Annotated in this window: 33 protein-coding genes, 1 other RNA gene and 1 pseudogene; 14 read left to right on the forward strand and 21 right to left on the reverse strand. The window is 42.4% G+C overall.

The window, feature by feature from the left end:
- A pseudogene (locus F9Y84_RS22635) lies at positions 1-105 on the forward strand (IS982 family transposase); the annotation flags it as partial.
- Positions 106-392: 287 nt separating this feature from the next.
- Here F9Y84_RS22635 and F9Y84_RS18520 read toward each other — a convergent pair.
- Positions 393-2,552, reverse strand: a complete 2,160-nt coding sequence (locus tag F9Y84_RS18520; RefSeq protein WP_147390992.1) for a S46 family peptidase — start codon at positions 2,550-2,552, stop codon at positions 393-395.
- A 378-nt stretch (positions 2,553-2,930) separates the two neighbouring features.
- Here F9Y84_RS18520 and F9Y84_RS18525 point away from each other — a divergent pair, with 378 nt between their 5' ends.
- Positions 2,931-4,526, forward strand: a complete 1,596-nt coding sequence (locus F9Y84_RS18525) for an ABC-F family ATPase (RefSeq protein ID WP_125253815.1) — start codon at positions 2,931-2,933, stop codon at positions 4,524-4,526.
- 281 nt (positions 4,527-4,807) lie between these two features.
- Here the strand turns inward: F9Y84_RS18525 and F9Y84_RS18530 are convergent, their stop codons facing one another.
- Positions 4,808-5,572: a peptidylprolyl isomerase gene (locus tag F9Y84_RS18530; protein ID WP_147390991.1), complete on the reverse strand. Its 765-nt coding sequence runs from the start codon at positions 5,570-5,572 to the stop codon at positions 4,808-4,810.
- Between the two features lie 278 nt (positions 5,573-5,850).
- On the opposite strand from F9Y84_RS18530, the gene F9Y84_RS18535 reads away from it, so the two are divergent.
- Together F9Y84_RS18535 and F9Y84_RS18540 are read left to right on the forward strand one after the other, a co-directional pair.
- The gene (locus tag F9Y84_RS18535; RefSeq protein WP_125253813.1) at positions 5,851-7,110 is read left to right on the forward strand and encodes an SLC5/6 family protein; all 1,260 of its coding nucleotides are present in this window, start codon (positions 5,851-5,853) and stop codon (positions 7,108-7,110) included.
- A gap of 130 nt (positions 7,111-7,240) precedes the next feature.
- Positions 7,241-11,446: a DEAD/DEAH box helicase gene (locus tag F9Y84_RS18540; RefSeq protein WP_147390990.1), complete on the forward strand. Its 4,206-nt coding sequence runs from the start codon at positions 7,241-7,243 to the stop codon at positions 11,444-11,446.
- On the opposite strand, the gene F9Y84_RS18545 is transcribed toward F9Y84_RS18540, so the two are convergent.
- Both F9Y84_RS18545 and F9Y84_RS18550 read right to left on the reverse strand, forming a co-directional pair.
- Complete coding sequence (locus F9Y84_RS18545; RefSeq protein ID WP_147390989.1) at positions 11,430-12,536, reverse strand: amidohydrolase family protein; 1,107 nt, start codon at positions 12,534-12,536, stop codon at positions 11,430-11,432. The genes F9Y84_RS18540 and F9Y84_RS18545 overlap by 17 nt on opposite strands.
- A gap of 19 nt (positions 12,537-12,555) precedes the next feature.
- On the reverse strand, positions 12,556-12,873 hold the full coding sequence (locus F9Y84_RS18550) for an Mpo1-like protein (RefSeq protein WP_147390988.1): 318 nt from the start codon (positions 12,871-12,873) through the stop codon (positions 12,556-12,558).
- A 102-nt stretch (positions 12,874-12,975) separates the two neighbouring features.
- Here F9Y84_RS18550 and F9Y84_RS18555 point away from each other — a divergent pair, with 102 nt between their 5' ends.
- On the forward strand, positions 12,976-13,446 hold the full coding sequence (locus F9Y84_RS18555) for a protease (RefSeq protein ID WP_147390987.1): 471 nt from the start codon (positions 12,976-12,978) through the stop codon (positions 13,444-13,446).
- A 915-nt stretch (positions 13,447-14,361) separates the two neighbouring features.
- Here F9Y84_RS18555 and F9Y84_RS18560 read toward each other — a convergent pair.
- Positions 14,362-15,240, reverse strand: coding sequence for a flagellar protein MotY (locus F9Y84_RS18560; protein ID WP_147391487.1), 879 nt, complete (start codon positions 15,238-15,240; stop codon positions 14,362-14,364).
- A 191-nt stretch (positions 15,241-15,431) separates the two neighbouring features.
- On the opposite strand from F9Y84_RS18560, the gene rnt reads away from it, so the two are divergent.
- Positions 15,432-16,094 (forward strand): ribonuclease T, encoded by a 663-nt coding sequence (rnt, locus tag F9Y84_RS18565; RefSeq protein ID WP_147391486.1) that lies wholly within the window; start codon positions 15,432-15,434, stop codon positions 16,092-16,094.
- A 197-nt stretch (positions 16,095-16,291) separates the two neighbouring features.
- Here rnt and F9Y84_RS18570 read toward each other — a convergent pair whose 3' ends face one another.
- From F9Y84_RS18570 to F9Y84_RS18590, 5 genes are all read right to left on the reverse strand, one after another.
- On the reverse strand, positions 16,292-17,944 hold the full coding sequence (locus F9Y84_RS18570; RefSeq protein WP_147390233.1) for a flagellar assembly protein A: 1,653 nt from the start codon (positions 17,942-17,944) through the stop codon (positions 16,292-16,294).
- A 498-nt stretch (positions 17,945-18,442) separates the two neighbouring features.
- Entirely contained in the window at positions 18,443-19,108 is a 666-nt protein-coding gene (locus F9Y84_RS18575) for a hypothetical protein (RefSeq protein ID WP_147390234.1), read from the reverse strand.
- 14 nt (positions 19,109-19,122) lie between these two features.
- Positions 19,123-20,442 (reverse strand): glutamate ligase domain-containing protein, encoded by a 1,320-nt coding sequence (locus F9Y84_RS18580; RefSeq protein WP_147390235.1) that lies wholly within the window; start codon positions 20,440-20,442, stop codon positions 19,123-19,125.
- Positions 20,432-21,454, reverse strand: coding sequence for an ATP-grasp domain-containing protein (locus F9Y84_RS18585; protein ID WP_147390236.1), 1,023 nt, complete (start codon positions 21,452-21,454; stop codon positions 20,432-20,434). The genes F9Y84_RS18580 and F9Y84_RS18585 overlap by 11 nt, the downstream gene beginning before the upstream one ends.
- Before the next feature lie 474 nt (positions 21,455-21,928).
- The gene (locus tag F9Y84_RS18590) at positions 21,929-22,969 is read right to left on the reverse strand and encodes a hypothetical protein (RefSeq protein WP_168756778.1); all 1,041 of its coding nucleotides are present in this window, start codon (positions 22,967-22,969) and stop codon (positions 21,929-21,931) included.
- Between the two features lie 330 nt (positions 22,970-23,299).
- Between F9Y84_RS18590 and ssrA the strand changes: the two genes are divergently transcribed.
- Positions 23,300-23,656: a transfer-messenger RNA gene (ssrA, locus tag F9Y84_RS18595) on the forward strand.
- Positions 23,657-23,952: 296 nt separating this feature from the next.
- Here ssrA and F9Y84_RS18600 read toward each other — a convergent pair.
- The 4 genes from F9Y84_RS18600 to F9Y84_RS18615 form a co-directional block, all read right to left on the reverse strand.
- The gene (locus F9Y84_RS18600; RefSeq protein WP_147390238.1) at positions 23,953-24,702 is read right to left on the reverse strand and encodes a DUF2182 domain-containing protein; all 750 of its coding nucleotides are present in this window, start codon (positions 24,700-24,702) and stop codon (positions 23,953-23,955) included.
- 6 nt (positions 24,703-24,708) lie between these two features.
- Entirely contained in the window at positions 24,709-26,160 is a 1,452-nt protein-coding gene (locus F9Y84_RS18605) for a tyrosinase family protein (RefSeq protein WP_167508276.1), read from the reverse strand.
- Positions 26,161-26,497: 337 nt separating this feature from the next.
- On the reverse strand, positions 26,498-27,754 hold the full coding sequence (locus F9Y84_RS18610) for an NAD(P)-binding domain-containing protein (protein ID WP_147390240.1): 1,257 nt from the start codon (positions 27,752-27,754) through the stop codon (positions 26,498-26,500).
- Positions 27,755-27,775: 21 nt separating this feature from the next.
- Complete coding sequence (locus F9Y84_RS18615) at positions 27,776-28,699, reverse strand: permease (RefSeq protein WP_125252479.1); 924 nt, start codon at positions 28,697-28,699, stop codon at positions 27,776-27,778.
- Positions 28,700-28,860: 161 nt separating this feature from the next.
- Here F9Y84_RS18615 and F9Y84_RS18620 point away from each other — a divergent pair, with 161 nt between their 5' ends.
- Positions 28,861-29,190 (forward strand): ArsR/SmtB family transcription factor, encoded by a 330-nt coding sequence (locus F9Y84_RS18620; RefSeq protein WP_128730969.1) that lies wholly within the window; start codon positions 28,861-28,863, stop codon positions 29,188-29,190.
- 105 nt (positions 29,191-29,295) lie between these two features.
- Here the strand turns inward: F9Y84_RS18620 and F9Y84_RS18625 are convergent, their stop codons facing one another.
- From F9Y84_RS18625 to F9Y84_RS18640, 4 genes are all read right to left on the reverse strand, one after another.
- The gene (locus F9Y84_RS18625; protein WP_147390241.1) at positions 29,296-31,188 is read right to left on the reverse strand and encodes a phytase; all 1,893 of its coding nucleotides are present in this window, start codon (positions 31,186-31,188) and stop codon (positions 29,296-29,298) included.
- 508 nt (positions 31,189-31,696) lie between these two features.
- Entirely contained in the window at positions 31,697-34,237 is a 2,541-nt protein-coding gene (locus tag F9Y84_RS18630) for a DEAD/DEAH box helicase family protein (RefSeq protein ID WP_147390242.1), read from the reverse strand.
- Positions 34,227-36,209 (reverse strand): phospholipase D-like domain-containing protein, encoded by a 1,983-nt coding sequence (locus F9Y84_RS18635; RefSeq protein WP_147390243.1) that lies wholly within the window; start codon positions 36,207-36,209, stop codon positions 34,227-34,229. The genes F9Y84_RS18630 and F9Y84_RS18635 overlap by 11 nt, the downstream gene beginning before the upstream one ends.
- On the reverse strand, positions 36,193-37,419 hold the full coding sequence (locus tag F9Y84_RS18640; RefSeq protein WP_147390244.1) for a hypothetical protein: 1,227 nt from the start codon (positions 37,417-37,419) through the stop codon (positions 36,193-36,195). The genes F9Y84_RS18635 and F9Y84_RS18640 overlap by 17 nt, the downstream gene beginning before the upstream one ends.
- Positions 37,420-37,772: 353 nt before the next feature.
- Between F9Y84_RS18640 and F9Y84_RS18645 the strand changes: the two genes are divergently transcribed.
- The 3 genes from F9Y84_RS18645 (at position 37,773) to F9Y84_RS18655 (ending at position 42,537) form a co-directional block, all read left to right on the forward strand.
- The gene (locus F9Y84_RS18645) at positions 37,773-40,457 is read left to right on the forward strand and encodes a CHASE domain-containing protein (RefSeq protein WP_244297285.1); all 2,685 of its coding nucleotides are present in this window, start codon (positions 37,773-37,775) and stop codon (positions 40,455-40,457) included.
- 119 nt (positions 40,458-40,576) lie between these two features.
- Positions 40,577-41,347, forward strand: coding sequence for a substrate-binding periplasmic protein (locus F9Y84_RS18650; protein ID WP_147390245.1), 771 nt, complete (start codon positions 40,577-40,579; stop codon positions 41,345-41,347).
- A 215-nt stretch (positions 41,348-41,562) separates the two neighbouring features.
- Complete coding sequence (locus F9Y84_RS18655; protein ID WP_307724508.1) at positions 41,563-42,537, forward strand: tetratricopeptide repeat protein; 975 nt, start codon at positions 41,563-41,565, stop codon at positions 42,535-42,537.
- Between the two features lie 326 nt (positions 42,538-42,863).
- On the opposite strand, the gene grpE is transcribed toward F9Y84_RS18655, so the two are convergent.
- Together grpE and F9Y84_RS18665 are read right to left on the reverse strand one after the other, a co-directional pair.
- On the reverse strand, positions 42,864-43,472 hold the full coding sequence (grpE, locus tag F9Y84_RS18660) for a nucleotide exchange factor GrpE (RefSeq protein WP_125252472.1): 609 nt from the start codon (positions 43,470-43,472) through the stop codon (positions 42,864-42,866).
- 65 nt (positions 43,473-43,537) lie between these two features.
- Positions 43,538-44,473, reverse strand: a complete 936-nt coding sequence (locus F9Y84_RS18665) for an HrcA family transcriptional regulator (protein WP_176032324.1) — start codon at positions 44,471-44,473, stop codon at positions 43,538-43,540.
- Between the two features lie 90 nt (positions 44,474-44,563).
- On the opposite strand from F9Y84_RS18665, the gene nadK reads away from it, so the two are divergent.
- The 3 genes from nadK (at position 44,564) to recN (ending at position 47,882) form a co-directional block, all read left to right on the forward strand.
- Positions 44,564-45,448, forward strand: a complete 885-nt coding sequence (gene nadK, locus F9Y84_RS18670; protein ID WP_125252470.1) for an NAD(+) kinase — start codon at positions 44,564-44,566, stop codon at positions 45,446-45,448.
- 61 nt (positions 45,449-45,509) lie between these two features.
- Complete coding sequence (locus tag F9Y84_RS18675) at positions 45,510-46,097, forward strand: hypothetical protein (protein ID WP_147391324.1); 588 nt, start codon at positions 45,510-45,512, stop codon at positions 46,095-46,097.
- Between the two features lie 108 nt (positions 46,098-46,205).
- Positions 46,206-47,882 carry a DNA repair protein RecN gene (recN, locus tag F9Y84_RS18680; protein ID WP_125252468.1) on the forward strand — a complete coding sequence of 559 codons (1,677 nt, stop codon included), beginning with the start codon at positions 46,206-46,208 and terminating at the stop codon, positions 47,880-47,882.
- 81 nt (positions 47,883-47,963) lie between these two features.
- Here the strand turns inward: recN and F9Y84_RS18685 are convergent, their stop codons facing one another.
- Positions 47,964-48,713, reverse strand: a complete 750-nt coding sequence (locus F9Y84_RS18685; protein ID WP_147391323.1) for an MBL fold metallo-hydrolase — start codon at positions 48,711-48,713, stop codon at positions 47,964-47,966.
- Positions 48,714-48,998 lie beyond the last annotated feature (285 nt).

Here is a 48,998-nt window from a genome sequence, read left to right on the forward strand (position 1 = left end):
CATAGAAGCTTGCATGGAATGATATTAACAGTCTTGGGTGCGCTGATTGCATACAGCCACAAAGAAAAAAAGCCATCAATTTCTATTGATGAACTGATGGCTTAAACCGATCTCGGGTTAATTAAGTGGTCTATTTTGAGGTGAGAAAATCTTGTCGATAACCGCGCTACCGCGTCCTGCTATCGCCAAGGTACCTACATCCGTGTAGGCAAGGCAAAAACTTTGCTATTTAGTTGTTCTAAATAAGAAGTTTTTAACGCCGTTAGCGTCAGATTTACTCCTTCAAATTGAACGAGTATTAAGTCAAATTGGTATAATTTCACCCAATAACACAAAAATGCCGACCTCTCGGTCGGCATTTTTTGTGTATCAATACAAATTAAACCTGCAGACTATTTCACTATTTTCATTTCATCTAATAGGTTTTGTGCATTGTCGACTTTGTCCATTACCCAAAGCATGTAACGCGAGTCAACGTGAATCGAACGGTTCAGGTTTTTATCATAATCCCAATCGCCAATAATGCTTTCATAAACACCGTCAAACAATAAACCAACCAGTTCAGCTTTGCCATTTAACGTCGGCGAACCAGAGTTACCACCCGTTGTGTCAACATTAGAAAGGAAGTTTACCGGTACCGTGTTCATACCACCTGTATATTGGCCATACACTTTATCGCGGATCAACTGCTGCTGTTTTTTAGGTGCATTGAAAGGATCAACATCGGTGTTTTTAGCTAACAGCCCCTCTAGAGAGGTAAACGGTGTAGCAACTAATCCATCTTGAGGTGAGTATCCACCTACTGTGCCGTAGGTAACTCTCAATGTGCTATTAGCATCAGCATAGACAGGCTTATTTTGAGACTTGTTGTAAGCAATGATTGCTTCCATAAGCGCAGGACGTGCAGCTTGCTGTTTACCGGCTAGCTCTTTTCCTTCATCTTCAATTTGCTTCATCACAGCAAAAATCGCTTTAGCATACTGCATAAATGGATCAGCGCTTTGATTGAGTTGTTCAAGATCTAAATCTAGCATCCATAGACGAACTTTCTCATCTGCCAACTTAGAGTTTGCATACATTTGATCAAGCAGTGTTTGATGATTTGCCTTATCGAAGCCTTCTTCCAGTTGTAGTTGCTTGTCTACCTCTGCAATGCGTTTTTCTTTAGGAAGCGCAGCATACAGCTCCATAAAGTAAAGCATAATTGCTTTGTCTACGGTTTCGTCGTAACGACGTGTCATGCGCTCAAGACCTGCTTTGAGCTTTGGCATATCACGTTCTTGATAACCGCGCTCGCGCTCAGCATCAGGCTTTTGCTTTTCAACGGCAAGACGATATAACTTCCTTGCCGTCGCAATCATTTGTGAGCGGTGAATATACCCCACCATCATATCGCGCACATAGTTTTCTTGTGCTTGTGATACCAGTTGGCTCAGCTCAGTCAACACATCGCCGTATTTTGCTTTGCGCTCAGCATCGGCATTGATCCACGCGATAAGGTCACGCTCAAATTGTTGCTTAGCACTATACATACTGCCCTTTTTAAAACTCTCAATCATAGAGCCAAAGTTTTTGATGTAATTGTTATAGCTAGCAATCGTACTTTCATAAGCGATTAATGCTTGAGAGCCTTCTGGCGCGTTCTCTTTGATAAGTTCCACATACTTTGCGTTGTGTTTGCGCACCATTGGATAGACAGTGTTAAACACAAAATCTACTTCTGAGGCAATACGATAACGATTAGTACGGCCCGGGTAACCGGTTACCATAACAAAGTCGCCTTCTTGCACACCTTTAGCACTCACACTTAAGAATGATTCAGGGTTATATGGTACGTTGTCTTTAGAAAACTCAGCAGGTTTGCCATCTTTTCCGACATAAGCACGATAGAATGCAAAATCACCAGTATGGCGAGGCCACATCCAGTTATCTATATCACCGCCGTATTTACCAACACCCATCGCTGGCGTGTAGGCTAAGCGTACATCTTTAATCTCAAGTGATTTAATCAAGTAGTACTCAAGACCACCGTGGAAGGTATAAACATTACAACGATAATTTTCGTCTTGCTCACACTCAGAGACAAGCTGTTTACGTTTACTATCGATGGCGTCAAAGCGTGCTTTACCGGTCAAGGAATCAACACCCTCATTGACTTTGTCTGTGACGTTCGAGACTTCTTTCGTTACATAAATACGCGAACCTGGCGCTGCAGGTAAATCTTCGCTTGGTGTTTTCGCCAAGAAGCCGTTTTCTAAAATATTGTTGTCAGTCGTAGAGTTATATTGAATAGAGCCATACGCACAGTGATGGTTAGTAACCACTAAGCCCTTAGGGGAAACAAATGACGCCGTACAGCCGCCAAGGCTGATCACCGCGTTCATAGGAAACTCAGTTAATTTAGAAATCGACTTAGGGTCAATCTCAAGTCCTTTAGACTTCAAGATAGACTCTAGCTCAGGTAGTTGATGTGGTTGCCACATGCCTTCATCGGCTGCAATGTACTGAGAAAAGGCCAACACCATGGCCGCGGAGATAGCTTTGATACGCATATTCCAATCCTAAATTGTTATATTATTTTAATTACGGTCGGTAATGTGACCTAAGATTATGCTAAATAGCAATTTATTTCGATAAAATTTGATAAACCGATGTAAACAAACTCTCTGAACAGATGTTGCTAAATCCAGTTTTTTCTCGTATCAAATTTCATTGGCAAATCCAGTGGCTTCTCAAGTGCCTTAAATCCACCTGATGCTTTTAAAACTTACTTTTTCTCATTTTAGCAACGCCTAATAAAGCCAGTACTTTCATCCAAATTTAATGTCTTACCAGACACTAAATGAATGTTTGCATTTACCAAACTTTTTGCATCATTTACCCCTTATAAATGTTAGGATCGCCGCAATTGTCAGTAATGAGTCAAATTTATGCTTTCGTGTAACAACATCACTATGCAGTTTGGTGCAAAACCACTGTTTGAGAATATTTCCGTTAAGTTTGGTGACGGCAACCGCTACGGCCTAATAGGCGCTAACGGATGCGGTAAATCCACCTTTATGAAAATCCTAAGCAAAGAGCTTGAACCAAGTGCAGGTAACGTAAACTACGATCCAAACGAGCGTATCGCTAAGCTAAATCAGGATCAATTTGCCTACGAGCAATATACGGTTGTAGACACAGTGATCATGGGTCATAAAGAGCTGTGGGAAATCAAACAAGAGCGCGATCGCATTTACTCACTACCTGAGATGAGCGAAGAAGACGGTATGCGTGTTGCCGATCTTGAAACGCAATTTGCTGAAATGGATGGCTATTCCGCTGAAGCAAAAGCCGGTGAATTACTCCTCGGTGTTGGTATTCCAACCGAGCAACATTACGGCCTCATGTCTGAAGTTGCTCCGGGCTGGAAACTACGTGTGCTACTAGCGCAGGTATTATTTGCAGAGCCAGATATCATGCTCCTAGACGAACCAACCAACAACTTGGATATCTACACCATCAAGTGGCTGGAAGATGTATTGAATCAGCGTGATTGTACTATGATCATCATCTCTCACGACCGTCACTTCCTAAACTCAGTGTGTACACACATGGCGGATATCGACTACGGTGAGCTGCGTATCTACTCTGGTAATTACGATGAGTACATGTTTGCAGCAACACAAGCTCGCGAGCGTCTGCTTTCAGATAACGCGAAGAAAAAGGCGCAAATTGCCGAGCTACAACAGTTTGTTTCGCGTTTCTCTGCAAACGCATCAAAAGCAAAACAAGCCACCTCTCGTGCTAAGCAAATTGATAAAATTCAGCTGGAAGAAGTTAAAGCGTCAAGCCGTCAAAACCCATTTATTCGCTTTGAGCAAGAAAAGCCGCTATTTCGTAATGCCCTTGAGCTTGAATCTTTATCACAAGGTTACGAAGAGACGTTATTCTCAAACTTAAACGCATTGGTTGAAGTTGGTGAAAAGGTTGCGATTATCGGTGAAAACGGCGTGGGTAAAACCACCCTCCTCAACACCCTTGCCGGCCGTCAAGCGCCACTGTCAGGCGCGTATAAATGGTCAGAAAATGCCAACATAGGTTACTACGCGCAAGATCACGCTGACGAATTTGAAAAAGATCTCGACCTTTTCCAATGGATGGAACAGTGGCAACAGCCAGGCGATGATGAGCAAGTCGTACGCGGCTTCCTTGGCCGTATGCTGTTTTCTCAAAACGACATCAAAAAGTCCGTTAAGGTGATCTCAGGTGGTGAGCAAGGCCGTATGCTATTTGGCAAAATCATGATGCACAAGCCTAATATTCTGCTGATGGATGAGCCAACTAACCACATGGATATGGAGTCTATCGAGTCTCTAAACCTAGCATTAGAGCAGTACGAAGGCACACTATTCTTCGTCTCGCATGACCGTCAGTTTGTATCTTCTCTTGCTACGCGTATTTGGGAAATCAAAGACGGACAGATCATTGATTTCCAAGGTACTTATGACGAATACCTTGCGAAAAAAGCAGCCGAAGCACTGTAAATCTATCCTGTTCAGGGTCGCTTACTGGCCCTGAACACGCCCCGATACCTTCCTATCATGGTGTATAGTTCTTATATATCAAATAAAAGCAGCTGAATTGTTCAATGCTCAAGCATAATACCAATTAGCATCAATGCTTGCTCAAAATAGACCTCTTAATTAGGATAATTGGTATCAGTCAGCGAATAGGCTTTATAAAAAATAAGCGCACCGAAGTGCGCTTCCAAGTTATTAACCTGAGATCAGGTTAACTAGGGACTGTTGTGCAATCGCACTCAAAACTATTTCACTCTACGTCTAAAACCCAGCGCAGCTGCAAGTAAGAAAAGACCCGCAAACATCGACCCACCAGAAGAGCCCGAATCTTGATCTGTTGACGGTTTGTCAGTAACTTGGTCAATCAAGGTATTCGCTTTTTGTGTTAATCCCGCAGCAGAGTTAGGATCGTCATCTAACACTGTAATTGCATTGAGTGTTACAAAATTAGCAGCACCTGGGTCTGTTTCAGTGTCTTTACACTGCTCATCGGTAAAGTTAACTAACGGCACATTACCACAACGTGGAATTTGAGCGATGGCTTCTAGTACTTCCATACCGTCACCAATTACTTGACCAAACACGGTGTAGCCACCATTTTCTACGTCTAAATTACTACTATTATCCTCTAAGTTTATAAACCACTGGCTGGTCGCACTATCAGGTTTATAAGCCACCTTAGCCATTGCAATTGTGCCTTTGACATTTGACCACTTAGGTTCATTTTCAACCGCATTATAGGTTTCAATCGCATCAAGCGGAACTTTACCTTCATAAGTAAAGCCACCTCCTTGCACGACAAACTCGGGGATCACTCGGTGGATCACAGTATCAGAGTATCGTTCGTTGTTTACATACTGCAAAAAGTTTTCAACTGTCTTAGGAGTGCTTTGATCATATAGATTCACTTGAAAACTACCGTGTGAGGTCTGAAACTCAACAATTGTCGCGTTAGCAGTAACACTTCCTAGCATCGCTGAGGCGAGCAATAGCGTATTTAACTTGAACATACTTTTCCACTTAGTTATTTCATATTTATTTGCGTCTTAGAATAAAAATTAATTTTTAACGCGGCTAGCAAATCATTGTCGATGGTAACAATTAAAAACATTTACAGACGTAGGTTTACAAAAGCGACACAGCGATAACTAGGTAATTGTGCAGGTTTTAGTCAAAAAAACGTATTTCACCGCATAACTCCTCTGAGTAGACGGTTTATACATGCAACTCTTAACCATTTTTTATATGATCCGCCCGATTATAATTCTAAATCCAGGACAACAAGTTTATGAGTAATTCCTCTGAGGCAACGATGGAGATGAACTCCGTCAGTAATAGCCGCTGGACAAAACATGATACCCACTGGGTATTGAGCTTATTTGGAACCGCTGTTGGAGCAGGTATTTTGTTCCTGCCAATCAATATTGGGATCGGTGGTTTTTGGCCACTTCTCATTATGACTGCCCTTGCTTTTCCAATGACCTATTTAGCGCACCGAGGGCTCGCTCGCTTTGTGCTTTCTTCAAAGCAAAAAAATGCTGATTTTACCGATGTAGTCGAAGAACACTTCGGCGCTGGTGCTGGCCGCTTAATTTCCCTACTCTACTTTTTCTCTATTTTCCCTATTTTGCTTATTTACGGTGTTGGTCTGACTAACACTGTCGATAGCTTTATTGTCAATCAGCTAGGGTTTGGATCCCCTTCACGTATTTTGCTGTCAGGTTTATTGGTCGCAGGCATGATTGCCATTATGCTAGGCGGTGAAAAGCTATTGCTCCGTGCTTTCGCTATTTTGGTTTACCCACTTGTTGGTGTACTTCTGTTTTTGTCACTGTATTTAGTACCTAACTGGCAAATGCCCGTAGTCAGTACACCAGATGTTGCCAGTTTAACGCAGTTATTGTGGTTATCTGTGCCGATCGTGGTGTTCTCCTTTAGTCACGCAGCGGCGATCTCAAGCTTTGCTAATGTGCAACGTCGCCATTACAAGAGTGAAGCGGTGCAAAAGTCTGAAGCCATCTTGCGTATCACCTCAATTATGTTGATTGTATTTGTCTTGCTGTTTGTATTTTCTTGCGTATTTTCATTAACACCAGAGCAAATGGAAGCTGCAAAAGAATCAAACGTTTCCGTATTGTCTTACCTAGCCAACGTTTATAACAATCCATTTATTGCTATGCTTGGGCCACTGGTTGCGTTTATTGCCATCACCTCTTCATTCTTAGGTCATTTCTTAGGTGCTCGTGAGAGCTTCAATGGGCTGGCAACCAAACAAACTAACATGAGTTACAAAGTAGCTGACAAAGCGGGTATCGCATTTATGTTTGTTGCTATCTGGATTTGCTCAGTGCTAAACCCAAGTATTCTCGATATGATGGGCGCAATTTCAGGGCCTATCATTGCGATGATCTTGTTTATTATGCCGACTATAGCGGTGTTTAAAGTCCCTGCGCTACAAAAATACAAAAGCCATATTGGTACCTATTTCGTATTAATTGTGGGCTTATTGGCGGTTTCGGCATTGCTATATAACCTAAGCTTTGGCTAGTCACAGACATACCCAAAATTTTAGTGATATTGGGAGGCATCGCCTCCCGCTCCAACGCATCACCTCCATGGTAGTTAAGCGCAAATTGTGGTAGTTTTCAGTGTCTTAAAATGAACACTGCGACTGAACAATGAACTTTGACTTTGTGCCATCCACTAATGAAGAAATTGTAGCCTTAACACATCAGGTAGATGCGCTACCAGCGCAAGAGCAAACCTTGCTCTGCATTTTGGCCGTCGTTTACAAGCCAGTCTCAGCAATAAAACTCAAACGCCTAATACAGGCTCTTGTTAGTAAAGAAATTATTCCTAGCACTGAGTTTGAACAAGGAATAAGCCATAGCCAGATCATGAAATGGCGCGCTGACGGTTTAGTCACGTTTAATGAAGATGGCGTACAAATCAACCTAAAACTCGCGACCGGTTTAAGTCAAAAAGTCATGGCCGAAGGGCAGTTTTTACCCATACTCAATACTGCCGAAGAATTTATACCGGTTCTTAATGCTTATGAATGGGAAAGACAATTTGCTGATGAACAGCGCCTCATTCGCGATTTTTTATTTATAAATCAATTATCAAAAGCACGTGCGCAACTCGGGTTTAATAAAGACCCACAAGCCGTGTGCTATAAAACCAACCAAGTACTACTGCCACTTTATTTTTATCCGTTCTCGTTGGAGCGATTTAGCACCCTCCCCGAAGATTTGCAGTACCAAGCATTTTCAACCTTGCTGTATACCTTAATACAAAGTGGCCAAAGTATTGCCTTTGCGCTAGACACGCTGGAACAGGTTGAGGCCAAAACACAAAACCCACCATTAACGGCACTATTAGCAGAATACCAACTGTACACATTACAGTTAGATGCCGCACAGAGTATGGTAACTCAACATCACAGCAGCTACGAGTTACAGATACGAGCTGCGATTACTTTTTTGCAGCAAAGTGAAAATGCCGCCTCAGAGTTTACAGCAGCCCTTAAAGCGAAGGATAAAATCACCAAGCGTAAAAAGCAGTACTTAGGCAGAACCCTTGGGTTATTTCATAAACTGGCATTACTACAACAAGCTAATAACCAAGATGCCGCGCTTTTTGAAGTGTTATCACTACAATTAGAGTATGAAAACCAAGACAATAAAGCTCCCTTTTGCAATTATTTTGCCAATAACGTCTTACTCTATTGCAGTGAAAGCCTCTCGCAAAATAACCCATACAGTAGCGCACATTTAAAGTACTCTGCTTTGAAGCAGTCGCACTATTTTGACTATTACATTGGCCGCTTACTTGACTGCTTTGCATACTTTTGGTGTAACAAAACCTTAGACGCTACGGCGCTTGAACACCTTGATGATTGCGTGAGCGCATTTGAACAGCTGTCGATGTCGCTTTTTGCTCAGCTTGCAAAACAACTGCGACTTGCCCAACATGGAGAGTTTCAGCCACTGACAAGTGCTCTCGACATTAACCTCAGTACGCTTGTGGCTAAAAAGTCACCGTGGGATTTGGCACTTGATAAACTTATCGCATTAAACCCAAGCAGTAACGCCACTCAGGCGGCCGATACGGAATACCGACTGATCTGGCAAATTAGGCAAGGTCGCTTTGATATTGAATTTTTAGCCAGAGAACAAAAACGGGGAAAAACCGGCTGGGGCAAGGGTAAGCCTTTACCTTGTAAGCAACTTAAACAGCATCCTGAACGCTTCAGTTACATAAGCCAATCAGATAAAAAACTCATTGAGGCCATCGCATTGCAAGCCAGTTATGGCTACAGCAGCAAGTCTGATTATGTACTGGCAGGGATCCCAGCTTTAAGAGCTGCGGTTGGCGCAACAAACCTCTATCATGAGGACGACTTAACGCAGCCTATTACCATATCCGAGCAGACCCCTGAATTACACATTCGTCAGCACGGTGATGAGCTTTTACTTTCAGTGCCAAATCTACCGAGTTATTTTACCCAGCCGCAAAGCTACTCATTTGTCCAGCATGACGAACATCAGTATACGTTTATTGTATTTAATCAATCACATATACAAGTCGCTGAAATCATTAGCGAATCAGGGTTAAGCGTACCTGTTAGTGCAAAGCAAAAAGTACTGTCGAGTATTAAAGCCATTGCTCCTTATCTGAATGTTCAGTCGGATTTAGCCGACATTGACACAGGTCTTGATGTCATTGCAGCGCAGTCTACCCTCGTTATCAATATTCAACCTTACCATCAAGGTTTAGACTTTCATTGTGTGGTGATGCCGTTTGGTGAAAAAGGCCCTGTTTTCCACCCTGGTCATGGTACTGCCACGGTTAGTGCAGAAATCGACGGCAAACGCTTGTCTACCACCCGGGATCTCCTGCTTGAGCAACAAGGGCTTGATGAACTTGACACCCATTGTCCGTTGTTTTTAGAGATGATTGACAACCGCCTCAGCTTGGCGCAAATGGATGAAGCACTGGAGGTATTGCAAGAGCTTGAAATGGTAGTCAACCAAGATCCTTGCCCTATGCAACTCAGGCTAAGGTGGCCAAAAGGTAAAAAAGTCCGCCTCAGTAACAAGCTTGAAAGCCAACATTTGCAACTGGCTATGACCAAGAAAAACGAATGGTTTGATATCACCGGCGAGCTGCAAGTAAATAATGACCAAGTGATTGAGCTAAAAACACTACTCAAGATGGTTGCTACCAGTAATGGCCGTTTTATTGCACTGGACAGTGAGCAGGTGGTTGCCCTTTCAAGTGAACTAAAGTCTCAACTTGATAAGCTCAATCATGCCACCGAAGGCGGTAAATTCCATCCACTTGCTACGCCTTTGATTGCTGAAGCCACCACCGGCATGCGCATGAAAACCTTACCTGCATGGGAAGAGCAACATGATAAAATGCACCAAGCCGTGGCGTTAACTGTGCAGCTACCATCAACATTACAGGCCAAGCTTAGAGACTATCAACAAGCAGGATTTGACTGGGCCATGCGACTTGCCCATTGGGGCGCTGGCGCGTGCCTTGCCGATGACATGGGGCTTGGCAAAACCATCCAAGCACTAGCGATAATATTAGCTCGTGCACATAAAGGGCCTACGTTAATAATTGCTCCCACCTCAGTTTGTTTTAATTGGCAGCAAGAAATTCAAAAGTTTGCGCCAACGTTGTCGGTAAAAGTATTTGCCGACTCTGCAAATTCAGAGGCCAGAGCACAACTGCTCAGTGATCTGCAGCCACTGGACTGTGTCATTTTAAGCTACGGCTTATTACAGCGCGAAGTTGACATATTAAAGCCCATTGCATTTGAAACGATTGTCGCTGATGAAGCGCAGGCACTAAAGAACCCGCTTGCAAAGCGCACTCAGGCAGCATGTGCACTTAAAGGAAAATTTAAACTTATTACCACAGGGACACCAATCGAAAACAACCTTACCGAGCTGTGGTCACTATTTCGGTTTGTAAACCCGGGACTACTTGGCAACCTGAAGCGTTTTAGCGAAAAGTTTTCTGCGCCAATTGAAAATGCAAATGAGGACAAAGTCGCAGCGCACCGAGCCCGCAAAGGATTAAAACACCTGATCCAACCGTTTATTTTACGTCGCATGAAGCACCAGGTATTAACAGAGCTACCACCACGTACGGAGATAAATGTAGCGGTTCAGTTAAGCCAAGAAGAGCAAACCTTTTATGAAGCGCTTAGGCAAAACGCCATTGATGAAATCTCCCAGTCCGCGCAACAAGATAGCGCCAATGAGCAGCGCTTTAAAATGTTGGCAGCGCTTACTCGTTTACGCCAAGCCTGTTGTCATCCAAAACTCTTATTGGCTGAAAGCCAAGTCGCCAGTGCCAAATTAGCGGCATTAGACGAATTACTAACAGAGCTACAAGAAAATAATCATAAGGCGCTCATTTTTAGCCAGTTTGTTGGTCATTTACAGCTGATCAAAAGTCACCTTGAAAAACGTGGTATTCGCTTTCAATATTTGGATGGCAGTACCCCTCCTAAGGCACGACAACAAGCGGTCAACGCCTTTCAAAAAGGTGAAGGCGAGGTATTCCTAATTAGTCTTAAAGCAGGCGGCTCTGGCCTGAACCTTACCGCAGCGGATTATGTCATTCACATGGATCCTTGGTGGAATCCAGCGGTTGAGGAGCAAGCTTCAGATCGTGTTCATCGCATGGGACAAACGCGCCCTGTCACGATATATCGCTTAATCGCTAAAGGAACTATTGAGGAGCAAATTGTTGAGCTGCATCATCATAAAAAAGATCTAGCAGATCAACTGCTAGCCAATACGGACAAAGTGATGAAGCTCGATGTCAACGATGTGCTGTCGATGCTTAAGGAGACGCTGTAGTACAGATCTCTGGCGCTCGATACGGTAATTCCAACAAATCAAAGTAGTTCTGACCAAGCGCGATACGACGAAAAGCATTATCGTCAAGGCTGGCCAAAACACGACTGTTAATGTCCACTTCCTCTTTGTAGTCAGCAAAACGTTTGTTTTTGCTGGCAACAAAGTCACTCCCCGGTAAAAAACGCTCAGCATGGGCGTTGATAAACTCAACATATTGGCTGTTGACGGTTGGAAAGCTAAAATAATAGTCGTATAAAATTCGCCAAGAAAGATCCACTTTAAGATTTTTATAGCGAGCAAACAGCTTCTGCATGGTGCGAATATGTAAGCTGGGGTCAATACGGCTTAGCTCTTTTGAGATCCCCATGTGCATCCAGATGATGTCGTTATCAGGGTAGCGCGTTAATACTTCCTCAAGTAAAGGTAAGTAGCGAAGCGGCGCCTCGTTATCGCCCAAATCAGCATGCAGTGCCAGTGGAGTCTTCTTCTCTTGTAGTACTTGCATAAATGGCTGCCACTTAGCGATAGTATCCATACTTACTGCTTGATGACCGTTATCAAAGTGTGCGGCTTTCACCATATTAACCTCTCCCATCCAACGAAATAGATCACCAAACTCTTCCTCAAGCAGCGCCATATTGGCAAGTATCGTGTCTGGTTTATGGAGATCAGCAAAGGTCATTGATAGGGTTAGATGCACTTTATCTGCCCCATGTTTTACATAGTTATTGGCATTTTTAATATCATTTTCAATACTTGGTGCGATGACATGTGTGTAGCACCCTCGCTCACCAACACATCCTGATTTGCGTGTATAGATTTGGCCAATACCATATACATTGACAAACAACACCCCAGCACGCTCCGCCCAGTTAACCAATTTATTAAAAGGGACAGCGTCGCCGCGAAACGGCTGAAAATGATGGTGGCTATCAACGGCAAAATAATTAGACTGGCGCTGTCTGTTATAACACTGACTATTTTCTGGGCTAAACATTGCTAAGCTGCGCACACTTGTTGCCGATATGGTTTCACAGCTGCTGAGTAAAAAAACACACCCCATCGCTATAAGCATTTGTTTTATATTCATTTGGTTTACTTCATATTCCCTACCAAGGTACCTTAGCGCAGATCATATCTTTATACATAACCCAGTCTCCCATCAAGCTATATAACGGATATTGGAACGTCGCGGGTTTATTCTTTTCAAAAAAGAAGTGACCAATCCAAGCAAAACCATACCCCGCAACAGGCAACAACCAAAGCAACGACCACTGCGCCGAAAAAATGATATAGAATAACAGTACTAGCACCACAGTTGACCCGGCAAAATGAAGCCTGCGGCAGATTTTATTTTTATGCTCAGAGAGATAATAAGGATAAAATGATGCAAAAGAATTGAACTCTTTGTTATTGTTTTTAGTCATCTATATGTATTATTAGTTATTTGACCGTATTGCTCAGCATAGTGCAAAGCAATTACATTGAAAACAAAAAGGATTGGGCGTGGCAACAGGCTCAGAATAATTATGTTGAAACCCATATTAATATTTTCTGCCACTTTGCTATTAGCAGCTTGTAATGACACCACTTCAACCACTGATCCGCAGGCAAGTATGAATTCACAGCGCAACATTCAATGTAGTGTCGCAAAAGGTAACGACGTAACCATGAGCTATCCGGTCAAATTCACCTTTACCAACTTAGGGAACGAAGATGCTAAGTTCCTCATTTGGCATACCCCGTTTGAAGGATGGTGGAGTCAATTTTTAGTGGTAGAGCAAAATGGTAAAAAGCTCAATTATCAAGGCCCAATGGCCAAACGCCTCACGCCAGAGGCAAACGAGTTTTTGACACTTACTGCGGGGCAAAGCAAAAGCGTAGAGCTGGACTTAACGCTCGCCTATGAGATAAATACCGCACAACCTATCGCTATCACCTACAATAACCAGCTTAGCCATCCACTCGCACTCACAGCAAGCTGCAACAAGGTGCTATAAACTTAGCCCGAGTCTAGGTTAATAAAAATGCAGCGGCCGTACGGAAAATAGAAAAGCGACCCCTTGTAGGAGCGACTTTACGTCGCGATCTCTCCTCGACCAAACAGCCCGCTCATACAAACACAATCTAAAACTGGAAGCATATTTGCTGTGCACACAACCCCTTGTAGGAGCGACTTTACGTCGCGATCTCTTCTCGACCACACAGCCCGCTCATACAGACACAATCTAAAGCTGAAAGCATATTTACTGTAGAAACAACCCCTTGTAGGAGCGACTTTACGTCGCGATCTCTGTCCCCACCACACAGTCCGCTCATACAAACACAATCTAAAGCTGAAAGCATATTTACTGTAGAAACAACCCCTTGTGGGAGCGACTTTACGTCGCGATCCTTCTCGACCACACTGCACGCTCATACAAACACAATCTAAAGCTGTAAGCATATTTGCTGTGCACACAACCCCTTGTAGGAGCGACTTTACGTCGCGATCTCTTCTCGACCACACAGCCCGCTCATACAAACACAATCTAAAACTGGAAGCATATGTACTGCACACACAACCCCTTGTAGGAGCGACTTTACGTCGCGATCTCTTCTCGACCACACAGCCCGCTCATGCAGACACAATCTAAAGCTGTAAGCATATTTGCTGTGCACACAACCCCTTGTAGGAGCGACTTTACGTCGCGATCTCTTCCCCACCACACAGCCCGCTCATACAGACACAATATAAAGAGGGAAGTCATATGTACTGTGCACACAATCCCGTGTAGGAGCGACTTTACGTCGCGATCTCTTCTCGACCACACTGCACGCTCATGCAGACACAATCTAAAGCTGTAAGCATATTTGCTGTGCACACAACCCCTTGTAGGAGCGACTTTACGTCGCGATCTCTTCCACCAAAACCATCAAGGCCTTGATATTTGAATAATCACCCGACGGTTTTTACCACGACCAATGGCATTATCATTGGTGTCCACATGACGCTTTTCACCAAAACCATCAGTCATAATCTTATCCTCTGCCACCCCAAGGCTTGCCATATAAGACTTTATCGCCTCCGCTCGCCTTTTTGACAGTCGCAAATTGGTGTCTCTACCGCCGTAGCTATCACTGTATGCAGAAATATAAATTTGCTCAATTTTAGGATCGTTCTTTAAGTACTCGCCTATCATATCCAAACGTTGTCGAGATGATTTTGTTAACTCACTGGAATTCTTTTTATAATTCATCACAGTAAATGCAATATCTTCAAAACTATAGGGCAATAAATTGTCTCGGCACTGCAAAAATGCCCAATAGGCTTGCTTAAAATTGACTGACGACAGTGCCACAGACACTTTGTCTACATCATTGTGCCAATCTTTATAATAAAACGTGGGAAAATACCCCTTTTCAAGCTCCGTTAGCAGCTCCCACGCCACATCATTGTCCAGCTCACCATCAAACTTTTTCAGTAACTTCATCTGCCCAATGCTTCTTGCTGGTTTACCGGCTCGCCACAACGGCGGCACCGACTCAAGGCCAGCAAAGTCGTAACTTTCAGGGCGCACTACCATATCAAGATTAAACGTTAAGTCTTTATTTTTACTGGCATGGCTGGAAAAAATCGCTTCACCATAATACGGAACTTCATGGTTTAATGCACAGCTCAAGCGGTTGGTTTGGTCAACTTGCCAATGGGATGCGTCTGCCTCGGCAGCATATTGCCGCATCGCAGCATCAGCATTAAGCGTCACGGCGCACAGGGATAAGCTTATCCAACTCGCTGATTTATAAAACTTAATCACTTAATACCTCACTACATTCACTCATTAGTATGCCATTACGGTGTGCCAATTTTGTGTGAACCGCAATACTAAACCATTATCTACAAATCAAAAGCAATAAATATACCACTTTGAACCCTTGCAAGTCGCTCGCATCTTGCCGAGGTATCAGTATAATAGGCCGCTCAATTTCACAAACCAAGAAGATTATGTCTGATACCGAGCAAACGCTATTTTCAAAACGCTTTCGCGGCTTCTTTCCTGTAGTTATCGACGTGGAAACCGCAGGCTTTAATAAAGATACTGACGCCCTACTAGAAATCGCAGTCAGTATGCTAAAAATGGATGATAACGGCATATTAAGTTTAGATCAGACGGTACATTTTCATGTCGCACCTTTTGAAGGGGCTAATATTGAACAATCAGCAATAGAGTTTAATGGTATCGATCCATTCTCTCCGCTTAGGGGCGCAGTTGCTGAAGACGAAGTTATTAAAGAAATCTGTAAAGCCGTTCGCAAAGCCCAAAAAGCCGCAGGCTGCCAGCGCTCTGTTGTTGTAGCTCACAATGCCGCTTTTGACCATGGCTTTTTAAATGCCGCAATTGAGCGCAATAATATAAAACGCACGCCCTTTCACCCGTTTGTAAGCTTCGACACAACTTCGCTTGCAGGACTGGCGCTTGGACAAACTGTCCTTGCCAAAGCTTGCCGTACCGCAGGGATCGAATTTGACAATAGCCAAGCTCACAGCGCTTTATATGATACTGAACGCACCGCTGAGCTATTTTGTTATATCGTGAATAAATGGCAGGCATTAGGTGGTTGGCCGCTACCAGAACCTGAAGAAGAAGAAGGCCAAACAGAACAGTAATACCAATTAAACTTAATACTTGCTCAATTTGAAGGAGTCAATCTGACGCTAACGGCGTTAAAAATTTCTCATTTAGAACAACTAAATAGCAAAATTTTTGCCTTGTTATCGACAAGATTTTCTCGCCTCAAAATAGACCACTTAATTAAGATAATTGGTATAAAAATTCAAATGCCAGCTAGGTTGCTGGCATATTTTTAGGCAATTTCTGCGGTTTTTGCAGTGGTAAACTGCTGCATCAGCTTACCTTCATGTAATTTAACAAAATTTGGCGGGTATATTCTTGAAAACAATTTAGTGTCTTTGGCTATTTTGACTTCAGTGCCTGGGTGCATCAATTCGTTCACCGTGACCCGGCTTAAACGCGTAAGTCGATGTATTTTTTGTTGTACTAAACGAATGTTGCGCTGGTTAAGGCCATAGTGCTTATTGATTTGTTTTTCACTGTGTTGCAACTTGGCCAAGTAAGCGTCGCGTTTCGGTGATTGAGAAGACGCCTTCGCTCGCTTCATCGCCAGCTTGATTTCAATTACCTTAGCAGCAAGTACCTTTTCAAGTTCTACCAGCTCACGGTGCTTATCATGTAGGCTGTCCCAATCTTGCGCCAATGAAATTCGCGTTCTTGTACCAGAAGGCGCGCCTAACTCACCGGTTTCAATTCGCATGGCATCAAACACATTACCACCAATTAATTTACCTCTTGGGGTATCGCCTTTACCGACCTTGATCAATCGCTTTGATGTCAGATCACAATGCAGCGCTTGACGCTCTATTAAAATGTCATGCTCACTTTCTATTTGGCAATACTGCGCATAACCCAAAGAGATACTGCGCTTGGCTTGAATAGAACATGAGAATGCCTCCCCTTCGGTTCGCTTACGGCCAATCGCCCCAAGCATTACCGTTACCGCACTACTGCTTTCTAGTACCGCAGACTCAACAAAGCCAATAACGGTAATATCACCCGAGGCTTTTACTCGCATCCCATCTTTGATGTCGCCACTAACAATAATGCTACCATCAAATTCAACATGTCCTGTTGTTACATCAATATTGTCGTAACACAGCACGTCATCTACACGCATCCCTCTGGGAATAGCCACAGGCACGCCTTTAGAGTCTGCAATCAATAAGTTGCTATCGCTTGGGTCGAGTTTAGTACCTTCAGACACTTCCAGCGGCGCGTCTTTACCCGGTTTTGGCTCAATCACATCGCCAAATACCGTATATCCCGGCTCACCTTCCGTTGGAGGCACTTTTTTCATCAATGGACTACCAGGTTTAACGGTGATGATTGCGCCTAGATTGCGCATATCCACTTTACCACCACTTGATTGCTGCGGGCTGAGCACTCTGTCTTGCGCTGTCATGCACAGGCGCACAAACTTTGCATCACTGCCATCTTTTGCGCGTTGACCGTGGGCGACTATGCCTTTGTAGGTGTGCCCCGCAGGTAACTCAAGTTGTTGACCAAGCAGGTTATCAAGTGCTTTACCACTCACCCCTTTTTTAATACCGGCTTGTATTAATGCTTGCTTGGCTTTGTTCATACAGACCAGCTTACCACCTTTTGCCGTGGTAATTTTTGCCTCCGCAAGCATATTCCCTTCTTCAATATGGACAGATATTGACGCATCAATGGCACGTGCAACCACCAAAGAATCTTGCTCTGGCGTTTCACTGGCAGTAAATAGTTGACCAATATTGGCATGGATGATTTCAAAATCCGCATACGGCGAGCCTTCAATCATCTCAACTAACTGAGACGAACTTGCCGGAAAACCAGATTCTACGGGATGAGAAAGCAAATAAACGTAGCCCTCATCCTCATCAAAGCGAAATAATGACATTCATCAACCCTGAAAAAGTATGCACAAACTTATTGTTATATGTTGTTTTTAATGCAGCGACTTCATTTGAGCACAAGTTCTTTTGATTGTTAAGCTTAACATCGTGTGAATTGCTACAAAATATAAATGAATGTAAATCATTCTGTGCATCAAAAATACAAGTTATTATTTTCCCTACATTAATCGGCTTTACACGCAAAACCTTTAGGTAAACTTTTGCGTTAAACGCCAATTTCATAACTAAGTATGAGTAATGAGTAGCCTATAAGGCTGTTTCAATATAGGGTAATTGGATTTTAGGAAAAAGAAAGTGAATTTTTTAAAGCAATGGATTATCGCAAACTCAGGGCTGATTTTAACGTGTGTTTGTTTATTCAATGCCTAGACGACGAAAAGCCAAAGTACGACCTTGTTTCTTCAGGAGGTGAAGACATTGATGTGTTTTGACTCTTTTTCGTTAAGCTATCGCCCAATATGGGCGTTGAAGTATAGAGTTATTCACTGACAAGTGGTGATGGCACTTTTTGATTCAACCGGGAATACGGCGCTGTTGTTAGACTCTGAGGCTAAAAAGTCGATGGGTTTTGTTGAAAGTAAAATAAAGCCATACTTTTGTGAGGTGTTTGCCAATGCCGTTACCGCTTGGTGAGATAAGCTTTGAATGGGTGCAATGTCGCCATGGCGTTTTGAGTCAGCCATTATCCAGTAATGTCCGGTTTGGCTCGCGGTGTAACCTGCTACGACTTTGTAATGACCAACACAGTGATAAATGATGAAGTTTTCTTTTTGTGTGACCCAGTTAGCAATATCTGAAACGGCAATCTGCGCCAGCATATCGCCAGTTAACAAGGCGCTAAATGGTGCCACCTTGTTGGTTTTACACACACTGTTAAACAAACGAATAATGTCAAAGTTACTCATGCCTTTTGGGTCTACTAACGCCATATTTTCAGTTGCTGGGTCGGCGAAGCCCGAGACTTTACGTTTGGTATAGAACCCAGCATTAAATTGTTGATGAAAGGAGTCTTGAGTAAATTCGTCATCAAACAAAGTATTAACTACAGCGATTAATGAACAGATCCCACAAAAGTTTTTATATTGTGGTTGAATAAAGTGCGTAAATATACCCTGATCAAAATAACGCGCTTCGGTAATAGTAGTCATTAGCTTACTTCCAATTAATATAAATAAATATCTTCGTTTGACTTATTAAGCAGAATAGCTGAGACTTCTCCGGCAAAAAATAAACCGCCACAAACAAACACTATGGCATCATGAGCTTGCGCGTATGCTTTGGCTTCCATCACGGCTTGTTTTAGATCGTCTGATTGCGATGCTGCTAGCCCATGGTTTTTGAGTTTACTTTGTAAGAGTGCGGGTTCTGCGCCTTTAAAACTGGCTTTACTCACAATACAGTGCTCTGCCACCTCAGCTATTCTTGCAGTCAATACCGTCTGATCGCGCCCTTTTGAGATCCCCGCTAGCACCACAATACGCGCTTGCGGGAAGTCTTGTTTTATTGAGTCAAATAACATGTTAAAAGACTCATCGGTATGGGCACTGTCTACAAAAATTTTCGGCACATCACATACCAAGCTTAACCGGCCATCATTTGTAAACCGGTTGATTGCGTCGCTATATTGCTCAGCTGAGATAGTAAATCCCACGTCTTTTGAAAAGACTTCTGACATCAAAATAGCGGTTTTTATATTTTCTTGTGCAAACTTGCCAAACGTCTTGGGCGTGATACTAAAGGGTGCATTATCATCTAATGTCACTTGATACTGATTAAAAGCGCTTGCTTGCTTATTAAGCTGAATGTCGTTATTAAAGTAGCATTGTATGTCTCTTAACTTTGCATACGCGCGTACTTTACTTTTGAGGTGCTCGTCGATATTCCCCACCACCAACTTACCACCGTGCTCACAGCCGTCGATTTTATCAAAGGCGATCAGCTCTTTGGTGTTACCAAGAATGTCACAGTGCTCAAGATCAACTGACGTGAGTATTGCAAAACGTGATTTGAGTAAGCGGATTGGGTCGTATCGCCCACCTATTCCCGCTTCCATGATAATTAGCTCAACTTTTTTGTGCTTAAACACAGTTAATGCAACTAAATATAAAAATTCAAATACCCCAAATTCTTCATTTAAGGTCGCTGTTATTTTGTTAAGGGTTGGCACAATATTTTGCGCAGCGTGATTTAACTCTGCATAGTCAACAAGCTCACCATTTACTATAAACCGTTCGTTAAATTCTAAAAAGTGTGGCGAGGTGAATAAGCCTGTTGACTTGCCTGCACCGCACAAGATTTGATTGGTGAGCTTGGCCACCGAGCCTTTGCCGTTCGTTCCGGTGATCACTAACTTCTTGGTGGTCTCAATATATGCGTCAAGTGACAAGTGCTCAATAGCAAGTTGCAACCGTGCTAAACAGATCCCAGAGCCAAACTTAGCAAACGATTTTGTCAGTGCTAAAAACTGCGTTTTATCTGTCATGGTTAAAAATCTCTTCAATGATAAACGCCCACAGTCTTGTGACTATATCGGTCGTTGAATGCTTTTCTGCTGACTCCAAGCTCGGATTGCCATTTATTTCTAAAATTGTTAACGCCTCTGCCTGATTTATATCATCGGCTTGACTGTAAACATCTAAACCAAAAACACGCAGATTGAATAGCTTAAAGATTTTGTCGGTAAATGCGTTCAATTCATCACTAAAACACTCTGAATAATCCACCACTTCACCGCCGAGTGCAATATTCATTGCTGGTGAAAAGTTAAATGTTACCCCTTTTGCTGGAATAGATTGCAAGGTTAACTGATTAGCCGATAAATATTCTCTAATATATGAGCTGTCCAAACTTAATGAGCTATGGCCATACTGCGCTTGTGTTTGCATAAGCGCTTGTAAATGCGCCGAAACCGTTTGTACGCCATCAAACGTAATAAATGGCGGGCGACGTTTATAACCAAACCAGATTTTGCCGTCTACCACAAATAGCCGATATTCATCGCCTTGCAGAGGCTTTTCTATCCTGACACAGCTCAGTTTTTGCTGATTTTTGTCAATGTAATTTTGCAGGTCTTGGTCGTTGTAGAGCTTTTCGATAAACGCGCCTCTTGAGCCGTCATTAGGTTTAATAAATAGCGGGTAACCTTGACGTTTGGCATAACAAAGCGCGTCTTGCTTTTCTTTGCCTGCGCCTCGGTACATGGCAAATGCACTTTGCAAAAAGAAGTAATCACCTTCAGGGACATTAAAGCCGCTTGCCCTTAGTACATTGACGGTGTGCGATTTATCTTTGGCTAAAAAGGTGGACGTTGCCGAATTGATAGGAAACGAACAAATATTACCAGCGCCAAATATAAACGCTTTATTCTTGTAGCTCACTTTTAAAATTTGCTCAGAGAATGAGTCTAGGTTTTGGTATGGTATTCCTAAGCTGTCGCACGCTTTTTTTAATGACTGGATCTGGTGCGGAGTTTTAAATTTGGCTGCTTGGTTCATATTGTTTTATTCGAGCGTGTAAGGCTAATTTGCGTTAATGTTTGCGCAGTTTGAAGGATCTGCTCTGGCGCTACCTTCGTTAAAAAGTGCTTATGTCGCACACCTAAGCCGTAAAATGTTTGTGTTACCCATATAGATGTCAGTACCTTGGTGTAAGCACAATACAGTAACGGTATTATCGACAAGATTTTCTCTCACTTCAGAATAGCGCTTTTATTTGAGCAAATTAGTATAAAATTTGATAGCGTAATCGCAATTGTTGCCTTGTAAAGCATGCGCATAACAAGGTTCAATCACAGGTCATTTTGAGCCGTCACTGTATTAGAAAGTATATGGTTTGTCGAGCTTTCATCGTTATTCTCAACCGCCAACAATACCCAAATTATTTGGTGCTAATTGTTATGATAATTACGCCCTATTTGGGAATAACGCTCGTTTGAGCAAGTATTAAACCAACATGTTATTCTCTCATACTTAGTCCAGCACTAATCTATCAGCCTTATGTTTTAGGTAAATAAAAACTAAAACTAACAAGGAGATCCCTAGCGAACCTAAAATCGGTAATGAAAGCAATTTAGATAAGTTAAAGATCAGGGTGTTTTCTTGCACACTAACAAACGACGCCGAAAACAGGGTCAAGGATATCGAACCGGCGCTCAACAGTAGCAATAAACCGTTAGTCTTCTCAGAATTGATAACTTGTTCAAGGCTGGTGTAGTTTTCTAAATGTTGCTCAAAAGATTGGTGCAACTGTTTGGCATCGTCTAGTTTTTCTTTTAGTAAAAACTCTTCATCATTTACTAAGTCATCACAGAATGCTTTTACAACTGCATTTTTGGTTCTATTTTTGGTAAAAATAAATCGCTCAATGTTTAACAGCTTGATCCGAGTATCTAATATTGATTTGGTAAAATGGTGCTTTTCTCCGGTTCTTTTTGGTCGAAGCTCCATCGATGTTTGCACTCGGTTGATCCGCTGTAACATCAGCCATGCTGTCATATAAAATGCAACCAGCGTGGTTTTACAGGTTTTAAGCGGCACCTCTTCAAGGTGTTCAACACGCTCTAAATACCAATTTATACCGATAAAGCTATCACTTTGTTGCACTGCACAGTGCTGTAACACATCACCGCAATCAAGCGGCGCGAGCGCCTTAATAACACTTTTTCCAAGCCTGTCTCCTTTTGCGCTAGACTTCAGCTTTTCAATAGTATGATTGTTAACACTCAAGTTGATACACACAAAGCTGTTTTCTTTACTCGACATAAAGTCCGTTTTGGTTTTAAACAACTGTATATTATGAAGCGTAGCGGTTTGTTCAAGAAATTGAATTGGTTGCTCTACATCAAATATTGGCAAGCAAATAGACGAAAACACGTTATAGAGCGTCTGTCTAAACCCCATTGTTACATAGCTTGGAAAGTCAGACTCTGAAGCAGTCATGATGCGCCCAGCAATTGATGTAAAGTCCAAAGGCCTATCGCCTAGGCTAATGCAGAGATATAAGCTGTTCATTTTTAGTTTTTATTAAATCTTGGCTTTGATCGTAGGTTGCTGTTATTTAAGCACACTTACTGAGCAATTAGTAATGTTAAAAGTCAGTATGTAAAAGCACGGCTTAGGCTTTTTACGATTTAGCAGGCACCGTTGCTCAATACCTCATGCTAGTATCCACAAAGCTTCTTCCTTCCAAAACGGTGAGTAATTAATCAAACAAACTGTATACTGCGTTAAATCACCTCTTAATAGCGTGATAAGCCATTGTAAAGACATTAATCCTATGTATAATGCAAAGCATAGTTAGTACATAAGTAGTTAATTACTAACACGTACTGAATTTATTCAGGGGCTGATTAGGATTCGACGGGATTCAAGAAGCCTGAGGTGCATGTCGAGGTGCGGTTGGCCTCGTAAAAAAGCCGCATTTAAAGTAATCGCAAACGACGATAACTACGCTCTAGCGGCATAATAGCCCGCTAGCACTCCTCCATGATATTCTTGTGGATCTGGTTCTGGAGTGTCACCCTACACAAGATCGCTACGGAAACCCTGGCCGGGGTTGAAGGGCTAAAACTAAGCGGCCTCGCCTTTACTTATCGTGTTCGTCCGAGATTTAAAGGTTAACCAATAGACGATACTAAACATGTAGGACCGAAGGTCGACGCTTTCCGGACGGGGGTTCAAATCCCCCCAGCTCCACCAAATAGCGACACTGAAACCCCATCAAAACACTGTTTTGATGGGGTTTTTGTTTATCTATGGTTTGGGAATTGCTCCAATATGGGGTAGATCTGGGCTTGGAATGTCCCCAGTGTGACACTGACAGACAGTACCAAATTATCGTGTACTTTATTTCTGAGCTGGATTTAAATGTACAGATTAAAAAGTAAACGCAGCGTCTTGCATTTATTGCTTATTGCAGTGATTTGACTTGTAAACTGTGCTTAATACAATCAGCACAGTTTATTATTTTATTGCAGAAAATAGTTACTAAACTCTTATTGATAGAATATAGCCAGCTCCCAAATTGCTAAGAAGAAGCACGTATTTCTCAACAGATCTTCTTTATTTCTGTAACGGCTTTTTTCATAAAATAATGCGACTGTAAGTACCGCCATCTGCATTAAATTGTGCCCTGCAATGTACATAGCAACCATGATATGTGCGCAGGTTTGTACACATTTAACCCCCTCAATAATGCCAATCTTTGCAATATCTAAATCAGCTTTATATCCCACAATACGAGGAGCCCAAATGCTACCGCATGCTGAAAGTAGTCGGATCCGAAAGTCTGCATTAGAAACAACCCCAGCGGCCAAATATGCCAGCGCTCCAATCGACAAATTAGCTTGGGTAACTAGAGACGATAAGGTTTCCACCCACTTTGAAGCTGAGAATAATACTAAGCCAAAAACGAGCCAAATTAATGAGTAGCCCAATATAAAAATGAGTAAACTGCGCGATTGTCTAGCTACAGGTATTCGATTTACGATGGCACGAATAGTGCTACTGGTCATCGGGAGCATCATGGCATACACCATTATCATCCAATCTAGTACAGGCCTAAAAAATATAGTTTCAGGACTATGGTGCATGTTGTGGTGTGCGTGATGCAGGTGAGCTTCGCCACTAAAACCTACTTGTTGTGCCAGATAGTAAACCCATAATAGCGCAGCAAAAAGTATAATGAGCCAGTGAGGATTAGCTACCTTTAGGTAACTAATCCGCTTTAATGTCGACGTTAACATGGGCGGTTATACAACCTCAGCCTTCACACTTACTCGTCCCACCGTCACTCTCGCCTCACCAAGCTCCCTACTTGGCTCGAGCTCAATTTCTACTTTTTCGAAACTCCAGTCTGGTTGCGAACGTAACTGGTTAAATGCCTCCGTTGCATCAAGCTCAACGTTAATACCAGTACCTGCATGCCTAACACTTGGGGTTGATGCCTGAGTCAAACCAAACAGACCAACTTTACCAACTAACACGCGCTCAGCAGCAGATGTTTTCACAAAAATACTTAATGGCGCAACAACGCCAGAGCCAGTTACGTTATCGAGCGCAATGATAACCTGATTCGGTCTTTGGCTACTCGATTTCGCAAGCGCTGAAACCTTGGCAACTTGCTGCTTTTCGGGTAGGAACTCAAGCTGTGCTGGCGTCGTTTGAGAGCCAAGTGAAAAGGATTTTGTTGTTGCGGCAATGGTATCGAATATTTCATTTCCTGCTAAAGGAGTCATTGCGAATAGCTTGCTATCTCGTTCTTGACGTACTTTTACATCAGGATAATTTTCACTGTATGTGTACCCTAGCGTTTCCGTTGACAGTACTTGCTTCACTTGAACAGTCACAGGCTTACCATTGGCATCGTGAAACTCAAATGCCTGATTGAGCCAACTAGGATCACTGGTATTTTCACGCCCTTGGTCAATCCAGCTCTGCCATAAGCGGTCTATATTTGCATGATGCAGCCAAAATATAGGATCGAGCGCTGCCGTATTAGGATCCCCCATTGCACCACCGATATCCACATGGATCAAGTTGTGTGGATTATTTTCTAGCTTGCCAAAAGTACCTGAGTCGTGACTAAACCCTGTTCTTACACCACCAAAGCTTTGCGAAGGAATAGGCGTGGTAAAGTTTTTCAGTTGCATAGCAGCTTCACAGCTAGCATCGGCTTTCGACGACACTTTGTAATGTGCCCTTTCTACCATCCACAACCCAGGAAAATCTGAGTTCGGTTGCTCTGCACCAAACTCTGCAGGCAACTTCAATGCTTGTAGCTGTTCATTTTCATTGAGTGCAGGATTGTTAGCGTCGCAATAGTTCCAGTAAGGGAGCGTCCAGTCTTCTGGGCCTCCAAGTTCAACGACTGTTTTGGCGACTATTTGCTCAAAAAATTGCAAATACATTCTGTGCCAAGGTAAAAAGTACCATGTTCCATGCTGACATTGTTGCCAGTAAATACTGTCAACTAAGTCTTCTGGTGGTGGAAAGTCTGTTGCTTGTTGCCACACACTAAGCTCACTCCACGTCTTACCAGGAGCTAGATTAGGACTGTTATCTAGACCAAACCCATGGACAGCACCTTGGTACCACCAACTCGTCGGATCTTTGATGTCTTTTTGCTTCATCGCCTCTACAGCTCTTGAATACCAAAGTAGTGTACCATCACTGATGTTATTAACATTTTTCCTTACGCGCATTGTCGTTCGCTCCATAAAGTAATAGGAAAACTATATGTACTTCACTCTTTCATACCTCTGCTTCTATCTCGTTCGCAATGTGTGAAACCAAATGATCACCGAGAAAATAAAGCGATAGAGGCTAACCAAACCTAGGTATAGCAGAGAAATGGAGCGACGCGATTACAGGACATTACACAGACTGTACCAAACCAAATTAAGGATATAAGAACGAGTGGCGCTGACTTTTAAAGTGGGTCCCTATAACCTCAAAGTTATTTGCTCACATAAGGATCAGTGCCACTTCTTTTTTACTGCCTAACAAGACAAACCGCTGCTAATAGAAAACTTCCTGACATCAACAACAACTTTGCTTATTGGTAACACTGTCTGGAAACGTTAAACGTATTTCATTGGCTGACATTTCATCTCCCGCCAATTTAGCAGTGATCGAGCGTACCTGCTCATACCCATGTAGCATCAAAAATGATGGAGCACGGCCATAAGATTTCATACCAACGATATAAAAATTGGTATCAATATGTACCAATTCTTTGGCACCATGACCAGGTACTGAACCACAATTATGGGCGTTAGGGTCGACCATACTTGCAATACCTCGCGGTGCTTCCACGACTTCGTCAAGGTTTAGCCTTATCTCTCTAAGCATGTGTAGATCTGGTTTAAAGCCTGTAGCAACGATTATCTTGTCGACATAAATATGAGAACCACAACCGTTGGATGTCAGTGATACCTTCAAGCCTTTAGCTTCGCGACTAATTTGCTTTACATTCAGGTCAGATAAAAGAGTTAACTTACCGCTATCGATGGTACTTTGCGCTGCACGGCCAAGCTTAAGACGGGCTGGCACTTTATCGTTAATACCACTACCTAGCAGTTTATCGAGGTTTTCTCCCCTTAAGCCCCAATATATTTTGGTATCAGGAGCACTGTTTTGCAATTCAATAAGGTTTAACCCTACATTTATTGCTGAATGTCCACCACCTATCAATAAAGTTGTTTTCCCCTGATAATCATCACGCGCTTTGCCCAGTACATCAGGAATGCCATAAGCAATAGCATCGCTATTCTTGGCTTCGCCCGGTACAGGTAGACCGTCTCGCCCTATCGGATTTGGTGAAGACCAAGTCCCGGACGCATCAATAACGGCTTTAGAATGAATGATATGCACATCTTGCTCTGCGTCTCGATAATGAATAACAAAGTTCTTTTCATTACGGTCTTGAGTTGTGTGTTTACTGTGACCCTCTTTTGCTATCGCAATCACCTCTGCGTTATATCGAATATACTTAGATAACTCTACCGCGTTTGCCGCTGGAGCTAAATACTGGTCTACCAACTCTTTGCCCGTGGGGGTCTCATCAAGATTAGGCATTTTCCACCCCTGATGATTTAGTATTTTTTCAACCTCTTTATCAATTAAATACGACCATTTAGTAAATAAGCGCACGTGTCCCCACTCTTTAATTGCATTACCAACTGTTGCTCCTTTTTCTAAAACCAATGGTACTAATCCATTATTTTTAGCATGAGCAGCAGCCGCAATACCAACAGGGCCTGCACCGATGATAACTACATCAAATACTGTATTCATAATAAGCTCCTCAATAACCAACTAAAATACTACTGAATACAAATAACCCGCGGCCATTGCCATGCCGAGTACCACGGTCAAAAATGCTGCTATCATTTGCTTTTCAAATATCGACCGCAACAAAATCACTTCTGTCAAACTTGCGCCCGCACTACCTATGATCAGTGCCATCACTGACCCCATTGCCATCCCTTTTTTAACCAACCCAGCACTTAAAGGAATAATGGCAGACGCCCTGATGTATAAAGGGATACCTATCACTGCGGCTATTGGAATGGCATACCACTTATTTTCTCCTGCATACTTAACAATCAGTTCTGTAGGTACAAAACCATAAATAATGGATCCAATAGATACACCCACTAATAAATACGGCAGGGTTTTCTTAAAATCTTTCCAGGTTGAGCGCCAGATTTTTATCCAACGGTTTGGTTCAGTTGATGGCTTTTCACTGCTTTTATTTGAAGGGGTGCATGATTTCTCTTGTTCGGCATACGCTTCTGGTCGCACATACTTTTCAAAACCTAGCTTTTCCAATAACACTCCCGCACTTATTGATACCACCATGGCGATGACAAAATAAAAAACAGCGAGTTGAATACTGAAAGTAACAGCAAGAATGCCAATAATTAGCGGGTTTAACAGCGGACTAGACAACAAAAATACGATAGTTGGGCCAAATCCTGCTCGCGCTTTTAACAACCCTTTTAAAAACGGGATTGTTGAGCAAGAGCAAAACGGAGTTATCGCTCCTAGCACCGCTGCAATCACATATCCACGGCCATTCTGAGAAGCTAACAACGTCTGAACTTTCTCTTTTGGCACGTACTCTTGTAGTACACCTATTGCATAACTAATGACGATGTAAAGGATGGTTAACTCAATGGCTAAAAACATAAACATATTTAATGTTTCGTTTGCCATACTGATAAATTCTGTAGACATAAAATGCTCCTAAAACAATTTGACATTACCAGTATATTCGAAATAAAAATTCGTTCAATATTTATTTCGAAGAAATTCGAAATATCTGTTTTTACTTTGGTCTGAACCCATGAAAAATGTATACTCTACACACGGGTAATGAGGGCAATTCAGAGGTATAAATGGAACTAGAGCATGTAGCAAAAATACTAAAAGAATTAGGGCATCCTGTACGCTTGACGATATACAAAGAGATAACAAAAGTGGGCTATAGCGGTATCCCTGTTGGTGATATTCAAGCCAAAGTAAACATACCAGCTTCAACACTCACACATCACATATCTTCTTTAGTGTCAGCAGGTCTGATAAAGCAAAAACGTGAAGGTAGAGTGCTACTTTGTTCTTTGGAGTGCGGCGCTTTAGAGGCTGTCATAGAATATTTGACATCGGAATGCTGTATTAACGATCACACTTGTTCAAACACGCTGACTGACAGCATTGACCAAGTTTAATATCCTAGTCAGGTATTAAAGCTGCTAGCAAGCAGCTTCTGATCCAAAGCAGTGGTTTTATCACTTGAAGTAAGTTAACCGCTCACCGCATTTATGGCGATCGGTTTAGTTTATCTTTTCGAGTATCCAGTTTCTCAATAAAGTACCACTAACTAGCTTAAAATTTTGCGCTGCTTTGGGCATTACATTATGCCCATCTTGGACAACCAAGAGTCCATCGGGCAGCGCTTGGCCAAGGTGATGACTTGTTACATCAAGTCCATCAGTTTCTGAGGCACCATCTATCATTTTTGTCCAGTTCGCTCCTACAGCAAAAACGCCAAGATATTTGTTGTTATCATCAACTGCATAAACAGCGTATCGATTATTACCCTGACTTGAAACAATAAGGTAGTGTTGATCGTTCACCGTAAATAAGCTCATGCCTTCAATATCAGCATGCACGTCGCTTGTAGCGGTTGCTATCAATGTATCAGCCGATTTCTCGTCCAAGTTTTTCAACCATACTCCCGTTGACTCTTCACCGTAAAATAGTCGCAAGTTCTCATCATCACTAACACAGCCTTCAGGCTGACTTGGCACCGTCCACTGCATAGTCATTGTTGCGGTGGCCATATTATTGTTAAATTCAATATTGTATCTTTGAAAGCGGCCATCCGTATCGTTTATCCATACTGCCAAATCTTTGCCGTATTTACCCATACATAAGCCATAAGGATCTGCCAGATCGGTTTTTAAGTCGCCAAGCAGTGAGGGTAAGCCGGTTCCTCTGTCTATTTTAAATAGGCTAATGCTTTGAGAGGTACGGTTGCTGGCCGCAGCAATATCTACTGTTTCACCATTTACGTTAATGTTGTAGCGAATATCCACATTATTCACCCGTCCAACTGGCAGAGATTTGAGTAATTTTCCCTCTAGGTCATAAACATTTAACCCGGACTTTTTGTCTGTGCCATAAACGAGGCTTTGTGATGGTACTTTACTATTTACCCAAATAGCAGGATCATCTGCCGCATCACCATATGATTGCACCGGCTGTGTTTGACCATAAGGTGTAAAGCTTTGCTGCGCTTCACCTTGTGTTATATCACCTTGCTTGGTTGAAATATCGCTCAATTCGATGTTACGACTGTGCCCTGATTTTTCATCGAATAGATACGCAACTAACGATGTACCCTCACGTTGTAATTGAAGTGTTTTAGGTGCCACATCATGTGTAAGCGCAATTGGGTTGAAGGTAGTATTTGTAGAATCAAACAACCAGATATGATTGGAGTCCGGTGATACCACTGCAACATCGCCAAATGAGGTAGCATCTACATATTCAACTTCTAGCTCAGTGGGTAGTTGTAACAATGTACGATTTACCTCATGCTCGGGGTTGGCGGAATAACGCCAAATACCAATGTTTTCTTCTGCGATATATAGAGTTTGAGCGGTATCGTCCACGGCACAAGATTTTATATTAGGCCCCACGGTAAAATCTCTTACAGGGTGCAAATACCAGTGCTCGATATTTTTGGTATTGATGGCCAATTGCTGCACACTGCCATCTACATCCACGGTATAAAGTTCAACATGCTCAGACGAACTACCAACACATAAAGCATCGATAGCAGTGTTTTTTGCCGAAAACTCAGCCATAGCTCTAAGCTCTCCCGCGGCGACATCTACTTTTATCAACTGAACTTTACCCGAGTTAATATCAAGCGTTGATAATATTCCCACTTGTGAAGACTCAGGGAGCCATCGAAAGTCTAAGTGCTCCGACTTTATATCAATGCTCGAAAGCACCTTGCCTTGTGTATCAAGTAGTGCCACTCCTTGTGTGCTACTGACAGCTAAGTATGGCCGTTCATCTACACCCAAGGTATTAACAGGGTAAATAAACTCTGCATGCGTTAGCCATGGCTCATCTGACGCATAAGCATTTTTTGTATGTCCATAGGTAAATAAACTACATAGAAACCAAGATAAGGGGAAAGATAAACATTTCATACTGCACTCTCATTTATTGCTCAGGTTTGTTAACTTGGCGCAGACAGTAGCTACCCTTTATGACAAAGATATTTCAGCAAACAACGCAAGCATGTAAGCTTGGCTATATTTGCTCAGATTATCGTATTTACATGGTAAATTTGAGCTAATTTGACCTTTTACCTGAAATATTAAGATAAGATTGGGGCTTAAAAATATAGATGTCGACTAACTATGACCCTTCTCGCTGTCAGCTTTGGCACTCACTTAAGACACCAATCGCATTACGTAAGTGTAAATACGTAACTATACAGTAAATAACTTGGGCTTCGGATAATTGATGCCTTTCTAGCAGTCAGTTTTAGCGTTATTGATGTGCGCTGATCCGACCCTAGAAAGCATACTCCCCACCGCTACTTAGCTTGGCTCGGGATAAGGTTTGAGTTAATCAGCTAATATTGCAAAAAAACTTAACGCTGTTGTTAGGCGTAAAAGCCACTAGAGAACAAGTTATTATCCCACGTTCAGGTTACTTAGGTGAAAAGTCCGGTGCAACGGCACACAATTTGTCATATAGCGCTTCATCACCATTACTGCGCTCGGAGCCTGGTAAGATGATACCATGCAGCTGTGAGCGCAGCTCATCCCAGCGAGCATGCAGTACCTGCCAATTGTATTCGTCATAGGTGCCTTTAAAAATCACAGGCTTTATTTCAATAAAGGGAAGCTCACCGTTACTGGCTTGATTTGCTTGATGCGCTTTAAATTCTTTTTGCCACCGCGAGCCAATCCTGTCAACTCGTCCAATTTGCTGCTCTACCACCCCCGGATTCCACTCTGGATGTAGTAAATACACCACTCGACAAGCTCTATGGAGATTAAGCCCTTCTCGACCAACGGTCGATTGAGCAACCATGACTCTGGGGTAGCTGTGCTCGCGATTAAACCCGAGCTGCATCACTTTACGACTATGCGGATCGGTATCACCATACATAAACCTAGCCATCGCACCTCTCACGTGTCCAAACTCTTTAATCACCCGCTCCTCAATCAAATGCCACTGTTCGTCAGAAACTCGCATATTAGGATTATCGCTTTCACTACATGCCGCTTTTGCACTTACCGCATCCATTAAACTCATAAAACTTTTAGCCAACTCTACCGATGAAGGGATCGACGAGGCTTTATCCGCCAGTTCAAAAATAGCGTGCATAAAAGGCGTTATGTTTTTACTCTTTGACCCGGCTTGCTGCGACGTTTGAAATTTTTCAAATAAGGCCAGAGTCCTTGAGTCAAAGACCTTTTTGGATTTTGCAATCTTCTTAATGAGGGTGTTTTTTTCCCGACTTAACCGTTTGTCATTGGCTTTATATTGCTTGCGTAGTTTTTGGTTTATTTCAGTCAGTGTCCAACTGATATTTAGCTGCTTGCATGCCATTTTCACAGCAAATTCTTCTGACTCTTCGTGGTTTTTTCCACCAGCCCATATCTTACTTTGTGGCCAGTACGTTTTCTTTTTTAGTGACTTGAGCATGGCTCTGGCGTTCAATAAATTGGTTAGCGCTCGCATCGGTCTGGTCATTTTGCCAAATACCAATACTTTTTGCCTTTGTCGCAAATCTTGCTCTATTTCATTCACCACCTTGATAATGGCAGGGTGACTATACAGTGACGCTTCGCCTGATTGGTAGGATTGTGTAATGACAGATTGCCACCAGTTTGCCCTTTGCTGCTTTTTATAAGTGGCGACGTCGGTATCTTGGTTTTTGGTGTACTTAGGCGCTTTCATTGCACTGTCTATGATTTCTGCAATACCATGACCACTGGCAAGCGTTAACCTCGCTCTTTTTGATTTTCCATCTGGTAGCTTATGGGCAGCCGCTGAGAATCCCTCAACGGCACACACAATTTGCTTCCACTGCGGCGATAGTTCTGAAACTTCTATCAATATCGGCGTATATCGCCGGTAAGCATTGATTGATAGCCCAGAGACTTTACAAAAATCACGAATATACTTATCTTGACGTTTGTCTCTTCTTAGTAAATAAGGCGAAAGTGCTAGTTCAAAGCGCTTAGATATAGCCTGATACTGTTGCACAATTTTCTGGTCTGCACGCCATGTTTTTCTAAGTTGAGTTATGGTTTGCACATATTGGTATGCCACTTTCAAAATGTCATCTCGTTGAGATTGTGGCACACAGATCCGATTTAGTATGTCGCCCCACTGCCCCACATCAAGCTCCACTGGAGTGGCGGTCATGGCAATACGACGTGCAGTGGGGGTTTGTAACACAATATGCTCTAAGATAGCATTTAGACTACTTTCATCACCCCGGCTTTTATGCGCTTCATCAATCACGACAAGATCAAACTCTCCAAGCCCTAAGCCCACCGCTTTTTTTAGTAAGGTTTTATTTTGCTCATCAGAACAAAAGTTGCTATCTAACATAGCTCGACGCCAATCAAATTCTTTGACTATTTCGGTCAATACAGGGTGGGTATCAACGCGTTGAACAATTTCTTTAGCACAGTTTTCAGCTGTGCCAGCATGCCTACCTGACCAATTTTTATACCCTTTTGGGAAGCGCTTACTGGTGCTTTTACAATACTGCGCAAAAACTTGAGGTAGCAAAGCAAAACGCGCAGAGTTTGAATTTTCACTCACTCGCCAACTTGCAAAGCGCTGAGAGAGCAAGACTATTTGCTCATTTGACCACGCAGAAGCGTGTTCGGTATCACTGTAGGCATCTAAGAAGCGCCATAAACTGGTCAGTACAGGCTTGGATTTTAACCATGGGTCTCGCGCAGCCAATTCAGTTTGCCATTGAAACCCCAGATTAGACGGGATAATGACCAAAACGCGTCCGCCTGCTCGCTTAACTGCATTAATGATCTCCACTGCTATTCGGGTTTTGCCCATGCCTACTTCGTCTGCGATGATCACACCCGACTTCTGCAAGCGTTTAATCATCGCTCTTACACTGATTTTTTGCCCTTCATCTAGGTGGTTATTGTCATCGACTGAGTCAAGCAGTAGATCCGCAACCTGTTGCCAACCATCAAATTGCATCACCTGTTCCTATTCTATGTAATTGCGCTAGCTCGAGCTTTTGCTCAATTCGACTAAGCGTTTTTTCGTAACGTTTACCGTGCTCATTTTCTACTGTTTCAGCAAACTGAGGTCGAAACGGTGAATGCCAAAGTGGCGACAAAGGATTGACCGCAAGCTCCTTAAAATAAGCAAATGCCTCATTTTGCTTTAGCTGCAATAGCGTTTGCTCAAGTCGAGCACACCACTGTGGCCAATCTTGCTCTAACACTTGTGTTTGCTTTTCGGCAATTAGCTCAACTAATCCCATCATTGCGTTAATAAGATAGCTTTTATCTTCCGAAGACGTCGAGCTAGAAGCACTGGCAGTACCGCCGCCTTGCCCCTTTTGGTCTATACTGTCATCAGCAACACTCAGCGGATTTGGAAAGGCGCTAAACGCTTGCCACGCATCATCAAGTTCTAACTGTGGCAGCACAGTTGCGGCAATACGACCAAACTCATCGATCACCGGTATATCTGCACTCAAAGTCATTCCATCATGATGATAACTAACCGTGAGTTGTCGAGGTGTCTCTCCATACCAATTTATGCGTTCAGTATTTTTAACACGATATTGGCCACGGTGGCGCTTATCGAACTTACATTTGGACGTAAAAGGGACATTTGGTTTTAGTACACAATACTGCTGAGCTGTGCGTGTAATTACAAAATATGCAATGGGTAACGCAATATGTTGTGATTGCTGCTCCGTAAACTCGCTGCCTGATTGTAGGCTGTTAAGATCAGTAACCTGGTATTCTTTTTCTAAGCACACCGGAAACTTGTTGCTAATCGCACTGTCTGGATTATCTTCGCCACCCCAAGTTAACCCCTTAGGACTGAATACAATGCCAGCCTCTAAGTTCCCCCCGCTATAAGATGCTTTTTGGGTAAAGCCTGGCTTAGTAAGATTGCCAGATCCTAAGTACACCCATGCCTGTCCACAGCTATCCCGATTACGCTGCTTATACGCAGAAAAAATAAATTTTCCGTGTAGGCTTCGGCTTTGCTTGCCTTGTTTTGAAAGCGGATCATAAGCTCGGTACACTTGCCATTTGTCTTTTATTAAACTGCCAAAGCTATGCGCTACTGCTTGACAAGAGTCTGGATTAACAACAATGTGTTTTTGTGCGCCTAGACTGAGTAACCCTTGTTCCAAAAGAGTGTTATGAATATGGCTAAGTACTTTAGGCGAGCCGCGGTGCTCCGAGTTTTCGTAAAAGCCAGATCCTAATAGTAAAAGATTGCGTTTTTTATCACCACTGTGATGTTTTATAAGTGGTGCGAGCTGCGCGCACAGCGCTTGCTTTCGGTTGTCGAAAAACCTAGCTTTTATGCCTTGAGTGCGCTTTATTCCTGTCAGTATACGATGAAAGTTGTAATAATCTCGCCCACCAACTATGCCGTGGATATTTCCTGCGGCGGGATTAAAAATACGTGTATCTACATTAGTTAATATGTCGCTCAATAAGTGATAGGCCGCGGCAATATCAGCAATACCTTGTTTATCATCACTACGTAAGTCCACATCTATCGACCACACAAAATCTAGACTGTCTTCAAGTGTCTGTCGTGTCCAGTTACCTGTCGATACGACTAACCTAAAAAGATGGTCATCAGATGCGAGTGACTTAAACCCCAGCAGCGCCACTTTACTGTGGAGTAAGTTAAAGTTTCTTTTCCCCTCACTGCGAAATGGAAGGTGAATAAGGCCAGGACATGCTGTTGGTGACAACTGTGCACGTCTTGGGTCTAAAACAAGCGCTAATCTCATCGCTCCTTGATACGCTCTTTGCATTGTTGTTTGCAGCGTGAATTTTTCAATTGCCGTGTTTAAAAAATGCACATCAGCAGAGTAACCAACGATAAGACCAAACATCCCTGCATAGCCTGCTGGCGAGATAAACTGATCACTAAGTGCTTTGGCCTGCTCCTTACTCATCAGTGTCATCCTCCTTACCTTCAAAGTCTCTATTGAGCTGATACATATTCGGTACTCTGTATGAGATATTTGGAGCAAAGTGCTGTGTTTTATTGTCTGGCTCCGAATGGACAGGATCTGGGTCGCCAAAGGCTGCCGCAGGTAAGATACATTGCTCTATGTAACGCAGCACAACTTCATCTTTTTCAACTAAAAATTGGATCACTGCTATATCACTTTGCTGAGCACATGACTTTGCAAACATTGTCGCTTCTTTATTGCATGTGGGATCATAGGATAACGCCAAAAATGCGGTGGCAGCTTGTCTCAACAATGTAGTGGCGTCCTGAATCCCGTTAGGTAGCTTAGCCGACAATTTTAGCTTTTTAGACTGCAACCCCAGGATATGAACTTCAATCACATTCAGTAAACCCAGTGCCTTGTCTCTAAGCGCGAAAAAGTATGCGCCACTTTTTAAGTCGTTGAAATGAGAGGCATCAATACAATGCGGCCGTTGCCAGCTTTTCCAAGCTTTACACTCTGCGTACTTGACCCACTCCAGTATCGCTTTTCTTCTTATCACTGCGGTTTCATTGCCCGACAACAGCGCTTGGCGAAAAATGGCTAAAGCCATTGTATCAAGCTTAATGTGAGGCGCGAGTACCCGAGTTAACTGATAAGGATGATGAGGGAGTTGTTTTAGACCAAGCACCCATTGAGTAAGAAAATTTGTTACGTTAATTTTCGTGATCGCACAACCTGCGCTAACCAGATCAGCTCCTTGCTCACTGAGTCGAAAGTTATTAAAACGTTCGCCTTTGGAGTTGACTAAACCAAGAGCAGGTAAAGCTTGTACCGTACTCATTCTCATTGGTTGAGTCACATAAAAGTACGCTGCGCTAAATGTATCATAGGTCGTATTTTTTGGCGCTCGTAACTTTGTGATCCCCCTTAAACGCCGATTGGGTTGCCAATTATTTTCTTTGTAACCTAAGTAACAAGCCAGCGCCTCGATGGCATTCGTAACCTGAAGGTTATTGACATGCTTGCCCAAATCACGCACTTGTTGAGCAACTTGTATCCCCAAACACGCAAGAAAAACAGGTTTGACATATTTTACACCGCCAAGGCCGGGGACTGCCAGCTCATTAAACTGGCGGGTAACTGAGTTAAGCCCCAGGGTGCGGGTTCGCTTTTGTGAACCTATTTGCTCTGGTGGCATGACTCCCCACTGCATCATAAAACCCTTATCATAAACTTATATCTGTGCTCGCATTACTATCAAAAGCAATCTGTTCGCCATCAAGCATTGTTAAATATTGCCCAAGCTATACTTATGTTTAACAAACTATTTAATCTGAACTCGATGTAGGATGTTAGTTAACTAGCTGAAATATATAATACTAAGCTTGCCAGATGTTTTTACCCAATACTAGATAAGCTTGCGTACTTGTCGCTAACCTCTCACACAGTTGTGAGCAGCAACAGCTTTAAGCACACAAATTATTAGCCGGTATAAACACTATTTTTCCTATCTATTCAATCTGACCTCGACTACCATAAGACGTAGACAAACCGTGCAAGGAAACTAATGTGCCACTGCCGAGTATTTATCAAATTCGACTTCTGCCGCTCATTGCCGCACTGGTTGTACTTATCGTTGGAATGGCTTATGGACTAGTTTTATTTGAGCAAGAAAAACAGCATCATGCGGAGAAGGTTTCATCAGCATTGTCTTCCCGTTTGGCACATATTACCGAGGGAGTCCGAGAGCGGGTTACTTTATATTGGTATGGGGTTCTAGGTCTTCGCTCTGCCATCTACGCAAATCCACAGCAGTTTAATTATCAAGCTATGCAGCAATATATTCAGTCTTTTAACTTTGAGGTTGAATATCCCGGTGCTCGCGGACTTGGGTTTATAAAATATATTCCTACGGCACAGCTCGATACCTTTGTTGCTCGCGCTAAAACTGAGCGTAGTGATAATAACTTTGCGATAAAATACTTAAACCCACACTCCGACAGTAATTTTGTTATTCAATATATTGAACCTGAGATAAATAATAAACAAGCCGTGGGGCTAGATATCGGCTCTGAGGAGAATCGTAGAGCAGCAGCTTTGGAGGCAGCAACGACCAATTCGCCGAGACTTACCGCTCCTATTACGCTTGTGCAAGCTGACAACAAAATTAAGTATGGCTTTTTGATCCTCGCCCCCGTTTACAACACACCTGTAGATATTCACGAGACAACTATTCATCTTGATAACCTCGTTGGTTGGACATACTCTCCACTCCTCGTCGATGAAATTCTGTCTACCTTGTTGTCGTTCAGACAAGATGTATCTGTTCAAATATCTGATGTAACCAACGTAACAGCTATCCCCTTTTACAGCTCTATGCCCAAAGGGGCTGTGGCAGCAAAACATATGTCAACCAAGCAGCTATATCTATTTGGTAGAGTGTGGGAGGTAACTACCTCTCCTACCCCAATGTTTATAAAATCTCTAAACCTAACTTCTCCTAACTTGATACTCCAAGTCTCTTTACTGGTTTCATTTTTACTCGCCGTTATCACCTACATTTTACTGTTGAGCTATCTTCAGCAGCGCCTTGCAGAAAAAGAGAAACTAGCGGTAGAGGCCGAGAAAGCGCTGTCACTTGCAAAGTTGAACTCATCTTTAGAACAAGAAGTAAAAGCCCGCACCAAAGAAATAGTCAAATATAGTCAACTTCATACAAGCATTGTTGAAGGCTCTGGGTACGCCATAATCGCAACCGACAAAAGCGGAAATATAACCCAGTTTAACCCTGCTGCAGAGCGCTTACTTGGCTATAAAAAAGCTGAGCTAATTGGTAAATACTACCCAGATAGCTGCCACCTAAAAAGTGAAGTAATAGCAAAAGCACATGCCCTTACCGATGAACTGAAACAGCCGATCCAGCCTGATTTTGAAGTCTTTATTGCAAAAGCAAAACAAGGTGAGGTAGACACTAGCCGTTGGACATACGTCACCAAACAAAATCAACATGTCCAAATAAAGTTAAACGTTACTGCTTTAAGAGATGAACAAGGTCAAATCGATGGCTTTTTAGGGATCGCAAACGATCTTACAGAGCAGCTTAAACACGAACGGGAGCTATCGCAGGCAAAAGAAGCTGCAGAGCAAGCAGCAAAGGCCAAAGCAATGTTTTTAGCAAATATGAGTCATGAGATACGAACACCAATGAATGGCCTGTATGGCACCCTACAATTATTAAAATCAGAGCCGCTTAGTAACACTGCATCTGATCTTGTGGAAAAAGCCACTTATTCTATTAAGGCACTTAACACAATTATTAACGATATATTAGACTTTTCAAAAATAGAAGCTGGCCGGATCGAGCTAGAGCAACGGGTTTTTGATATTGGTGTGTTGATAGAGCATTTGCACTCTGATTTTTTAGTACTAGCTAAAAATAAGGGGTTAGATTTTAAGGTAGACATGATGCTTGAGCACAAGCATTGGTTGGGAGATGAGGTAAGGACGAGGCAAATATTACTCAATTTACTGTCTAACTCGATTAAATTTACCGAGTCTGGTCACATTAAGATACAAGTAACAACACTAGAAAATGAGACAGGTTTGCTTATCAAAGTGGTAGATACTGGGATAGGCATGAGCGACACAACCATACAAAAGCTATTTTCCCGGTTTGAACAAGCCGATAAATCAACAACCAGAAAGTTTGGAGGAACAGGCTTAGGGCTATCAATTACTCGCTCACTAGTAGAACTCATGGCGGGTAAAATTAGCGTAGAAAGTAAACTTGGCCATGGTAGCGTGTTTACTGTCGAGCTGCCGCTACAAAGATCTACGCAAATAACAACTTCATCCAAGCATGCTGAAGACTCGGCACCAGATCTTAGTGGAGTTGCCATTCTTCTTGCAGAAGATAATCCAATCAATCAAATGGTTGTCCGTTCAATGATCAACAAATCCAATGGTGACATCACCCTTGCAAATAACGGAAAAGAAGCGATTGAGCTGGCTACTAAACACTCCCCCGATCTCATTTTAATGGATATTCAAATGCCAGAGATGGATGGTGTTGATGCCTGTAAATACTTAAAACAACATCACCCTCAAATTCCCATTATCGCTCTAACGGCTAACGCATTTGCAGAGGACAAAGCACTCTATGAGCGAGTTGGTTTTGACGGATATGTCGCCAAACCAATTGACCAAAATGAGCTCATTAATGTGATAGGCACTGTACTCAACTCTCGAAAATAACACCTTAGTATTATATAAAAGTATAGACATCATGAATTAATATAAAATAAATATCCCCTTTTTACTTTGCTGATGACTCATTTTTATATTAAAAAATGGCTTCTCAGGGCCAGTCTATAATGCCATATTCAAGTTATATTCCACTTAGTTTACTACTCATTCTTTGTGCATTTGAAGTTACCGCAACCTGTTTTAAGACGTTACGTGTTGGTTTAAATGAAATTTATTGGCCACCCTATATTGAGCACCAAGACAATACCTTATCTGGTCTTGAGATATCAGCATTAAACACCATTTTTACTCGCCCAGCGTATTGCCTTAAATACATAATTTACCCTTCATCAGCGAGAATGTTTGCAGAGATCAAAGCTGGTAATATCGACTTACTTGTTGCCGCAACTCAAACCCCAGAACGAGTAAAATATGCCCACTTTACTACAGCATATCGTCAAGAGATCATGGCGTTATTCCAACTAAAAGAAAACCCAAGAACCGATATGCATATCGAGTCGCTTCTACTTACAGGCAATACCTTTGCCATCAATAATGGCAGCTACTACGGTGATACCTTTGCAACGTTGACTCAAAACCACAACAACGAGCAGGTTATCCGCCTCCCAAATGCGACACGACGCTTTGACTTACTGCGGATTGGTAGAGTCGATTATGCAATTGAAGATAAGTTGGCTGGTAATCATTTGATCAGATCTTCTAGTTATACGGGTATTGTCTATGCAAATGTTGATGCCTTTAGCACACCAGTGCGTTATATGCTTAGTAAAAAAACCATCACCTCAGATGAGTTAAGTACGATCAATCAACTCATTAATGCGAAGCAAGCTGAGCTACATGCTTTATTTATGTCCGATACGAAAAGCGGCACTTTATAATATCAATTGAACAACCAGAGATATTGAGCGAAGCCATGACGATTGAGAAATCGCTTTCGCTCAATATTTACACCTCATTCTACTACGTAACATCAGCAAATAGCCAAACTCGGCTTGCCACATGTTACTGCAAGCGACTACATTTATTATATTGACTACGGTACTGCGAGGCAGATTTGCGACGCTCGATTGTTTTCATTCTTTGGCTAATTTGTATGATAAAAGCAGCTCTAGCTGATGACTCGACGCAGTTTGCACAAAAACTAGATGAAGCTAAGGACTATTTAACCGTTAATCCAGCTCACTCTCTAGTCATTTTGGATAGCCTAGAAGGCTTGTCAACCGCTCCTGTTGACCTTTATATTCAATGGCATTTACTAAATGCTCGTGCATCAGTTCCAACTAATCAGCAAGACCGCCTTTATGACTCAATCAACGCTGTTTTCGCTCATTCACATACAGTGACATTCAAAGCAAACCTTCCTACTGTGCTGAGTGCTCTGGGCATTTGGTTACGACACCAAGAATACTTGCAGGACGCTGAAATGAGTTTAGAGTGCGCGTATAAGTATGCAAAAAACGATCGCCAAAGATTATCTTTGATGAACAGTATCGCACTACTTGCACGCAACCAAAATCGTTATAAAAAAGCCCGTAACATTTATCACAAAGCACGTCAGCTTGCCATTGAACTGAAACAAACTCCTATCCTTGCAATGTTGGAGAGCAATTTAGGGAGTTTGGCGTTAGATCAGGGAAAAGTACCAGAGGCTGAGCAGTATTTTCGCAGTGCGCTACTCGGCTATCAGGCTATTGATAAACGAGCTGGACAAATATCCGCAGGGATCTATCTTATGTTTGTTTTTCTAATTCAAAAACATATTGTCAATTACGAACGACTACAAGGGCCAACTTCAACACTAACTAATGCTTTTCCAAATGTGGCAAAACAAGCGTGGTTACAATGGCTAGAAGCACGCTATCATCAATTAGAAGGTGAAATTATCAGTCAAGCAACAAGAGATGAACTGCAAGTCGCTTATACACAATTAGAGAGTGATAAGGTAAAAATACTGGTACATCGTTATTTAGCGAAGGAGCTAAGTGTTGACATCATCGCTCCCCAACCGATAACAGAAAAATCTTTTTCGAGTTCATGGTTTGCAAAGGTAAAACGCTGCCAATGGTAGCGGGGCATCAAATAGCATAATCGGCTACATTTAGCGCTAATACCAATTTTCTTAATTAAGTGGTCTATTTTGAGGCGAGAAAATCTTGTCGATAACCAGGCAAAAATTTCGCTATTTAGTTGTTCTAAATAAGAAATTTTTAACGCTGTTAGCGTCAGATTTACTCCTTCAAATTGAGCAAGTATTAAGTCAAATTGGTATCCGCACGTTCTTACCCTCAGTCACTGAACATAAAAAAGGCCACCCATTTTGGTAGCCTCTTATAAGTCGCTCACTTTTACCCTCAAGTATTAAGCCGACTTTGGTATTGCAAGCGGATCCGAGGTTTACTCAGCCGCTTTCGATACCATCACCATAGCAGGACGCAATAAACGGCCATTTAGAGTGTAGCCTTTTTGCATCACGGCTAGCACAGTATTTGGCGAAACGTCGTTACTTGGCTGAATAGACATAGCTTGATGTAATTCGGGGTTGAACGCTTCACCTTGAGGGTTTACAGCCTCAACGCCAAACTTTGCCAACGCATCAGCAAAAGACTTAATCGTCATATCGATACCTTCCAACACAGGCTTAAGCGTGTCATTTTCTTTGTCAGAAAACTCAATCGCACGCTCTAGGTTATCAATGACGGGTAGCAATTCATTTGAGAATTTTTCAAGTGCGAACTTATGCGCTTTTTCAACATCTTGAGCTGCACGACGGCGTACATTTTCTAGCTCTGCTGCGGCGCGAACTACGCTGTCTTTTTGCGAGTCAATGGTCTGCTTAGCCGTTTCTAGCTGCGCATACAAGCCAGCAATTTCTTCTTCTGGGCTCAACTCACTCACATTTTCAGCTTGTTCTGATTGTTGCTCTTGTGCTTCAACCGTTTCTGCTTCCACTTGCGTTTGTTCTTGATCAAGCTCTTGCTCTGTGGCTTTTGTCTGCTCAGACATGTGATTATTCTCCGATTCTTTACAACTGCCGTAATTATGGGGATTGAAATGAGAGTTTCAACCCTTTACTGAGGCAATTTTTTGAATTCAGTTAAGATTGCCTCAATCTTCGAGTCTGCGGGACAAATCGCGCAGAAACGACTTTGATATTGTCCTTTAGAAAAATAGGGCACACTTAGTACAACTACCCGACCTAAATCAAGCATACTCAGCTCCTCCCCCAATAATACCGATACGCCATCTTTAAATGCTAAGCGATCTTCAACCTGCTCTAAAAAACCAACGCCAATGTTAATTTCTTTATCCAGTTCTAGGCGGTTATATAAATAACGCTCGCCCACAACAATTGCGTTGTCAGAGCCCAGTTGCTGACTTAATTGCTTTGTCCACTGTGCCAAAATATGATGACAGCTTGGTGGCGCACTATGTGCCATCGCCCGCATCCGATGCAGTCCTTCAACCAAGTTCTGTTGGCTAAACACGGTATTCATCCACGCCGCAAACTGATAACGCAGCGCGTCGGAGTCATCAACGGGTTTATCAATACAAATATTGTGAGACTGCCCAGCCCTGTCTATTAACAGCACCAACCAATTTTTGCGATCAAAATCGAGTACTTCTACACGAAACATCTGCTTGCTGCTAACTTGTGGTAAACCAACGCAGCAACAGACCTGAAAGTTTTGGCTTAGTAAATGGGCAAACGAAACAATCGCTGACTGGTCAGGTTGCCAATGTACAGCCACGTCAGTCAGTGGGAAAAACTCTTGTAACCAAAATTTTACCCCTTGATCCGTCGGTACGCGTCCAGCTGAAGTATGCGGTGAATATAATAAGCCCTTATTTTCAAGGCGTGCCATCGAATTGCGTACAGTAGCAGAGCAAATAGAAAGCCCATCTTGCTGTGCAATTTTGCTTGATGCAACAGGTTGGCCATCACCATTACAGTAATGACGCATAACCGCGCACAGAATTTGTTCATCTCTAGGATTCAGTTTCATAAATATTTTAATATGGGTGTCAATTGTCAGTTTCAAGCACTACGCTTTTAAGATAATCTTGCTATAAAAATATCAAGGACAAATGACTGAATGACGACCACGTTTAACACTATCGGCTTAATTGGCAAACCCAACCATGAGGGTGCGGGAACGACCTTACAACGACTTTATACTTTTTTGCAAGCATTAGGATATGAAGTACTCGTTGAAGATCGTGTCGCTGATCAGATTAAAACCCTAGATGAAACGTGTGTTGTCGAATTAGTTGAATTAGGAAAACGCTGCGATTTGGCAATTGTTGTAGGTGGCGACGGTAATATGTTAGGTGCAGCAAGGGTACTTGCTCGCTTTGATGTTGCTGTGATAGGGGTGAATAGAGGAAACCTCGGTTTTTTAACTGATCTCAACCCCGAAGGGTTTGAAGCGCAGTTAGAAGCGGTACTAAGTGGTCAATTTATTGAAGAGTCCAGGTTTTTATTAGAAGTTTCCGTATACAGGCATGACCAACTCAAAAGTGCAAATTTAGCAATGAATGAGGCGGTGCTTCATGCTGACAAAGTCGCGCACATGATTGAGTTTGAAGCCTTCATCGACGATGATTTTGTGTTTTCTCAACGTTCCGATGGTCTGATAGTATCCACACCAACGGGGTCGACGGCTTACTCATTATCCGGTGGCGGGCCTATTTTGACACCCGAGCTTAATGCCATGTCATTGGTTCCCATGTTTCCCCATACACTGTCTAGCCGGCCACTTGTTGTTGATGCTGACAAAGAAGTTAAATTAAAGTTGAGCTTGGAAAATACCGATAGCTTACAGGTTAGTTGTGATAGCCATGTAGTACTTGCAGTCTTGCCCGGAGATGAAGTGGTTATAAAAAAAGCAGAGAAAAAGCTTAGACTTATCCATCCTAAGTGTTACTCCTACTACAATGTTCTTAGGCAGAAATTAAATTGGGGCAGTAGGCTTTACTAAGTACATAAAGTTACGCAAAATAACCTTGGTTAATTTTCTAAATTAGGTAAAAAATAATAAAATGGCTTACGTTGTATTTTTCACATTAGCGCTGCTTATCACTATACTCTCCGTGTATTTAGTGATTGAAAACAATAGAAGAAAAGCCCGTGAAGCTGAAAAAAAGGCCTTTAATGACCGTCTTAAAGTAATAAGCAACCACTTTAAACAGAAAGTAACAGAGTTTGTAGAAGCAAAGATCTTGCGGCCCAAATATGCCCCGCAGATCAATGCAATTGTCGGTAATTTTTTTGTTGTGCAACCGCACTCTGAGGAAAATCTCGCTCAACTCGAAAAAGTCAGTGAACTATTCATTTACTCAGTCACGAACGAGTTAAATAAGTGCAGACAAAACGGCAATATAGATTTACTCGCCGAACAGCTACAATATTTTGTTGCAGAGTTGCCAAACGCAGGGATCGCATATAATCGCGATTTTTATCGTGAGATTTTACCTGCACTCATTGCACGTATTCAAACACCAGACACCCCCACTACTTTGCAAGATGATGAAGCCGAAAACATCCAGAACCCAGCAGTGGAAGCGCCAGAACCACCGACGCAACAAAAACAATCAGCTCCGGCTATGAAAAAGCGCGCACTCAGCTGAATACACTTAATAGTGTCGCTTAATATCTGAAAGAAATTTTATGATATAAGTTGCTAAACACCCAAATACTGTATAAATTAACAGTGATCATTTGTTAAGGTGTACAGTATGCTTTTGGCTCTGAATATTCAAAATTTTGCTATTGTTAGTGCGCTAAATATCGACTGGCATTGCGGTATGACCGCAATAACTGGTGAAACAGGCGCTGGTAAATCTATCGCTATTGATGCGCTTTCTCTTTGTCTTGGCGAGCGAGCTGATCCTGCAGCAATCCGTCCGGGCAGTGAAAAAGCCGATATATCAGCTCAGTTTGATGTGTCTCAGCTCCCAGCAGCTAAGCGTTTTCTTACCGAACATATGCTAGAAAATGAAGAAAATGAATGTATTCTTCGTAGAGTGATCAGTAAAAATGGGCGCAGTAAAAGCTATATCAACGGCTCACCTGTCACGGTTGGTCAACAAAAAGAGCTTGGGCAGCACCTAATTGCTATTCATGGGCAGCATGCTCATCAGTTGTTATTGAAGCCTGAATATCAGTTACAGTTACTAGATGCTTATGCTAATCACACCACGCTCTTGCAAGCAGTTAAGGGACAATATAGTCACTATCACAAGCTACAAAAAGAATATGTCGATCTTCAAAAGTCACAACAGGCACAAGCAGCAAAAAAACAACTTCTTGAATATCAAGTCGCTGAGCTTGATGAGTTTGCTTTACAAGAAGGTGAATATGAAGATATTGAGAGTGAACATTCACGCCTAAGTCATAGCCAAACAATTTTAGAACAGTGCCATCGCGAATTATCTCGTCTATATGAAAATGACGAGCAGACTGTGTTATCGCAACTACAGCAAAGCGCTCAAGTATTTTCTGAACTTACCAGCTTTGATAAAACCCTTGAAAACATTGCGCAAGTGCTTGATGAAGCAGCAGTTCAAGTAGAAGAAGCCAGTAGAGAGATCCGCAGTTATTCCGACTCAGTCGAGCAAGATCCGATGCGACTACAGGAGCTAGAAGATAGACTTTCACAAGCCTTAGATTTGGCAAGAAAACATCAAGTTCAGCCTGAGTTGCTCTATCAACATCACCAAGCACTGCAACATGAACTTGAGTCTATTACCTCTGACTCCGCAAGACTCGATGCGCTAGAAGAAGAAATAGCTGAAGCGATTAACGCCTACAACCAAGCTGCTCATGGATTAAGCCAAAGTCGCCAGCAGGCCAGTGCATCTCTTAACGAGCGTATCTCTGCGAGTATGGAAGAACTTGCAATGGGCGATGGCCAGTTTGAGATCCAGTTAACACCTAACCTAGGTGGAAAGCCGAGTCCACTTGGATATGATCACATTGAGTTTTATGTCTCTACAAACCCTGGACAGCCTTTACAGCCTATGGGGAAAGTCGCCTCAGGTGGAGAGCTATCGCGGATCAGCCTAGCCATACAAGTTATTATCGCAACACGCGTCACCACCCCTACTTTGATTTTCGATGAGGTGGACGTCGGTATCTCTGGGCCGACAGCGGCAACAGTAGGTAAATTACTGCGCCAACTTGGCCAGTCTACACAAGTAATCTGCGTTACGCACTTACCACAAGTAGCGTGCAGTGGTCACAACCAATTTTTTGTCGCAAAGCGAGTTGAAAATGGTGAAACCTTTACCAAAATGACGCCGATGGCACATAACGAACGTATCGATGAGATCGCCAGATTAATCGGTGGCGATAGAATAAGTGATACAACAAGAGCGAGTGCAAAGGAACTATTACAAGTACAAAGTGCGTGAATGCCACTTTTGACTTGAACGATTTATCATAAAGATAACTGGAGAATAAGTGCAGCGGTAACTTTGCATTGTGTGGCATGACTAACGATATACGTAGTTATGCCACTCTGTATGTAAAAACTGAGTTGTGCATTTAGCTATGGCCTTTTCTAGGCTAAGTGGTGATTCACTTTGAGCCAATGCCTTTAGATAACTTTGTCTTTGAGATATTTCGGTTAAAACTTGCTCCGCTCCAGAAATTGGATTTCCATGGGAGAGTAGTAACGTTAGCTCAGCGTAGCTTTTTAATTTTTCAAGAGAATCAAAATGTGCTTGTGCGCCACTAATATGAACAGCTGGCAAAAGTGCTTCAGATTTATTTGACGTCATAATGTCATCAGCTACGTGGATGTATTTATCATTGATGATGGTATACAAACCACACTCCACATGCCCAGAAATAAACTCAAATTTAAAATCGAACTCACCGAAATGCAAAACCGAGTTTTCATTAAGCTCGTTGAGCCCCTCAAAATAATGATGCTTAGTTTTATCTATATATTTATTTAGTGTATTTTTATAATGGTGATTTCCATATAGTTCTGGCATTGCAAGCGCTGGCAGACCAGAGATATGATCCGGGTGGAAATGAGAGAATAATACCTGCGTAATATTAATACCCTGGCTGTTTAGATCTTCATGAACAGCTTTTCCATGTGCTTCAAATCCGGTATCAAGGAGCATAGCCGTGTTGTCTTCAATAAAAGCATAAATATTATAGCCAACATGATCCCCTTCAAATGGTGGAAATTGATAGAGGTACAAGTTTTTAGTTATTCTGAATTTTTGCATTTGTTATTTTTCATTCCTTTCTATTCTTTTTTGTACGGAGTATAGTGTGAGCATTATAAAAAAACCATACTATAATACCAAATTAGCCTTAATACTTGCGCAGTTTTAAGGGAATAAGCCTGACGCTAGCTGTGTTGGAAACTTCTTATTTTAATAACTCCCGAATTCAGATAATAAGTGCACCACTCATGGTTAATCGGTGAGGAGAGATCAACTGCCTGTTGGTGGTACTCTGTAATCGCCAAAAAACAAGAGTAGTTACCATGAGTTACAAGCAGTTGATCG

The sequence above is a fragment of the Pseudoalteromonas peptidolytica genome (assembly GCF_012641745.1).
GTDB lineage: Bacteria > Pseudomonadota > Gammaproteobacteria > Enterobacterales > Alteromonadaceae > Pseudoalteromonas > Pseudoalteromonas peptidolytica.

Bases quoted from the DNA above. Each gene is read 5' to 3' on its own strand.
- F9Y84_RS18520 (WP_147390992.1), bottom strand. From the start codon at position 2,552: ATGCGTATCAAAGCTATCTCCGCGGCCATGGTGTTGGCCTTTTCTCAG.
- F9Y84_RS18525 (WP_125253815.1), top strand. From the start codon at position 2,931: ATGCTTTCGTGTAACAACATCACTATGCAGTTTGGTGCAAAACCACTG.
- F9Y84_RS18530 (WP_147390991.1), bottom strand. From the start codon at position 5,572: ATGTTCAAGTTAAATACGCTATTGCTCGCCTCAGCGATGCTAGGAAGT.
- F9Y84_RS18535 (WP_125253813.1), top strand. From the start codon at position 5,851: ATGAGTAATTCCTCTGAGGCAACGATGGAGATGAACTCCGTCAGTAAT.
- F9Y84_RS18540 (WP_147390990.1), top strand. From the start codon at position 7,241: ATGAACTTTGACTTTGTGCCATCCACTAATGAAGAAATTGTAGCCTTA.
- F9Y84_RS18545 (WP_147390989.1), bottom strand. From the start codon at position 12,536: ATGAATATAAAACAAATGCTTATAGCGATGGGGTGTGTTTTTTTACTC.
- F9Y84_RS18550 (WP_147390988.1), bottom strand. From the start codon at position 12,873: ATGACTAAAAACAATAACAAAGAGTTCAATTCTTTTGCATCATTTTAT.
- F9Y84_RS18555 (WP_147390987.1), top strand. From the start codon at position 12,976: ATGTTGAAACCCATATTAATATTTTCTGCCACTTTGCTATTAGCAGCT.
- rnt (WP_147391486.1), top strand. From the start codon at position 15,432: ATGTCTGATACCGAGCAAACGCTATTTTCAAAACGCTTTCGCGGCTTC.
- F9Y84_RS18570 (WP_147390233.1), bottom strand. From the start codon at position 17,944: ATGTCATTATTTCGCTTTGATGAGGATGAGGGCTACGTTTATTTGCTT.
- F9Y84_RS18575 (WP_147390234.1), bottom strand. From the start codon at position 19,108: ATGACTACTATTACCGAAGCGCGTTATTTTGATCAGGGTATATTTACG.
- F9Y84_RS18580 (WP_147390235.1), bottom strand. From the start codon at position 20,442: ATGACAGATAAAACGCAGTTTTTAGCACTGACAAAATCGTTTGCTAAG.
- F9Y84_RS18585 (WP_147390236.1), bottom strand. From the start codon at position 21,454: ATGAACCAAGCAGCCAAATTTAAAACTCCGCACCAGATCCAGTCATTA.
- F9Y84_RS18590 (WP_168756778.1), bottom strand. From the start codon at position 22,969: ATGAACAGCTTATATCTCTGCATTAGCCTAGGCGATAGGCCTTTGGAC.
- F9Y84_RS18600 (WP_147390238.1), bottom strand. From the start codon at position 24,702: ATGTTAACGTCGACATTAAAGCGGATTAGTTACCTAAAGGTAGCTAAT.
- F9Y84_RS18605 (WP_167508276.1), bottom strand. From the start codon at position 26,160: ATGCGCGTAAGGAAAAATGTTAATAACATCAGTGATGGTACACTACTT.
- F9Y84_RS18610 (WP_147390240.1), bottom strand. From the start codon at position 27,754: ATGAATACAGTATTTGATGTAGTTATCATCGGTGCAGGCCCTGTTGGT.
- F9Y84_RS18615 (WP_125252479.1), bottom strand. From the start codon at position 28,699: ATGTCTACAGAATTTATCAGTATGGCAAACGAAACATTAAATATGTTT.
- F9Y84_RS18620 (WP_128730969.1), top strand. From the start codon at position 28,861: ATGGAACTAGAGCATGTAGCAAAAATACTAAAAGAATTAGGGCATCCT.
- F9Y84_RS18625 (WP_147390241.1), bottom strand. From the start codon at position 31,188: ATGAAATGTTTATCTTTCCCCTTATCTTGGTTTCTATGTAGTTTATTT.
- F9Y84_RS18630 (WP_147390242.1), bottom strand. From the start codon at position 34,237: ATGCAATTTGATGGTTGGCAACAGGTTGCGGATCTACTGCTTGACTCA.
- F9Y84_RS18635 (WP_147390243.1), bottom strand. From the start codon at position 36,209: ATGACACTGATGAGTAAGGAGCAGGCCAAAGCACTTAGTGATCAGTTT.
- F9Y84_RS18640 (WP_147390244.1), bottom strand. From the start codon at position 37,419: ATGATGCAGTGGGGAGTCATGCCACCAGAGCAAATAGGTTCACAAAAG.
- F9Y84_RS18650 (WP_147390245.1), top strand. From the start codon at position 40,577: ATGCCATATTCAAGTTATATTCCACTTAGTTTACTACTCATTCTTTGT.
- F9Y84_RS18655 (WP_307724508.1), top strand. From the start codon at position 41,563: ATGATAAAAGCAGCTCTAGCTGATGACTCGACGCAGTTTGCACAAAAA.
- grpE (WP_125252472.1), bottom strand. From the start codon at position 43,472: ATGTCTGAGCAGACAAAAGCCACAGAGCAAGAGCTTGATCAAGAACAA.
- F9Y84_RS18665 (WP_176032324.1), bottom strand. From the start codon at position 44,473: ATGAAACTGAATCCTAGAGATGAACAAATTCTGTGCGCGGTTATGCGT.
- nadK (WP_125252470.1), top strand. From the start codon at position 44,564: ATGACGACCACGTTTAACACTATCGGCTTAATTGGCAAACCCAACCAT.
- F9Y84_RS18675 (WP_147391324.1), top strand. From the start codon at position 45,510: ATGGCTTACGTTGTATTTTTCACATTAGCGCTGCTTATCACTATACTC.
- recN (WP_125252468.1), top strand. From the start codon at position 46,206: ATGCTTTTGGCTCTGAATATTCAAAATTTTGCTATTGTTAGTGCGCTA.
- F9Y84_RS18685 (WP_147391323.1), bottom strand. From the start codon at position 48,713: ATGCAAAAATTCAGAATAACTAAAAACTTGTACCTCTATCAATTTCCA.